The sequence below is a fragment of the Leifsonia sp. CL147 genome (assembly GCF_900114565.1).
GTDB lineage: Bacteria > Actinomycetota > Actinomycetes > Actinomycetales > Microbacteriaceae > Leifsonia.
Map to the genome: position 1 here is coordinate 166134 of NZ_FOTM01000001.1, position 56150 is coordinate 222283.

General features: G+C 70.4%; 51 protein-coding genes and 1 pseudogene (1 of these 52 only partly in view). 21 read left to right on the forward strand and 31 right to left on the reverse strand.

The window, feature by feature from the left end:
- Positions 1 to 3399 carry the 3' portion of a proline dehydrogenase family protein gene (locus BM287_RS00865; RefSeq protein WP_090035308.1) on the forward strand. It extends 282 nt beyond the left edge of the window, so the window shows 3399 of its 3681 coding nt (coding positions 283-3681); its start codon lies off the left edge, out of view; the stop codon is at positions 3397 to 3399.
- A gap of 33 nt (positions 3400 to 3432) precedes the next feature.
- Entirely contained in the window at positions 3433 to 4275 is an 843-nt protein-coding gene (locus BM287_RS00870; protein WP_090035305.1) for an aldo/keto reductase, read from the forward strand.
- A gap of 15 nt (positions 4276 to 4290) precedes the next feature.
- Here the strand turns inward: BM287_RS00870 and BM287_RS00875 are convergent, their stop codons facing one another.
- The 4 genes from BM287_RS00875 to BM287_RS00890 form a co-directional block, all read right to left on the reverse strand.
- The gene (locus BM287_RS00875; protein ID WP_090035303.1) at positions 4291 to 5715 is read right to left on the reverse strand and encodes a sensor histidine kinase; all 1425 of its coding nucleotides are present in this window, start codon (positions 5713 to 5715) and stop codon (positions 4291 to 4293) included.
- Entirely contained in the window at positions 5712 to 6458 is a 747-nt protein-coding gene (locus BM287_RS00880) for a response regulator transcription factor (protein WP_090035300.1), read from the reverse strand. The genes BM287_RS00875 and BM287_RS00880 overlap by 4 nt, the downstream gene beginning before the upstream one ends.
- A 132-nt stretch (positions 6459 to 6590) precedes the next feature.
- Complete coding sequence (locus BM287_RS00885) at positions 6591 to 7031, reverse strand: SRPBCC family protein (protein WP_090035295.1); 441 nt, start codon at positions 7029 to 7031, stop codon at positions 6591 to 6593.
- A 58-nt stretch (positions 7032 to 7089) separates the two neighbouring features.
- Positions 7090 to 7527: an Lrp/AsnC family transcriptional regulator gene (locus BM287_RS00890; protein ID WP_090035292.1), complete on the reverse strand. Its 438-nt coding sequence runs from the start codon at positions 7525 to 7527 to the stop codon at positions 7090 to 7092.
- Positions 7528 to 7642: 115 nt separating this feature from the next.
- Between BM287_RS00890 and BM287_RS00895 the strand changes: the two genes are divergently transcribed.
- From BM287_RS00895 to BM287_RS00910, 4 genes are all read left to right on the forward strand, one after another.
- Entirely contained in the window at positions 7643 to 8302 is a 660-nt protein-coding gene (locus BM287_RS00895) for an MOSC domain-containing protein (RefSeq protein ID WP_090035290.1), read from the forward strand.
- Between the two features lie 50 nt (positions 8303 to 8352).
- Positions 8353 to 8808 (forward strand): VOC family protein, encoded by a 456-nt coding sequence (locus BM287_RS00900; protein WP_090035287.1) that lies wholly within the window; start codon positions 8353 to 8355, stop codon positions 8806 to 8808.
- 12 nt (positions 8809 to 8820) lie between these two features.
- Positions 8821 to 9531 (forward strand): winged helix-turn-helix transcriptional regulator, encoded by a 711-nt coding sequence (locus BM287_RS00905; RefSeq protein WP_090035283.1) that lies wholly within the window; start codon positions 8821 to 8823, stop codon positions 9529 to 9531.
- A gap of 72 nt (positions 9532 to 9603) precedes the next feature.
- On the forward strand, positions 9604 to 10470 hold the full coding sequence (locus tag BM287_RS00910) for a LysR family transcriptional regulator (protein ID WP_090035279.1): 867 nt from the start codon (positions 9604 to 9606) through the stop codon (positions 10468 to 10470).
- 42 nt (positions 10471 to 10512) lie between these two features.
- Here the strand turns inward: BM287_RS00910 and BM287_RS00915 are convergent, their stop codons facing one another.
- The 5 genes from BM287_RS00915 to BM287_RS00935 all read right to left on the reverse strand — a co-directional run bounded on the left by BM287_RS00915 (position 10513) and on the right by BM287_RS00935 (position 14221).
- The gene (locus BM287_RS00915; protein WP_090035276.1) at positions 10513 to 11376 is read right to left on the reverse strand and encodes an aldo/keto reductase; all 864 of its coding nucleotides are present in this window, start codon (positions 11374 to 11376) and stop codon (positions 10513 to 10515) included.
- 100 nt (positions 11377 to 11476) lie between these two features.
- Positions 11477 to 11734, reverse strand: coding sequence for a glutaredoxin family protein (locus tag BM287_RS00920; protein ID WP_090035273.1), 258 nt, complete (start codon positions 11732 to 11734; stop codon positions 11477 to 11479).
- A gap of 9 nt (positions 11735 to 11743) precedes the next feature.
- On the reverse strand, positions 11744 to 12424 hold the full coding sequence (locus tag BM287_RS00925; protein ID WP_090035270.1) for a nucleoside/nucleotide kinase family protein: 681 nt from the start codon (positions 12422 to 12424) through the stop codon (positions 11744 to 11746).
- 61 nt (positions 12425 to 12485) lie between these two features.
- Positions 12486 to 13784, reverse strand: a complete 1299-nt coding sequence (locus BM287_RS00930) for an MFS transporter (protein WP_090035267.1) — start codon at positions 13782 to 13784, stop codon at positions 12486 to 12488.
- A 5-nt stretch (positions 13785 to 13789) separates the two neighbouring features.
- Positions 13790 to 14221, reverse strand: a complete 432-nt coding sequence (locus BM287_RS00935) for a MarR family winged helix-turn-helix transcriptional regulator (RefSeq protein ID WP_090035265.1) — start codon at positions 14219 to 14221, stop codon at positions 13790 to 13792.
- A 72-nt stretch (positions 14222 to 14293) separates the two neighbouring features.
- Between BM287_RS00935 and BM287_RS00940 the strand changes: the two genes are divergently transcribed.
- The 3 genes from BM287_RS00940 (at position 14294) to BM287_RS00950 (ending at position 16785) form a co-directional block, all read left to right on the forward strand.
- Positions 14294 to 15169 (forward strand): alpha/beta fold hydrolase, encoded by an 876-nt coding sequence (locus BM287_RS00940; RefSeq protein WP_090035263.1) that lies wholly within the window; start codon positions 14294 to 14296, stop codon positions 15167 to 15169.
- A gap of 101 nt (positions 15170 to 15270) precedes the next feature.
- On the forward strand, positions 15271 to 16320 hold the full coding sequence (locus tag BM287_RS00945) for a lipoate-protein ligase LplAB (protein WP_090035260.1): 1050 nt from the start codon (positions 15271 to 15273) through the stop codon (positions 16318 to 16320).
- A 93-nt stretch (positions 16321 to 16413) separates the two neighbouring features.
- On the forward strand, positions 16414 to 16785 hold the full coding sequence (locus BM287_RS00950; RefSeq protein WP_244527802.1) for a hypothetical protein: 372 nt from the start codon (positions 16414 to 16416) through the stop codon (positions 16783 to 16785).
- Here BM287_RS00950 and BM287_RS00955 read toward each other — a convergent pair.
- Positions 16745 to 17029 (reverse strand): GNAT family N-acetyltransferase, encoded by a 285-nt coding sequence (locus BM287_RS00955; protein ID WP_090035258.1) that lies wholly within the window; start codon positions 17027 to 17029, stop codon positions 16745 to 16747. The genes BM287_RS00950 and BM287_RS00955 overlap by 41 nt on opposite strands.
- A 224-nt stretch (positions 17030 to 17253) precedes the next feature.
- On the opposite strand from BM287_RS00955, the gene BM287_RS00960 reads away from it, so the two are divergent.
- Complete coding sequence (locus BM287_RS00960; protein WP_090035598.1) at positions 17254 to 17811, forward strand: RNA polymerase sigma factor; 558 nt, start codon at positions 17254 to 17256, stop codon at positions 17809 to 17811.
- A gap of 109 nt (positions 17812 to 17920) precedes the next feature.
- Here the strand turns inward: BM287_RS00960 and BM287_RS00965 are convergent, their stop codons facing one another.
- From BM287_RS00965 to BM287_RS00990, 5 genes are all read right to left on the reverse strand, one after another.
- On the reverse strand, positions 17921 to 20206 hold the full coding sequence (locus BM287_RS00965; protein ID WP_090035255.1) for a LuxR C-terminal-related transcriptional regulator: 2286 nt from the start codon (positions 20204 to 20206) through the stop codon (positions 17921 to 17923).
- Positions 20207 to 20466: 260 nt separating this feature from the next.
- Entirely contained in the window at positions 20467 to 20655 is a 189-nt protein-coding gene (locus tag BM287_RS00970) for a hypothetical protein (protein WP_090035252.1), read from the reverse strand.
- Positions 20656 to 21063: 408 nt separating this feature from the next.
- Entirely contained in the window at positions 21064 to 21345 is a 282-nt protein-coding gene (locus BM287_RS00980) for a hypothetical protein (protein WP_090035247.1), read from the reverse strand.
- Positions 21346 to 21635: 290 nt separating this feature from the next.
- Positions 21636 to 23642, reverse strand: a complete 2007-nt coding sequence (locus tag BM287_RS00985) for a sigma-70 family RNA polymerase sigma factor (protein WP_090035245.1) — start codon at positions 23640 to 23642, stop codon at positions 21636 to 21638.
- 189 nt (positions 23643 to 23831) lie between these two features.
- Positions 23832 to 24503, reverse strand: coding sequence for a phosphatase PAP2 family protein (locus BM287_RS00990; protein ID WP_090035242.1), 672 nt, complete (start codon positions 24501 to 24503; stop codon positions 23832 to 23834).
- A gap of 200 nt (positions 24504 to 24703) precedes the next feature.
- Here BM287_RS00990 and BM287_RS00995 point away from each other — a divergent pair, with 200 nt between their 5' ends.
- On the forward strand, positions 24704 to 25462 hold the full coding sequence (locus BM287_RS00995; RefSeq protein ID WP_244527803.1) for a hypothetical protein: 759 nt from the start codon (positions 24704 to 24706) through the stop codon (positions 25460 to 25462).
- 217 nt (positions 25463 to 25679) lie between these two features.
- On the opposite strand, the gene BM287_RS01000 is transcribed toward BM287_RS00995, so the two are convergent.
- A complete protein-coding gene (locus BM287_RS01000; RefSeq protein ID WP_090035239.1) occupies positions 25680 to 26690 on the reverse strand; it encodes a PHP domain-containing protein in 1011 nt (336 codons plus the stop codon).
- Positions 26691 to 26738: 48 nt separating this feature from the next.
- On the opposite strand from BM287_RS01000, the gene BM287_RS01005 reads away from it, so the two are divergent.
- Positions 26739 to 27308, forward strand: a complete 570-nt coding sequence (locus tag BM287_RS01005; RefSeq protein ID WP_090035595.1) for a dihydrofolate reductase family protein — start codon at positions 26739 to 26741, stop codon at positions 27306 to 27308.
- A 36-nt stretch (positions 27309 to 27344) separates the two neighbouring features.
- Positions 27345 to 29688 (forward strand): annotated as a pseudogene (locus BM287_RS01010) (excinuclease ABC subunit UvrA).
- A gap of 162 nt (positions 29689 to 29850) precedes the next feature.
- Here BM287_RS01010 and BM287_RS01015 read toward each other — a convergent pair.
- The 4 genes from BM287_RS01015 to treY form a co-directional block, all read right to left on the reverse strand.
- Positions 29851 to 30714 carry a serine/threonine-protein kinase gene (locus BM287_RS01015; protein ID WP_090035235.1) on the reverse strand — a complete coding sequence of 288 codons (864 nt, stop codon included), beginning with the start codon at positions 30712 to 30714 and terminating at the stop codon, positions 29851 to 29853.
- Entirely contained in the window at positions 30714 to 32747 is a 2034-nt protein-coding gene (gene glgX, locus BM287_RS01020; RefSeq protein ID WP_090035232.1) for a glycogen debranching protein GlgX, read from the reverse strand. The genes BM287_RS01015 and glgX overlap by 1 nt, the downstream gene beginning before the upstream one ends.
- Positions 32748 to 32910: 163 nt before the next feature.
- Positions 32911 to 34626 (reverse strand): malto-oligosyltrehalose trehalohydrolase, encoded by a 1716-nt coding sequence (treZ, locus tag BM287_RS01025; protein ID WP_090035229.1) that lies wholly within the window; start codon positions 34624 to 34626, stop codon positions 32911 to 32913.
- On the reverse strand, positions 34623 to 36935 hold the full coding sequence (gene treY, locus BM287_RS01030; RefSeq protein WP_090035227.1) for a malto-oligosyltrehalose synthase: 2313 nt from the start codon (positions 36933 to 36935) through the stop codon (positions 34623 to 34625). Before treY ends, treZ begins: the two co-directional genes overlap by 4 nt.
- A 191-nt stretch (positions 36936 to 37126) precedes the next feature.
- On the opposite strand from treY, the gene BM287_RS01035 reads away from it, so the two are divergent.
- Both BM287_RS01035 and BM287_RS01040 read left to right on the forward strand, forming a co-directional pair.
- Complete coding sequence (locus BM287_RS01035; RefSeq protein ID WP_090035224.1) at positions 37127 to 37300, forward strand: CsbD family protein; 174 nt, start codon at positions 37127 to 37129, stop codon at positions 37298 to 37300.
- Positions 37301 to 37483: 183 nt separating this feature from the next.
- Positions 37484 to 37753, forward strand: coding sequence for a hypothetical protein (locus BM287_RS01040; RefSeq protein ID WP_090035222.1), 270 nt, complete (start codon positions 37484 to 37486; stop codon positions 37751 to 37753).
- Here BM287_RS01040 and BM287_RS01045 read toward each other — a convergent pair.
- Positions 37726 to 38676 (reverse strand): GlxA family transcriptional regulator, encoded by a 951-nt coding sequence (locus BM287_RS01045; RefSeq protein WP_090035219.1) that lies wholly within the window; start codon positions 38674 to 38676, stop codon positions 37726 to 37728. The genes BM287_RS01040 and BM287_RS01045 overlap by 28 nt on opposite strands.
- An 86-nt stretch (positions 38677 to 38762) precedes the next feature.
- Between BM287_RS01045 and BM287_RS01050 the strand changes: the two genes are divergently transcribed.
- Positions 38763 to 38972: a hypothetical protein gene (locus tag BM287_RS01050; RefSeq protein WP_244527804.1), complete on the forward strand. Its 210-nt coding sequence runs from the start codon at positions 38763 to 38765 to the stop codon at positions 38970 to 38972.
- 66 nt (positions 38973 to 39038) lie between these two features.
- Here the strand turns inward: BM287_RS01050 and BM287_RS01055 are convergent, their stop codons facing one another.
- Complete coding sequence (locus tag BM287_RS01055; RefSeq protein ID WP_090035212.1) at positions 39039 to 39542, reverse strand: DUF1003 domain-containing protein; 504 nt, start codon at positions 39540 to 39542, stop codon at positions 39039 to 39041.
- Positions 39543 to 39663: 121 nt separating this feature from the next.
- Positions 39664 to 40281 (reverse strand): ATP-dependent Clp protease proteolytic subunit, encoded by a 618-nt coding sequence (locus BM287_RS01060; RefSeq protein WP_280140919.1) that lies wholly within the window; start codon positions 40279 to 40281, stop codon positions 39664 to 39666.
- A gap of 89 nt (positions 40282 to 40370) precedes the next feature.
- On the opposite strand from BM287_RS01060, the gene BM287_RS01065 reads away from it, so the two are divergent.
- A complete protein-coding gene (locus BM287_RS01065) occupies positions 40371 to 41063 on the forward strand; it encodes an IclR family transcriptional regulator (protein ID WP_348271690.1) in 693 nt (230 codons plus the stop codon).
- 126 nt (positions 41064 to 41189) lie between these two features.
- On the opposite strand, the gene BM287_RS01070 is transcribed toward BM287_RS01065, so the two are convergent.
- A complete protein-coding gene (locus tag BM287_RS01070) occupies positions 41190 to 43070 on the reverse strand; it encodes an FAD-binding monooxygenase (protein ID WP_090035203.1) in 1881 nt (626 codons plus the stop codon).
- 175 nt (positions 43071 to 43245) lie between these two features.
- Here BM287_RS01070 and BM287_RS01075 point away from each other — a divergent pair, with 175 nt between their 5' ends.
- A complete protein-coding gene (locus BM287_RS01075; protein WP_090035201.1) occupies positions 43246 to 44076 on the forward strand; it encodes a class I SAM-dependent methyltransferase in 831 nt (276 codons plus the stop codon).
- Positions 44077 to 44169: 93 nt separating this feature from the next.
- On the forward strand, positions 44170 to 45066 hold the full coding sequence (locus tag BM287_RS01080) for a helix-turn-helix domain-containing protein (protein ID WP_090035198.1): 897 nt from the start codon (positions 44170 to 44172) through the stop codon (positions 45064 to 45066).
- Here the strand turns inward: BM287_RS01080 and BM287_RS01085 are convergent.
- Entirely contained in the window at positions 45056 to 46276 is a 1221-nt protein-coding gene (locus tag BM287_RS01085) for an MFS transporter (RefSeq protein ID WP_090035195.1), read from the reverse strand. The genes BM287_RS01080 and BM287_RS01085 overlap by 11 nt on opposite strands.
- Before the next feature lie 140 nt (positions 46277 to 46416).
- Between BM287_RS01085 and BM287_RS01090 the strand changes: the two genes are divergently transcribed.
- Positions 46417 to 46818, forward strand: a complete 402-nt coding sequence (locus tag BM287_RS01090) for a hypothetical protein (RefSeq protein ID WP_139230581.1) — start codon at positions 46417 to 46419, stop codon at positions 46816 to 46818.
- 19 nt (positions 46819 to 46837) lie between these two features.
- On the opposite strand, the gene BM287_RS01095 is transcribed toward BM287_RS01090, so the two are convergent.
- The gene (locus tag BM287_RS01095) at positions 46838 to 48202 is read right to left on the reverse strand and encodes a GH1 family beta-glucosidase (protein ID WP_244527805.1); all 1365 of its coding nucleotides are present in this window, start codon (positions 48200 to 48202) and stop codon (positions 46838 to 46840) included.
- Between the two features lie 95 nt (positions 48203 to 48297).
- Between BM287_RS01095 and BM287_RS01100 the strand changes: the two genes are divergently transcribed.
- Positions 48298 to 49083 carry a COG4705 family protein gene (locus BM287_RS01100; RefSeq protein WP_090035593.1) on the forward strand — a complete coding sequence of 262 codons (786 nt, stop codon included), beginning with the start codon at positions 48298 to 48300 and terminating at the stop codon, positions 49081 to 49083.
- A gap of 827 nt (positions 49084 to 49910) precedes the next feature.
- On the opposite strand, the gene BM287_RS01110 is transcribed toward BM287_RS01100, so the two are convergent.
- Genes BM287_RS01110 through BM287_RS01130 form a run of 5 tightly spaced genes read right to left on the reverse strand, consistent with a single transcriptional unit; the run spans position 49911 to position 56031 of the window.
- Positions 49911 to 51140 (reverse strand): Gfo/Idh/MocA family protein, encoded by a 1230-nt coding sequence (locus BM287_RS01110; RefSeq protein WP_090035184.1) that lies wholly within the window; start codon positions 51138 to 51140, stop codon positions 49911 to 49913.
- Complete coding sequence (locus BM287_RS01115; protein WP_090035181.1) at positions 51137 to 52864, reverse strand: hypothetical protein; 1728 nt, start codon at positions 52862 to 52864, stop codon at positions 51137 to 51139. Before BM287_RS01115 ends, BM287_RS01110 begins: the two co-directional genes overlap by 4 nt.
- Entirely contained in the window at positions 52864 to 53760 is an 897-nt protein-coding gene (locus BM287_RS01120) for a carbohydrate ABC transporter permease (protein ID WP_090035179.1), read from the reverse strand. The genes BM287_RS01115 and BM287_RS01120 overlap by 1 nt, the downstream gene beginning before the upstream one ends.
- Positions 53757 to 54701 (reverse strand): carbohydrate ABC transporter permease, encoded by a 945-nt coding sequence (locus BM287_RS01125; protein WP_090035177.1) that lies wholly within the window; start codon positions 54699 to 54701, stop codon positions 53757 to 53759. The genes BM287_RS01120 and BM287_RS01125 overlap by 4 nt, the downstream gene beginning before the upstream one ends.
- Before the next feature lie 19 nt (positions 54702 to 54720).
- Entirely contained in the window at positions 54721 to 56031 is a 1311-nt protein-coding gene (locus BM287_RS01130; protein ID WP_090035174.1) for an ABC transporter substrate-binding protein, read from the reverse strand.
- Between the last annotated feature and the right edge of the window lie 119 nt (positions 56032 to 56150).

Here is a 56150-nt window from a genome sequence, read left to right on the forward strand (position 1 = left end):
CATCTGCGGCTGGCGATCTGGCTGGGCGGTGTCTTCGGACCCGTGCTTCCGTGGGTGGTGATCCCGATAGCCCGCCGTGTGCTGCGTGACATGGTCGGCCACCTGGTGGTCGATGCCACCCCGGAGAAGCTCGGGCCCGCGATCGCGCGGCTCCGGGCGCCCGGCGACCCGCAGGGCCACGGCGCGCGACTCAACCTCAACCTCCTCGGGGAGGCCGTGCTCGGCGAGAAGGAGGCGCTGCGCAGGCTGGAGGGGACGCGTGCGCTGCTGGCCCGTGACGATGTGGACTACGTGTCGATCAAGGTGTCGTCGATCGTGTCGCAGGTCTCGATGTGGTCATTCGACGAGACCGTGGAGCGGGTGGTCGAGCGGCTGACGCCGCTCTACGAGTACGCTGCGGCGTCGCCCACCCCGAAGTTCATCAACCTCGACATGGAGGAGTACCGCGACCTCGATCTCACCGTCGCCGTCTTCACGACGATCCTCAGCCGGCCCGAGCTCCTCCGGCTGGAAGCGGGAATCGTGCTCCAGGCGTACCTGCCGGATGCGCTCGACGCCCTGCAGTCCCTGACCGAATGGGCGACTCAGCGGCGCATCGCCGGGGGAGCCCCGGTCAAGGTCCGTCTCGTGAAAGGCGCGAACCTCGCGATGGAGCGGGTGGATGCGGCGATCCACGGGTGGCCGCTCGCCACGTACGCGACCAAGCAGGCCACGGATGCGAACTACAAGCGCGTCCTCGACTGGGCGCTGACGCCCGAGCACGTGGATGCGGTGAAGATCGGCGTCGCCGGCCACAATCTGTTCGATATCGCGTATGCGTGGCTGCTGGCATCGCGCCGCGGCGTCACGTCGCGGATCGACTTCGAAATGCTCCTGGGGATGGCGACCGCCCAGGCCGAGGCGGTGAAGCGCACCGTCGGCGAGCTGCTGCTCTACACACCTGTGGTGGATCCGCGCGAGTTCGACGTGGCCATCTCGTACCTCATCCGTCGCCTCGAGGAGAACGCCAGCCCCGAGAACTTCATGTCGGCTATCCATCGGCTGGGCTCCGAGCCGGCACTGTTCGCACGAGAGCGCGAGCGGTTCCTGGCCTCGGTCGCCGAGCTGGAGTCGGACTCCGGCCCGCGTGGCGCGGCGCCCGTGCCGCACCGCCAGCAGGACCGTACGCGGGAGTGGGAGGAGGCGTCCGGGCGACCGTTCACCCGTCCGGCTGCCGTCCAGAGCTCGTCGGCGCCGGCCGGCGACGGTCTGACGAGTGTCGTCCTCGGTCTGAGCCGGGGGTCGGACGGCATCGAGCTGCCGCCCCCGGCCGCAGCCGCGCCCGAGACCGGAGCGGCTGCGTCGACGATCGCGGGGCCGGAAGCGGAGGTGTTCCGCAATACCCCGGACACCGACCCGTCACGGGCGGCGAACCGCGCGTGGGGACGACGCATTCTCGCGCGCTCCGCCACCTCGACCCTCGGTGCCGACACCATCGCCGCGGCGAGGGTGACTGACGCGGACCGTCTCGACGCCATTCTCGGGACCGTCTCGCAGGCCGGGGTCGTGTGGGGGCGGCGAACCGGCCACGACCGCGCGGCGACCCTCGATCGCGCAGGCCACGCGCTGGAGGCGAATCGCGACCGGCTGATCGAGGTCATGGCCGCCGAGACCGGCAAGACGATCGGCGAAGCCGACCCGGAGGTCAGCGAAGCGGTCGACTTCGCGCACTACTACGCGGCACAGGCGCGCGAGCTCGACACCGTGCAAGGCGCGCGATTCGTTCCGTCGTCGCTCACCGTCGTCGCGCCGCCCTGGAACTTCCCGGTCGCGATCCCCTCTGGATCCGTTCTGGCAGCGCTGGCGGCCGGCAGCGGCGTCGTCATCAAGCCGGCACCGCAGGCGCGGCGCTCCGCCGCCGTGATGGTGGAGGCGCTGTGGGAGGCCGGGGTTCCTCGCGAGCTGCTGGCGCTGGTCGACGTTCCCGAGAACGAACTCGGCCGGCAGCTGATCTCCGACCCTCGCGTCGATCAGGTGATCCTGACCGGCTCGTACGAGACCGCCACGCTGTTCCGCTCGTGGCGGCCCGATCTGCCCCTGCATGCCGAGACCAGCGGCAAGAACGCGATCATCGTGACGCCGAGCGCCGACTACGACCTCGCCGTGGCGGACGTCGTGAAGAGTGCCTTCGGTCATGCCGGCCAGAAGTGCTCGGCTGCGAGCCTCCTCATCCTCGTCGGTTCGGTGGCCACGTCCGACCGGTTCCGAAGCCAGCTCGTGGATGCGACGACGACCCTCCGGGTCGGCTATCCGCAGGATCCGGCGAGTCAGATGGGCCCGCTCATCGAGCCGGCGACCGGAAAGCTGCTGCACGCTCTCACTACCCTCGGGGCGGGCGAGGAGTGGCTCGTCGCACCGAAGCGTCTGGACGACACCGGGCGGCTCTGGTCGCCGGGCATCCGGACCGGGGTGCAGCCCGGATCGTATTTCCATCTGACCGAGTTCTTCGGCCCGGTGCTCGGCGTCATGACGGCACGAGACCTGGACGAGGCGATCCGGTTCCAGAACGCCGTGGAGTACGGGCTGACCGCCGGGCTCCATTCCCTGGATTCCGACGAGCTCGCCCTGTGGCTCGACACCGTCGAGGCGGGGAACCTCTACGTGAATCGCGGCATCACCGGAGCGATCGTGCGGCGCCAGCCGTTCGGCGGCTGGAAGCGGTCGTCCGTGGGGACCGGAGCCAAAGCCGGCGGCCCGAACTATCTGCTGGGCCTCGGAACGTGGGTTCCGGAGGCCGGCCACTCGAGCTCCAGCCTGCACCTGCGCGGACTCGAGCCGCGGGTGTCCCAGCTCATCGAGTCCGGGCAGGCGTCCATGGACTATCCGTCGTTCGACCTGGTCCGCCGCTCCGCGCTGAGCGACGCGATCGCCGTGGCCACCGAATACCACCGGGTGAAGGATGTGTCCGGGCTCGGCATCGAGCGGAACCTGTTCCGCTACCGGCCCGTCCCGGTCGCGATACGGCTGTCCGAGGGCAGCTCCCTCCCGGAGCTCCTGCGCGTGATGGCCGCGGGGACGGTGGCGCGCTCGGCGTTCACGGTCAGCACCCCGGTGGCGCTGCCGAGGGGCACACTGGCGCTGCTGCGGGAGCGCGAGGTCGAGGTGGTCGTCGAGTCCGATGCGCACTGGCTGTCGAGGGTCCGCTCCCGGCGGATCGGCGCCCACCGGATCCGGCTCATCGGGGGAGACCCGAGGGCGCTCGCCGCGGCTCTGGGCGGAAGCCCGGATGTGGCGGTCTACAGCGGACCGGTCACCCCGTCCGGGAGGGTCGAGCTGCTGACCTTCCTCCACGAGCAGGCCATCTCGATCACCAACCATCGCTTCGGCAACCCCAGCCACCTCTCCGACGAAGTCATCTAGAACACGCTCGCCCCGAAGAGAAAGGCACGTACCGTGACGGACAGGACCGCATCCATCCCTTCGTTCGCGCTCGACGGCGGGGGCCGCATCCCTCGACTCGGCCTGGGGACGTGGCCACTCGACGATGCGGAGGTCGAGAAGGCGGTCGTGGCCGCCGCGGCGATCGGCTACCGGCACGTCGACACGGCGGTGAAGTACGGGAACGAGGTGGGGGTCGGCCGCGGCCTGTCCGCGAGTGGTGTGCCGCGCGACCAGTGGTTCGTGACCACCAAGCTCGACGGGGCCTACCAGGGCGAGGATCGCGCGGTCTCCGGGCTCGACGCCAGCCTCCGGAGGCTCGGCCTCGACTACGTCGACCTGCTGCTCATCCACTGGCCGCTGCCGCAGCGCGACCAGTACGTGTCGACCTGGGAGACGTTCATCCGGTTGCGCGAGGCGGGAAAGGCGCGCGCCATCGGCGTCTCGAACTTCAAGCCGGCCCACCTCGATCGGATCATCGCGGAGACGGGCGTGATGCCGGCGGTCAACCAGATCCAGCTGAGTCCGGCCATTCCACGCCGCGAGCAGCGGGCGTATGACACCGAGCACGGCATCGTGACCGAATCGTGGAGCCCCATCGGGGGCACCGGCGACCTCCTCGCCGAACCGGTGCTCGCCGGGCTGGCCGAGAAGCACGGACGGACGCCGAGCCAGATCGTCCTGCGCTGGCACCTCCAGAACGGACTGGTCGCCATCCCGAAGTCCCGCAACCCGGAGCGCATGGCCGAGAACCTCGCCGTCTTCGATTTCGAACTGGACGCAGAAGATCTGACGGCGCTCGACCGACTCGACGAAGGACCCGACGCCGGCGTCGACTCCGACCGCACCGGGCACTGATCGAGAGGAGCCTCCTCAGTCGCGGCGGATCGGCAGCGTCACCGTCACGATCATCCCGGACGGCCGCCCGTTCGCCAGGACGACACGGCCGCCCGCCGCATCCGCGAGCGCGCCCACGATCGCCAGCCCCAGGCCGCCACCCGACTGACCGGTGCGCGCTCCGTCCGCCCGCGTGAACCGATCCAGCGCCACGGGGATGAACTCCTCCGGCATCCCCGGCCCTGTGTCGGTCACCGTGAGAACAGCGGCCTCTCCGCCGCTCTCGTCGAGTGTCAGGACCAGCGATGCCGTGACGGTGGCCTCCGGCCGCTCCTCGCCCGATGCTCGGATGGCCGTGATCGCGTTCCCCAGCAGGTTGTCGAGGATGCGGCCGAAGTCGGTGGGCGACAGCGCGACGCGCGCTCCCGGATCGGGCCGCCGTCGCGGGTCGTATTCGAAGTCGACCGAGATCCCCGCCGCCTCGTCGTCACTGCTGACGAGAAGCCGCGCCCGGTCGATGGCGTCCGTCAACTCGTCCACGAGCGTGCGCCAGTCGATGCGTCCGCTCGACGGGCCGGCCTCGATCCTCGACAGCTCGAGCAGGTTGTTCGCGAGTTGCGCCAGCCGGATCGCGGTGGCGTGCGACGACCGGATGTCTGTCAGGAGCGCGTCCGGATCCCCCGCATCCAACTCCGCGAGCTCGAGTTGGCCCCGCAGGACGGCCAAGGGGGTGCGCAGCTCGTGGCTGGCATCGGACACCATCTGCCGCTCGCGGTCGGCCGACGCCCGCAGCCGCACGATCAGGTCGTTGAGTGTCGTCGCGAGCTCGGACAGCTCGTCCTGCGCCGGCCCCACCGGCAGCAGCCCGGGTTCGTCCGGTGTCGAACCCGCGATGCGATCCGCCTGCTCGCGCATCCTGCTGACCGGCCGGAGCGCCGTGCGCGCCAGAAGCCAGGACGCGCCGCCGAACGCGAAGATCAGGATGCCCGCCCCCGCCAGGAGCGCCGCCGTCAGCCGGTCCAGGATCAGCGCGGTGGTCTCGTCGTTGCGGGCCGCCACCACGTGCATCACGCCGTTCGGGGTGGCGACGCTCCGGGTGAGGACGAGGTAGTGGTCGTCGCCCACCTGGACGCTGTGGGGGTCGGCGCCCAGCCGGATCAGGGTGTGGATGCGGTCTTCCAGCCCGTCCGGCATGGTGGACGAGAGGATCGAACCCTGCGCATCGACGATGGCGAGCTCCTGACCCCCGCCCGGGAGATCGAAAGGCCCCGTCGGCTTGGTCAGCAGCGACTGGGCGGGCGCGGCCACATCGTTGCTCAGCAGCGTGACGGTGGCGTTGTGGAGGATCGACGACACCCCGATGCGGATGATGACGACGGCGACCAATCCGAACAGCGCGGCGACGATCAGGCTCCCGATCGTGATCCGCGCCGTGATCGACAGGCGCCGCAGCCAGCTCACGGCATCGAGGCCGCGTCGCGGTTGCTCGCCGCCGACTCCGTCCCCTCGCCGGACCGCCTGCCGTCGGCCGCGTTGCGGGCGTCCAGCCGGTAGCCGCGGCCGCGCTCGGTGACGATCGACAGCCCGGCGCCCGCCGCATCCAGCTTCTTGCGCAGGTAGGAGACATACTGGTCGATGACGTTCGTGCCGATGTTATCGGTGGTCCCCCACACCGACTCGAGGATGTCGGAGCGCGACAGCGTCTTGTCCGGGTTGGTGGCGAACAGCCGCAGCAGCGTGAACTCCCGGCGGCTCAGCGGCATCTCGTGACCGGAGACGAGCGCCTGGTGCTCGTGCGAGTCGATCGTGAGCCGGCCGACCGTCACCTGGGGACGCATCCCGGTCGGCTCGCGGCGCAGCAGGGCGCGCACGCGGGCGGCGAGCTCGGCGAAGGCGAACGGCTTCGTCAGGTAGTCGTCGGCGCCGGAGTCGAGGCCGTGGACGCGGTCCTCGATGGCATCCCGAGCCGTCAGAAGCAGGATCGGCATCGGATTGGACGCCTCGCGGATGTGCCGGCACAGCTCGAATCCGCTCATCCCGGGCAGCATGACGTCGACCGCCGCAGCCGAGTAGCTGTCGCCGCGGAGGGCGATCAGCGCATCCACACCGTTGGTGACGAGGGTGACGTCGTACCCCTCGGCCGCGAGGCCGCGCTGGACGAGGCCTCCCATGTCCGGATCGTCTTCGACAACGAGCAGCTTCATGCGCCCATCGTGCCACTGTTCACCGTGCTGCCGCTCGGGATGGACCGCTGCGGGCTGAGCGCGGGCTGAATGTTCTCGCAGAACGCCGCCAGTCGCGCGACAGTCGCGCGCCGGTCGCGCGTCCGTCGCGCGTCAGCCGCCCTCGACGACGGACTTCAGCGACTCGAGGACCATGCGCCAGTTGCCGCTGAGTCGCTCCGCTTCCGCGTCGTCGGCGCAGCCGTCCTGCGTGAAGGTCACCCGGGTGCCGGGACCCTCGCCGCCCTCGGGCTCGTCGGAGAGCGTGTACGTCAGCGTCACGTAGCTCTCGGGCGCATCCGGCTTGCCGCTCAGCGGACTGAAGTAGCTGCTGACGAGGCGCTCGCCGGGGACGACCTCGAGGATGGTCCCCTTGTCCTCGTACGGCTTGCCCTCCCACTCGCCGCGGTAGACGATCGGGCTGCCGGGCTTCCAGTCCGTCGAGACCCGGCTTCCGAACAGGTACTTCTCGATCTGGCCGGGGTCGGTGAGCGCCTCCCACAGGCGCTCGCGGGAGGCGTCGATGCGGATGTCGGCTCGTGCGGTGGTGGTCATGGGGCCAGTCTCATCCCTCGTCCGGCGGATCTCTTGAAGATTTGCGACGCCGGAGCGCTCAGAGGTTGCCGCGGTTGATCAGGCGCGACAGCACGATCGCGCTGCGCGTGTGGTCCACGTTCGGCGCCAGCCGCACCTTCTCGAGCGCCGCCTCCAGGCTCGGGATGTCGCGGGAGCGGATGTGGACGATGGCGTCGGCGCTTCCGGTGACGGTCCCGGCGTCCACCACCTCCGGAACGGCGGACAGGATGCGCAGCAGCTCCTCCGGCGATACGGTGCCGCGGCAGAACAGCTCGACGTAGGCTTCGGTGCTCATGCCGTCGATCGCCGGGTCGACCTGGATGGTGAAGCCGCGGATCACTCCATCGGCGACCAGGCGGTCCACGCGTCGCTTCACGGCGGAGGCCGACAGGCCCACCACGGAGCCGATGTCGCCGTAGCCCGCGCGCGCGTTCTGGCGGAGCAGGTCGAGGATGCTGCGATCGAGGTTGTCCACGGGCCTGAGTTTATGGTGAATCGTTGCGTCCTGGTGTGAAAAGCGACCCTGATGTGCGCGCAGTGCACGAAGCGTGCGCCTCGGGACGCATCGGCGCCTCTGGGATACTGTCCGCATGGCTGAGATTCTCGCGGTGTGCCGGGTCGCGCAGTTGCTTCCCGATTCGGGCTCGACCGGCGTGACGGCCATCGACAAGCGGCCGGTAGCGGAGCGGCTCCGGGTGCGCCGGCTGGGAGTACGCGGCGATGTCCAGGCCGACCGCGCGCACCACGGAGGCGCGTCGAAGGCGCTCTACGCCTATGCGGACGAGGACGCGGCTTTCTGGGCCGCCGAGCTCGGGAGGCCCATCCCCGCCGGGCTGTTCGGCGAGAATCTGCGGACGGGCGGACTCGACGTCAACGGGGCGGAGATCGGCGAACGCTGGGCGATCGGCGACGAGCTCGTGGTCGAGGTGACCTGCCCGAGGACGCCGTGCGCCACCTTCCAGCGGCGGATGAGCGAGCCGCAGTGGGTCAAGCGCTTCACGCAGGAGGGGCGTCCGGGTGCGTACCTCTCGGTGGTGAAGTCCGGCACCGCCGGCGCCGGCGACCTCGTGCGCGTGCTGTCGCGCCCGGGTCACGGCGTGACGATCGCATCCTGGTTCATGGGCGCGGATGCGGCCCAGGCGGACGCGCTGGAGGCGGCCGAAGCCGCCGGCCTGCTGACGCTGGCGCCCGAGATGCGTGAGTCGGTCGACGGCGTGCGGTCCCGCGGTTTACTTGTTCTTGACAAGTAAGCTTGCAAAGAGCAAGCTAAGGGCATCGGACCATTGACCGGAGGGAAATCATGCCGACCAACATCTTCGTCAACATCCCCACGACCGACCTCGACCGCTCCAAGGCGTTCTACGAAGCGCTCGGCTACAGCATCAACCCCATGTTCACCGACGAGAACGCCGCCTGCGTGATTCTCAGCGACACGATCTACTTCATGGTCCTGACGCGGGAGTACCTCGCCACCTTCACCGACAAGCAGATCGTCGACACGAAGACGCACGCCGGGGCCATGATCGCACTCAGCCAGGAATCGCGCGACGAGGTGGATGCGCTCGTCGGCAAGGGCATCGAGGCGGGCGGCATCGAGCCGCGCCCCGCTCAGGACTACGGGTTCATGTACTCCCGCGACCTGGAGGACCCGGACGGCAACATCCTCTCGTACCTCTACATGGTGCCGGAGGCGGCCGAGAAGGGTCCGGAGGCGTACCTGGCCGAGCACGGGGCCGAGGCTCCTGCTCAGGCCTGATCCGGCTCCCGGATGGCGGCACGGGCCCCGCGGGGCTTCGGACAGTTCGGCGGCGTCGCGCGCGCAGTCGAGCGGGTCGGCGAGCGATGGGCACTCCTCATCGTTCGCGACCTTCTCGGCGGCGCCCGCAGGTACAGCGACCTCAAGGCCGGCCTGCCGCGCATCCCGACCAACATCCTGAGCGACCGGCTGAAAGAGCTGCAGCAGGCCGGCGTGATCCGCCGCGTGCCGACGGTGCGCGGCGGGTATGAGCTGACACCGCTCGGCCGGGAGCTCGAACCCGTGGTGCTGGGACTGGAACGGTGGGGCTGGGCGGCCCCGGTGGATCCCGCCGACGGCGAGGTCCTGTCCGCCGACGGCCTGTCGGTGACGCTCCGTGCCGCCTTCCGGCGCGAGGAGGCCGCCGGCCTGCCGGCGACCGAGTACGTCGTGCACGCGGGCGAGGCCTCGGTGAGCGCGATCGTCGTCGGCGAGGTCGTGGATGTGATGGACGTCGGACCGGCGGCCCTCCCGCAGCCGCAGCGCCGGCTCGACATCGGCGCACCGGAGGAGGTGCTGGAGTTCCGGGTCGGCCTCTCCGAGCTGGGGGCACTGCTGGGCGACGGGATGCCGGCGATCGACGTGCTTGCGGGAGGGGACCACCTCGTCCTGCGGTTCCGGCGGACGTTCCACTTCGATGCCGTCTCCGGTGCCGGGGAAGCGGCGGCGGGCGCGGCCGCCTGAGCCGCGAACCCCTGTCGGGGTCGCATCCACGCGGGTTGTGGGAGCATCCCGATTGAGCAGTACGATCGCTGAATGGAACTGCGTCAACTGGAGCACTTCGTCACCGTCGCCGAGGAGCGGCACTTCACGCGCGCGGCGGAGCTGCTCCGCATCTCGCAGTCGGGGCTGTCCGCCTCCATCCGCTCCCTCGAGCTCGAACTCGGTACGTCCCTGTTCGTCCGCAGCACGCGGAGGGTGGAGCTGACGGCCGCCGGACAGGCGCTGCTCGCCGACTCGGTCCGCACGCTCGCCAGCGCCGCTGCCGCCCGGGATGCGGTCGCCGCCGTCCGGGGCCTGGTCCGCGGCCGGCTGACGATCGGCGCGGAGCCGTGCCTCGGATCCGTCGACCTCCCCGCCGAGCTGGCGGCCTTCCGTACGGCCAATCCCGGAGTCGAGGTGCGCCTGCGCTACTCCGGGTCGGAGGAGCTGGTGGATGACGTCGCCGGCGGTCGCGCCGACGTCGCCCTGGTGGTCGACACCGGGCACACGCACGCGGGCGTGCGCCTGCGCCGGCTGAGCACGCAGGACATGCTCGTGCTCTGCCATCCGGAGCACCGCTTCTCGGCGGAGGACAGCATCCCGCTCGACGAGTTGCGCGCCGAGCCGCTGGTGGGGTTCCAGGAGGGATGGGGTGCTCAGGCGCTCACCCGTCGCGCGTTCGCGGCGGCCGGGTTCGACTACCGCGCCGCGATGGAGGTGAACGACGTGCACCCGCTCCTCGACCTGGTCGGCTACAACCTCGGCGTCGCCGTCGTCCCCGCCAGCTTCGCCGCGAAGCGGCCGGACGCCCTACGGGCTGTCCGCCTGCAGGGCGCTCCGGCCTGGACGGTGGCCGTCGCGGTCGCCGACCAGCCGAGCCCCGCCGCCGCCGCGTTCCTCACGCAGCTCGGCCCGGCCTGACGAGCCCGGGCGTTCGCCTGGGTCTGTGCGCGCGGGCGCGGCTCAGGCCGCGTTCAGTCGCGTGAGTTCGTCGGGGGTGAGCTCCACCTCCGCGGCGGTCACCGAGTCGCGGATGGTCTCCGGGCGCGACGACCCGGGGATCGGGATGACCTGCGGGCTCTGTGCGAGGTGCCAGGCGAGCGCGACGACCTGGGGGCTGATCCCGCGTGCGGCCGCGACCTCCTGGAACGGCTCGAAGCGACTGCCGAGCGCCCGCGCCGACGAGATGCCGCCGAGCGGGCTCCAGGGGAGGAAGGCGATGCCGAGCTCGTCGGCCACCCGCAGCTCCGGCTCACTCGAACGGAAGTCGGGCGAGAACTGGTTCTGAACCGAGACCAGGCGGCCGCCGAGGATCTCCTGCGCCTCTCGGATCTGCTGCGGGTTCGCGTTCGAGATGCCGGCCATCCGGATGACGCCGTCATCGAGCAGATCGCGGACCGCGCCGACCGACTCCGCGAACGGCACCCGGGGGTCGGGGCGGTGGAACTGGTACAGCCCGATCGCATCCCCGCCGAGCCGGCGCAGGGAGGCCGCGGCGGCCTCCTTCAGATACTCGGGCCGTCCGTCCTGCGTCCACGAGCCGTCGCCCGGGCGAAGATGGCCGCCCTTCGTCGCAACGAGAACGGAGGACGTGTCGCCGCCCCAGGTCCGCAGCGCCTCCGCGATGAGCTCCTCGTTGTGGCCGGCCTCGTCCGCGTGCAGGTGGTACGAGTCCGCCGTGTCGATGAACGTGACGCCCTCGTCGAGCGCCGCGTGGATGGTCCTGATCGAGCGCTCGCGGTCGGGCCGGCCCTCGATCGACATAGGCATTCCGCCGAGGCCGATCGCCGAGACCTGCATGGTGCCGATGGTGCGTGTGTAGTCCATATCGGCAACTCTCCGCTGCGGTGAGTCAGTTGTCCAATAGGTGATCTGGATGGGATTGTGCCGTCTGGGTGATCAATGCGGCGAGGAGGCGCACCTGCCGTCAGGCGCGGAGCGCGGCCTCGAGCTCGGGATCGGTCGGCTCCACCAGGTGGCGTCCATCCGGGAAGACGACCACCGGGATGTTCGTCCGGCCGCTGATCTGCTGGGCGCGGTCCGCCTCCTCGGGGCGAGCGACGAGGTCGATGTAGTCGTAGTCGGCGCCGAGTCGATCGAGGAGGGACTTGGAGCGGATGCAGTCGCGGCACCAGTCGGCGCCGAAGACGGTCAGGCGATCGAAGGACGGGGTAGGGGAGGTCATCGTTCCATGCTATGCGTGCGCGGCTGCCAGATCGCTGACCCCGGCGGACCCGCCGGAGCCGTCCACCACGAGCGTGGCGCGCGCGGCTGACGCCTCGATGAGCACGGCATTGGCACCATCGACGTCGCGCGCCCACGCCGCCGCCGCCTCCGGCGTGCGGCCGTGGCGGGTGTGCCGGTCGACCAGCCGCCGCATCCGCTCCTCCTCCGGCGTCGCCACGAACCAGCTCTCGGCGAGGAGCGGCCGGATGCGGGCCCACGGATCCGCGTCGACGAGCAGATAGTTGCCCTCGGCGATCACGATGCGGGTCCCGGGCGGAATGGGGATGGAGCCGGCGACCGGCTCGTCGACGGTCCGCTCGAAGGCGGGCGCGTAGACCGGATTCCCCGTCTCGGCGAGGACGCGCTCGAGGAGGGCGACGAAGCCCCAGCCGTCGAAGGTGTCGATGGCGCCTTTGCGGTCATGGCGCCCGAGCGCATCCAGAGTCGCGTTGGCGAGGTGGAAGCCGTCCATGGGCAGATACACGGCGGTGCCCGGGCCGGCCAGCTCCTCCACTCGGCCGGCGACGCCACGGGCGAGGGTCGTCTTGCCCGAGCCCGGGCTGCCCGCGATGCCCACGATGGCGCGGCCCTCCGCGGGTGCGAGGGCGAGGGCACGGCGGGCGAGCGCATCCAGATCGGTGGTGGTCACGCATCCATTCTCCCCGCGTCGCGGGCGTCCCGCATACGCGGGGCCGCGCGCGCAGCCGGTGTCAGGACGTGCGCGTCGCCGTGGCCTCGGTCTCCTCGAGCTCCTCGCGGAGCACCTCGCGCGGTGCGAGCACGACGCTCGGACGCATCCGGGTGAAGCGGACCCGCAGCCCCCGGTACTTCACGAGGTAGAAGACGCCGGTGAGCGCGGCCGCGAACCCGCTCGCCGCGCCGACGCCCAGCGCCCAGCGCGGCCCCAGCGTGTCGGCCACCCAGCCCACGACCGGCGCCCCGATCGGCGTGCCGCCCATGAAGATGGCCATGTAGATCGCCATCACGCGTCCGCGCAGTTTGGGGTCGGTCGTCATCTGGACCGTGCCGTTCGCGGTGGTCATCAGGGTCTGAGCCGAGACGCCGATCACGATCAGGGCGATCGCGAACAGCCAGTAGTTCGGCATCACCGCCGCCAGCGCACAGCCGAACCCGAAGAAGGCGGCTCCTGCGAACAGCAGCGAGACGCGCGGCCGGTCGCGCCGGGCGGAGAGGAGCGCTCCGACCACGGATCCGACCGCCATGATCGACGACAGGAGGCCGTACTCGCCGGCGCCGCGATGGAACACGCTCACCGACATGGTCGAGATGAAGATCGGGAAGTTCAGGCCGAAGGTGCCGATCAGGAACACCATGACCAGGATCACCAGGATGTCCGGACGACGCCGGACGTAGCGGAAGCCGTCGATCAGGCCACCGCGCGACCGCGTCGCGCGCTCGGTCCGGTACAGCTTGTCGCGTCGCAGCAAGGCCAGCGACAGCAGCACGGCGCCGAAGGTCGCCGCATTGATGAGGAACACCCAGCCGGCGCCGACAGCAGCGGTCAGGAGGCCGGCCACGGCCGGCCCGATCAAGCGGGCGACGTTGAACGAGGCCGAGTTCAGCGCGACGGCGTTGGAGAGGTTGGGCCCGGCGACGAGCTCCGAGACGAAGGTCTGGCGCGCGGGGGCGTCGAAGGCGGCGACGACGCCGAGCACCAGCGCGAACAGGTAGACATGCCAGAGCTGCACGGCGCCGGTCACGGTGAGGATGCCGAGGCCGAGACCCAGAGCGCCCATCGCTCCCTGAGTGGACATGAGCAGCTTCCGCCGGTCCAGGTGATCGGCCGCCCATCCCGTCACCGGCAGCAGCAGGAGCTGCGGGGCGAACTGCAGCGCCATGACGAAGCCGACCGCGGACGCGTTGTTGTGGGTCAGCTGGGTCAGGACGATCCAGTCCTGCGCCGTGCGCTGCATCCACGTGCCGACGTTGGAGACGATGGCCCCGCCCGCCCAGATGCGGTAGTTGACCCCGGCGAGGGAGCGGAACATGGCGCTCACGATTCGGCCAGCTCCCGGATGATGTCGGCGGCCTGAGCGAGGATCGCCCGCTGCTCGGGCGAGAGGGTGCGCAGGCGCTGGTGCAGCCACGCGTCGCGCCGCCGGCGGGTCTCGGCGACCAGCTCGACGCCGCGCTCGGTGGGCACGACGACGACCTTGCGGCCGTCGGCCTGGTCGGCCGTCCGCTCGACGTAGCCGGCCTCCTCCAGGCGGTTCACCGTGCGGTTCATCGACGGCGGCGTGACGCGCTCGTACTCGCTCAAGCGGCCGATCGTGCCGGACCCCTCGCGCACGAGGTAGGCGAGGATCGCGGTCTGCGAGTCGCTGAGCTCGTGGTCCTCTTTCTCGGCGCGGAGCCGACGCGACAGCCGCGCCACCGCGATGCGGAGAGCGGTGCTGAGGTCGTGCGTCGACAGCCGTCCATTCATGAATAGTTAGCCTAACAAATTAGGTTGGCTAAATAAACCCCCGAAGGGCCCGGCGTGCGCCAGAATGAGCCCGTGCGCAGCGAACAGGGCAGGACCTTCGAGGACGACGACGGCGTCCGCGTGTACTTCGACGTCTACGCTCCGCATCCCGAGGGGACGCGGCCCGCGGCCGCCATCCAGCTTGCACACGGAGTCGGAGAGCACGCGGGCCGCTACCGGGAGCTCGCCGAGCACCTCGCCGCTGCAGGGTTCGCCGTGTACGCCGACGACCACCTCGGCCACGGACGCACCGGGATGGAGCAGTGGGACGGCGACGCCACCCGCCTCGGACGGCTCGGCCCGGGCGGCCTCCGAGCAGCTGTGCGCGATGTGCACGCGTTCAGCGGGCTCATCCGCCAGGAGAACCCCGGCCTGCCGTTCGTCTTCGTGGGCCACAGCTGGGGGTCGCTGATCGGGCAGCTGCTGCTCAACCGGTACAGCGACGAGTACGACGCCATGGTGCTGTCGGGCACGGCCTACCGGATGCTCGGCTCGATGAACGGCGGCGACCTGAACAAGCGCCACGCCCACCTCGGCACCACGGGCGCCGAGTGGCTGAGCCGCGACCCCGCGGTCGCCCAGGCGTTCGTGGACGACCCGCTCACCACGCTCACCCCCCTCCAGAAGCTGTTCGGGACGGTGGATGCGGCGCGGCTGCTCGGGCGGCCGGCCCGCCGGCTCGCGCACGACCTGCCGGTTCTCATCCAGGTGGGATCCGACGATCCCCTCGGCGGACCGGTCAGCGCCCGGCGCCTGGAGCGCGCCTTCCGGACGCGCTCCGGTCTCTCGGACGTGACCACGATCGTCTACGAGGGCGCGCGCCACGAGGTCTACAACGAGACCGACCGCGCCGAGGTCTACGCCGACCTCACCGCCTGGCTCACCGCCCGTTTCCCCTCCCGCGCCTAACCCCCCACCGTCGAGTACACAAAGATTGCACGTTTTCGGGGGTCGCAACGTGCAATCTTTGTGGAGTCGATGGTGGGGCGGAGGGGACTTAGGGTGGGGACATGCATGGTGAGTACAAGGTCCCCGGGGGAAAGCTCGTCGTCGTGGATCTGGAGATCGTGGAGGGGCGGATCGCCGGCTTCCGGCTCGCCGGCGACTTCTTCCTCGAACCCGACAGTGCGCTGGAGGCCATCGACGCCGCGGTGAACGGGCTGCCGGCCGAGGTGGACGCCAAGACCATCGCTGCGGCGGTGAAAGAGGCCCTCCCCGCGGGCGCCTCCCTGCTGGGCTTCTCGCCGGAGGCGGTCGCCGTGGCCGTCCGCCGGGCGCTCGCCAAGGCGACCAGCTGGCGCGACTACGACTGGCAGATCGTCCACGCCAAGGCTGTGTCGCCGCAGCTGCATCTGGCGCTGGATGAGGTGCTCGCCAACGAGGTCGGCGAAGGACGCCGTGGCCCGACGCTGCGGATCTGGGAGTGGGACGAGCCCGCCGTGGTCATCGGCAGCTTCCAGTCGGTCAAGAACGAGGTCGACCCCGAGAACGCCGCGAAGTACGGCATCCAGGTGGTCCGGCGCATCTCCGGCGGCGGCGCGATGTTCATGGAGGCCGGCTCCGTCGTCACCTACTCCATCTACGCCCCGGCGGACCTCGTGCAGGGGATGAGCTTCGCGGACAGCTACGCCTTCCTCGACGAGTGGGCGATCATCGCGCTGAAGTTGCTCGGCATCGACGCCGTGTACCAGCCGCTCAACGACATCACGAGCCCCACCGGCAAGATCGGCGGCGCCGCCCAGAAGCGGCTCGGCTCCGGCGCTGTACTGCACCACGTCACCATGAGCTACGACATGGACGGCCAGAAGATGACCGAGGTGCTCCGGATCGGTCGCGAGAAGATCAGCGACAAGGGCATCACCAGCGCGGCCAAGCGGGTGGATCCGCTGCGGAGCCAGACCGGACTCAGCCGGTCCGAGATCATCGAACAGCTGAAGCTGACGTTCACGAACCTCTACGGCGCCACCGAGGGCGACATCACCGACGCCGAGTACGCCGAAGCCGAGAAACTGGTGGCCGAGAAGTTCGCGACCGAGGAGTGGCTCTACCGCGTTCCCTGAGCGGAAGCCCCCCCCCGGCAGCGGCACGCAGCCATCGGGCATCCACCGGCGTCCGCCCAGGAAGCCCACAGGTCCTCCGGTACCCTGGAGGGCGTGAATTGGTGGGTGGTGGGGATCGTGGCGGCCTTCGCCGCCGCCATCGTGGTGGCCGTGAAGCTCGGCTGGATCGACCTGTCGAACAAGGCGCAGCGCGGGTCCGGATCCCTGAGCGGGGCCCTCGGGGGACCGCTGGACGAGGTGTTCGCCCCGACCCGTCACGAGGCCCAGCAGGAGCTGGACCGCCAGTCCTTCCTGCCTGCTCCCGCACCGCTGCCGGGCGACGGCGGTGAGAGCGGCTTCGAGGGCGGCAAGATCACCCTCGACCTCGGTGTGGCGGGTCAGGGTCAGCGGGCCGAAGGCCGCGCGCCCAGCGAGGACGGTCGCGCTACCGCTTCTGCAGGTCCGCGTAGCCGGGATGCTGGCTGAGCCACCTCCGCACGTAGGGGCAGGAGGCGATCACCCGGAGTCCGGAGTGGTCGCGCACATCGTCGAGGGCGGTCTGAACGAGGGTCGACGCCATCCCCTTCTCGCGCTTGTCCTCGTCGATCTCGGTGTGGGTGAACACGATTGCGTCGTGCCGCAGGTCGTACTCGGCGACGCCGATCACCTCGCCGTCCTGCAGCAGGGCGTAGCGGGACCGATCAGGCTGATTCTCCACGCTCAAGCTCATGCGTCAACGCTACTCCGTCAGCACATCGCACCCTCCGGCGTCTTCAGAGAGTGACGGCGATCCTGCCGTCCTTCTGAGACGAGGAGTCGCGAGTGCCGAGCGGTGCCCCTGTCGTCCTCGGTAGTCGCTCGGTAGTTTCGCCGTTCCTGCGGCCGGACCGCGGATTCGAGCCTGAGGTCACCGATTCGGACGGTTTCGAATCGGACACCGACCGAGGAGAGACGATGGCCGCCATCACCGTGCGCCCGACCGACCTGGAGCTCGTCCACCGCATCCGCGGCGGCGACAATGCGGCCCTCGGCGAGCTGTGGATTCGCTACCAGGGCTGGGCGCACCGGGTGGCACGCAGCACAACGACGCGCTTCGACTCCCAGGACATCGTGCAGGAAGCGTTCACCAAAGTTCTCATCGCGCTCACCAACGGCAAGGGGCCCACGCGCGGGTTCGGCAACTACCTCGCCGTCGCGGTCCGGACGGTCGCCGCGACCTGGGGCGTCCGGGAAGCGCGGCTCGCTCTCGTGCCCCTGGAGGACGACTCCGGCGTCGGGTCCCACGAGTTCGAGGTAGCCGACCTCGGAGACCTCGAACAGCCGTTCCGCTCGCTGCCGGAGCGCTGGCGGCGCGTCCTGGTGCTGACCTGCCTGTACGAACTGCCCGTCGGCGTGGTGGCCGAGGAGATGGGGATGACGGCAGGGGCGGTCAGCGCGCTCGCCCTGCGGGCGAGGAAGGGCCTCCGAGAGGCGCTGGTGACCGCGCGCGGGGGCCTGGTTCTCGCCGCCTGAGTGTCCGCCCCGGAGGGCGTGTGCGCCAGCGGCGCCCTCCGGGTGAGCGGTCACCGAGGGGCCCGTCACCGCCGGGATCAGTCTCCGAGGGGCCCGTCCCCGAGGGCCGTCACCGCCGGGTCGGGTGCTCGCGGTACCAGAGCGCCAGCTCGGTCCGTGAACGCAGGCCGAGCTTGACGAGCGCGTTCTGCACGTGCGTCTCGATGGTGCGGATGGACACGAACAGCCGGCGAGCCATCTCCTTGTTCGACGCGCCGTCCGCTACGAGGGCCGCCACCTGGGTCTCCCGCGCGGTCAGCGGGGAGGCTCCGGGCAGGGACGGCACGCCGGCGCGACCGTGCGCCTCCACGATGCGGTGCAAAGCGAACTCGATGCTCTCGTCTTCGCTGAGTGCCGCCCCGTACCCGAATGCACGGTCGAAGGCCGGGTCGCCGAGGCGATGGCGCACCGCCCGCTCGGTCCTGTCGCGGTCGTAGAAGTACGGAGGGTAGTTGCCGCGGAGCGCGCCCGCCTCGCGCCAGCGGGCCGCCGCCGCGCCGAGCAGGCGGGCGCTGCGGACGGGGTCCGATCGCTCCCTGGCGACATCGGCGAGCAGTTCCAGCGCTTGTGCGACGCCCAGTCCGTTCCCCAGTCCCCGCTTCAGCACGAGAGCCTCCCGTGCCGCTGCCTCGGCGGTCGTATAGTCCCCGACAGCGGCGGCGGCGGTCGCGCGCGTCGTCAGCAGGAACGACCGCTCGAACCGGTCTCCTACGGCGACGGCCCGCTCCACGATCGCAGCGCCGACGGCGTCCGCCGCCTCCGTGTCGCCGAGTGCGTACAGCCGTGCCGCCAGCCGCTGCGGAGTGTTCATCAGGCCGAATCGGTAGGCATCCTCGCCGAGTTCGTTCAGGAGGCTGCGCAGGAGGATCGCCGCTTCACCGTCGTCGCGCTCGAGCGTCTCCGCGGCGCTGCGGACGGCCGCGTCGCAGGTGCGGGCGATGTCGGGGTCGTCGCCGGAGAGGACGATGTCGCGTGCGGCCCCGGCCTGCTCCAGCTCGGCGGCCGCGAGTCCCGGCTTCCCGCTCTGGCCGAAGATCGCCGTCCGGAGAGCGTGGCCCAGAGCCGCCCAGCGCGGCGACGGGGTGCCCGCCTCCAGTGCCATCGCCACCCAGGTCGCCAGCTCGTCCTCGCTCCCATGGATCTGGAACGCCTGCCGCCACCCGGTGACGACCACCTCGACGGCCCGATCGGTGTCCCCGAGCGCCGCAGCCGTCTTCACCGCGCGCCGGATGTTCGGGATGTCGCCACGCAGGCGGCGCAGGATCTCCGCCTGCCGGCCCGAGAACCAATGGTCCTCCGCATCGTGCAACCGCCGAATCATGCAGGTCACGAAGTGTCGCCGGACCTCCGGCGGATCCTGCAACCGCTCCTCGCCGAACTCACGGAGGGCGGGCAGCAGCTCGTAGCGGACCCCGCCCTCGAGACGCCGGCGGTGAACGATCGAGCGCCGGATGAGCTGCTTGACGACGGCCGTGGCAGAATCCGGCTCCGGCACGCTCAGCGCCGCCATCGCTTCACCCAGTTCCAGGTCCCAGCCCGGAGCGAGCACCGAGAGATCCGTCCAGACCCTCCGCTCGGCGGGATCGCATCGCTCCCAGCTGTCCTCCACAGCCGCCCGGAGGGACCGGTAGGCGGAGCCCGACGGCTCCAGGGTCCGCAACTGGCGGTCCATCCGCTTGGCGAGCGTGCGCACATCCAGGAACTGCAATTGGGCGGCGGCCAGCTCGATCGCCAGGGGAACGCCCCCGGTCGCCGCGCAGATCCGGATCACGTGCGGGAGGGTGCCCTCGTCGACGGCGAAGCGGGCATCGGCGGACGCGGCCCGGTCGGCGAACAGCCGGACGGCGTCGCTCGATGCGGTCAGGTCGTGAGCGCCGAGCGGCCCGAGGGCGACGAGGACATTCCCGGCAGAGGCGATCGGCTCCCGGCCGGTGACGATCAGCCGGGCCCCGGGGCAGGAGGTGAGGAGCACATCCACGAAGGCGGTCGTCTCGGCGACCGCCTCATCCACGTCGTCCAGCAGCAGCACGCAGTCGCTCTCGCCGATCGCGGCAGTGACGGCGGACAACGCATCCTCACCGCTGTCGACCTTCAGCTCGTGGGCGACGGCTGCGGCGACCTCGCCGCCGCTGCCGCTCACATCCACGTACCAGACGCCCGAGACCGACCGCTTCAGCGACTCGGCGGCGGCGATGGCGATGCGGCTCTTCCCCACGCCGGCAGCGCCCGTGATGGTCACGGCACGGGTGGAGGTCTGCAGGAGCCGCCGGATCAGCGAGAGCTCCTCCCGCCGGCCGATCAGAGAGTCGAGGCGCACCGGGAGACCGGACGCCGAGGTGGATGCATCCCCGATCATCCCCGAAACCTCCCATTCCGCGTCATAGGAGAGCGAATCCTCAGTCCTAATAGTCGGAAGCTTCTTCGGGCAGTGGCTTCTCTCAAGGGGTGGAGGGCACCGACGCGTTCGGGTTCGCTCGGAAATCGCCCTCCACCCTTTTCCGTCTTCTCACCGTGGCCGCCGATGCGCCGTTCGACGACTGCCGGATCATCCCTCCGGCGAGACACATCGTGCACCTGCGCCGGCCTCACGCACTAGACGATCTTCCCGCCGCCGGCTCAGCCCGGTCCCCCGCCCCGCGTGGCCGGCCTCACGGACGCGGTCGGCCACTCCAGTTCGATGCCCGAGCGCAGGCGGACGCGGACGACGTCACCGATCTGCTTCACCCGCTCGACATCGGGGTGAGTGAAGACCCGTTCCCAGTGCCGCTCCCCCGATTCCGGCGGCCGGCCCGTGTCATCGGTCATCGCATCCACCTCTTCCCCAGCCATTCACGATGAGCGAACAGCAGCTAGCTTGGCGAGGCAGGGCGCCGCTTGGCTAGAGCGCGTGATCTTCAGGACCCGGGGAGTTCCGTGGTGAGGTACCGGTACATGGCTTCGCGGGGCCAGTCGTCTGCGGCGACGAGCTCATAGACGTCCATAGCGCTGCGGTCGGAGTCCGTGGGAACGCGAATGCGTACGGGCGGCCGCGCGGCGAGGATCGGGAGTTCGATCGGCCGATCGAGCGAGGGAGTCGCAGGGTGCACGAGAAATGCCGTGAACGTCTCCTCGCCGGAATGCATGCATTCACATTACCGGCGGCGTCGGGGCGATGAGGGGCATGGCACGAGGCGTCGGTGGAATTCACCCTGGGTATGAGGCCCAGCGGATCGATCAGACCGTGCGCTGCACGCCGGCCGCGACCTTGAAGCGGTCGATGATGCGGTAGTTGTCTCCGGGGCCCGCCTCCTCGACGCGAACCGTGTCATAGACGCGGAAGTCGAGCGTGCGCAGCTCGCGGAGCCGCAGGGCGCGCTCCCTGAGGAGCGCCGAGCGCAGGGGGGAGTCGGGGTCGCGCGGGATGAGGGGGGTGACCAGTTCTCCGCGCCAACCGTCGGTGTGAGCGATGACGAGCCGCGCTGCACGCTCGCACGGATCGCCGCGTGTCGCGCTCATCTCAGGGTCTCGCTTCTCGTCGGTTCTTTCCCATCGTGGTGATCTTCGTTTTCCTGGCGTTCCTGGCGTTCCTGGCGTTCCTGGGGTTCCTGGGGTTACTGGCGTTGGTATTCCTGGCATTCCTGCCCGGATCGGTGGAGCGGCCCGGCTGGCCCGCTACCCGACGGGACAGGCCGGACCGCTCCACGTCGGAGTTCCCCAAGAACGGGTCCCTCCTGGTGAGAGAACGAAGCCCTGAAACGCCCTCTCACGTTATGAAGACGTTGGCCGGAGCGAATGATGACGCGAAGTCATCCACCGCACAGAGACCACTGCGATCGGATCTGGTCGGCGGACAGAGCCGTGCCGTAGACGGCGGCGTAGGCCAGACTGCCGGTGAACTGGTATCGGCTCGGAGTGCCGGGTCCCCAGTTGGCGAGGCTGTCGTAGCCGATGCGCCAGAATCCCCCGAAGTCTTCGCCGTGAGTCACCGTCGAGTCGCGGGCTACCAGCTCGCCGTCGACGTAGAGCGCCATCCCGTCGTTCGAGAGGGTGGCCGTGGCCTGGTGCCAGCGGCCGTCGCTGTACGACCGGCTCGACTCGACGGTGTGGACCGCCTCGGGGAAGACGCCGAACACCAGCCTGCCGTCATCCGTGAGGAACAACTGGCGGTCGTGATAGAGCGAGGGCCCTCCGGGAGACGAGCTGAACCCGAGGAGGCGCCCACCTCCCACCGTGGTCGTGAACCAGATCTGGATGCTGAAGACGTCCGTCGCCGGTCGGCGGGTGCTGTCCGTGAGCGACCAGCCGGCCTCGCCCGGGAAGCCGTCGTACTGCGCGGTGCCGCCGTGCGCGAGGTCGGTGGCGACCATCGAGCCTTCCGGGTCGTCCAGCGCGTACGCCAGGAGGGTGTCCGCGGAGGGAACAGAGCGGAGAGCCGCTTCGCATCCGCCGGGTGCCGCCTCGCGGCCGGGACCGCCAGTTGTCCCGTCTTCGTTCTGCCCGGTCCCGGGACCGGCCGGTTCGGTGGGGGACGGTTCGGCGATCGTCGGTTCGGTGGGGGCCGGTTCGGTGACCGTCGGTTCGGTGGGGGCCGGTTCGGCAACCGTCGGTTCGGCGGCTGGGCCTCCGGCAGAGGAAGACGCCGAAGCGGGGACGCTCGCGGCGGGAGGGGCAACGGCGCTCCCGGCGTCCGTCGGCAACGGCACGGTCGGCAGGATGCCGGGGGCAGGGAGGGGACCCGGTTGCGAGGGAAGCTCCGCCTCATTCCGGCCGGCACCTGAGGTGTGCTCCGGGCCAGAGGATGGTGTAACGCCCGCGGAGGCGGACGCAGCGACCGGTGACTCCGGCGGCGCCATCACAGCTCCCGCCGTCAGAGCTGCTGCCACGACCATCGTGGTCGCGGTGGCGACCATCCCGATGTTGCTTCCGCCCGTGCCGGCACTCAAGAAGTGCCGCAACCGCGCGACGTGGCGAATGCCGGCCGCAGGATCGGGCAGGGTCGCAGCGACCGCCGCGCCGCCGGGATCGCTGGTCATGGTCCATGCCGAGTACGCGGCCGCGCCCGCGATGCCGAGGAAGAGCGGGAGGATGCCGAGCGCGAGCCGGTATCCCACGTCGTCGGCCTCCGCGGCGGCGTCCGAACAGGCCGGGCAGGCCGCCAGGTGCTGCTTCACCTTGCGGCGCTCCGCTGGCGAGAGCTTGTCCCGCACGTATGATCCGAGCTTGTTGAGGGTCCAGGCGTGAGCCGGATCGGTGCTGTTCGACTCGGCGAGGTGCGCGGTGATCCACGCCTGCCTGAGCCCCTCCCGAGCGCGGAAGGCCAGTGCGGACACGGCATTCGGTGTCAGCCCGAGAAGGGGCGCGACATCCCGAGGCGCCATATCCTCCACCTCGGTGTACCAGAGCACCTCCTGCCAGCTGTCGGGCAGCGCGTAGAACGCCCGCGCGATCGTCTGACGGTCGATGCGGTTGAGCGCGGTGACCTCGCTGTACGTCCAGTCCTCGACGCTGTCCGGATCCTCGATGTTCGGTGTCGTCTTGCGACGGGACCAGTCGATGGCGACGTTGCGGATGGTCGTGGCGAGGTACGAGCGGAAGCCGGACCTCGGCCCGCTGCCCTTCTCGACCGCCTTGAGGATGCGCGCGAACGCCTCGGAGGCCAGGTCGTCGGGTTCGAAGCGCCCGGTGATGGACGCCGCCATGCCGCGCGCAGCGGGCCAATGGCGCTTCCAGAGCACCCCATAGGCGTGGGAATCGCCCTTGCGGGCGCGGACGATCAACTCGGTGTCGGATAGGGCGTCGAGCTCACGGGTCATAAGGGTCGGGTCCTTACGGGCAGTACGGGCGTTTGTCTAGAAAGACGCTCCGGATTGCCGTTCGTGACGCGTTCGCAAAAAGAATCTTCCGCCGGCGGGCGGACACCGCAGGCGGAAGAGGACACGCACGAGCTCAGCCCTGAGGCCGGGGGAGGCGCTCAGGGACTGGGCGGACGAAGGGAAAGGGGCTCAGTGCGCCCGTGCGCGCGAGCGGCCCCGAGTGGCGAGGTTCCACAGGCCGCCGATCAGGAATGCCCCGGCGACGCCGTTGAGCACGCCACCGATGAGATCGGTTCCGTAGTGCACGCCGACGTAGAGCCGCGACCAGGCCACGGCGAGCACGAAGAGGGCGCCGAGGATGAGCACGATCGCGCGCGCGAGACGGGTCCGGCAGACGAACAGGATCCCCGTCACCAGAGCGGCGGCGAACACGACGTGCCCGCTGGGGTAGCTGAGAGTCGCGGGCGAGATGTGGAGCAGGTGCGTCAGCCCCGCCGTCGTCGGCCGCGGCTGGGCGACCACGGCCTTCACGATGAGGGTCGTCAACCAGCCGGCGCCCGTGGCGATGCAGGCGCCCAGGGCCCTCCGCCAGCCGACGACCAGCAGCAGAACGACGAAGACGATCACGAGGATGACCCCGACGACCACCGGACTGTCGAGCCGGTCCAGCAGGAGGGCGGCGTCATCGAGGAGCGGTGAGTTGACGCCGTTGACGGCCGCATCCAGCCCGTTGAAGCGCAGAGCGGGCACTGCTTTCGCCGCGAGCCCCAGTCCGACCGTCAGGACGAAGAGCACGACTGTCCACACGATCCAGTGGATGGGCAGGCGCAGCGACCAGGAGGACTCTCGGCGGGAGTGCATCCCCCGAGCGTAGCGAAGCCGGAGCGATCGACCCTGAAGGTGCGCCGTCCGGCCGTATGACAATGCTCAGCCTCGGGGCGGTCCCGATGGCGGCGGGCCGCCGCGGCCGTACACCGACACGAGTGCGATCAGCCGCCAGGTCGAGCTTCCGTGACCCTTCGGATGACGATCCAGGCGGGCGCTGGTAATCTTCCTCGGGTATGCCTTCCGCATCCGTCCCCTCCGTTCCCCGCGGCCGCCGCTCGGCGGGCCGTCGTGCAGCTGTGCCCTCGCGACGGGTGCGCATCCGGTTTCCGAAGCCGGCGAAGCGCGTCCTCATGCCCCTCCACCATCGCTTCGGCGTCACCCTGACGGTGATCGGCCTGGTCTTCGCGTTCTCCATCGTCCCCACGGATGCTGCGCTCGCCTCCACTCTGCTCGTGGCACCATCGACGGCGCTCGCGGACGGCGGGCCAGCGGCTCCTCAGCAGCAGCTGCTCGTGGATGCGACGATCGCGGCGCCCGTCGTCGACCGCGAGAGCATCGGGGCGACGGACGGGATCGACACCCTCGCGCACATCGGCACGAACGAGTCGTGGGCGAAGCTGGTCCTGATGTTCGGCGGATGGCCGCAGACCGACGCGAACGTGACCCTCATGCTCCGCTGGATGCGACAGGAGAACGGACCGCCGGACTGGTGGAACCGCAACAACCCGCTCAACAACGGGTACGGATCCGGCGGAGGCGCGGGCCTCGGCAGCTACCCGGACCTCGTCACGGCTGCGCAGTACTGCGCGAAGAACCTGCAGCGCGGATACCCGGGCATCGTCGCCGGGCTCCAGGCGGGGACGTCGGCCGACACCACCGCAGCGGCCATCTGGGCATCGCCCTGGGCATCCAGCCACTACGGCAACGGGACCCACTGGAGCACGCGACCCGTCGAGATCGTGCGGGCCCCCGCGTCCGCCTGGGGCTTCTGACCCGTCGCTCGCTCGCGGGCGCTCCCGTTCCTCGCGCCGCGTGCGCGCGCCGCTGCCTGCGCGTGCGTTCCCCTGCGCCGCGTGCGCGCGTTCCCTCTGCCGAAGTGCTCGTTGTTGCACCCTCGGACGGCGTGTCGGGTGCACCTACGAGCACTTCGGCAGAGGGGAGGGGGGTCAGGAGGGGTCAGGAGCGGGTCAGGAGGGGGGCAGGAGCGGGTCAGGACTTGGCCAGGAAGGTGCGGAGGCGCGGCAAGGGCCAGGTGGTGATGATGCGATCGGCGGGGACGCCGTTGGCGGCGGCGCGGGCGGCGCCGTAGGCGAGGAAGTCGAGCTGACCGGGCGCGTGCGCATCCGTGTCGATGGAGAAGAAGCAGCCGGCGTCGAGGGCGAGCCGGATGAGCTCGTCCGGCGGGTCCTGCCGTTCGGGCCGTGAGTTGATCTCGACTGCGACCTGGTTCTCGGCGCACGCCGCGAAGACGGCCTCGGCGTCGAACTCCGAGGGCGGACGGGTGCCCCGGGAGCCCTGGACGAGCCGGCCGGTGCAGTGCCCGAGGATGTTCGTCTGCGGATCGCGGATGCCGCCGAGCATCCGCTCCGTCATCGTCCGGCTGTCCGCCCGCAGCTTCGAATGCACGCTGCCGACCACCACATCCAGCCGTCCCAGCAGTCCGGGCGTCTGGTCGAGGGTGCCGTCCTCGAGGATGTCGACCTCGATCCCCGTGAGGAGGGTGAGCGGTCCGGTGTCGAGGGCTGCGATGGTCTCGAGCTGCTCCTCCAGCCGCTCAGCGCTCAGGCCGCTCGCCACCGTGAGCGTGGGGGAGTGGTCGGTGACGGCCTGATACTCCCGGCCGAGGGTCGCGGCAGCGGCGGCCATCACCTCGATCGGCGTCGTCCCGTCGGACCACTCGGTGTGGCTGTGGAGGTCGCCCTTCAGCTGCGCGAGCAGCTCGGCGCCACCCGTGTCGAGAGGGGCCGCGTTGCGTTCGCGGAGATCGGCGAGGTAACCCGGCACCTCGCCGTCGACCGCCTGCGCGATCACCTGGAAGGTGCGGTCGCCGATCCCCTTCGTGCGCTTCAGGCGGCCGTCGGCGACGCGCGTCGCCAGCTCCGCGGCATCCAGCGGGGCGATGGTGGCCGCCGCACGGCGGAAGGCCTGAACTTTGAAGCTCGGCGCGAGCTCGCGCTCCAGCCAGAAGGCGATCTCGTTCAGGGCGTCGACGGCATCCATGCGCCCCATGCTCCCACTCTGTCGGTGGTCGCCGGTACTTTCGCCGGCATGGGGAGAATCGTCTTCGACACCGCCGCGACACTCAACGGGTGGATCGCGGATGAGCACGACTCGCTGGCGTGGCTGTTCGCGGTGCCGGGTGGGGAGGTCCCCGATCCGGAGCTGCTCCCCACGGAGGCGACCGTCATGGTGGAGGGGCGCACGACGTACGAGTGGGTGCTGCGCGAGACCGGCATCCTGGCGCATCCGGAGCGCTGGCAGGAGTTCCACGGAACGCGCCCGGCGTTCGTGTTCACCCACCGCGAGCTGCCGGTTCCCGAGGGTGCGGACATCCGCTTCGTGTCCGGGCCGGTGTCCGGCGCGCTGCCGGCCATCCGCGAGGCGGCGGGCGACGGTGACATCTGGGTGGTCGGTGGCGGAGACCTGGCGGCGCAGTTCTTCGACGCGGATGCGCTGGACGAGCTGGCCGTCTCGATCGCTCCGGTCGCGCTGGCCGGTGGCGCGCCGCTGTTCCCGCGACGGGTGGAGTCGGATCGGCTGCACCTGGAGTCGGCGACCGCTATAGGCCAGTTCGCGCGGCTCCGCTACCGGGTGCTCCCCCCGGGCGACGCCTCCTGATCTATCGTTGTTCGGACGCGATGGAGGGAATCGACGATGACCGCAGCGGCTGACAGCCACGACCTCATCCGTGTCCAGGGGGCACGGGAGAACAACCTCAAAGGATGTGAGCGTCCAGCTGCCCAAGCGACGGCTGACGGTGTTCACCGGGGTCTCCGGTTCGGGCAAGAGCTCGCTGGTGTTCGCCACGATCGCGGCCGAGTCGCAGCGGATGATCAACGAGACCTACAGTGCGTTCGTGCAGGGGTTCATGCCCTCCTTGTCGCGGCCCGATGTCGATGTCCTCGAGGGACTGACCACCGCGATCATCGTCGATCAGGAACGCATGGGCGCGAATGTGCGCTCGACCGTGGGCACGGTGACCGATGCGAACGCGATGCTGCGCATCCTGTTCAGCAGGCTCGGGCAGCCGCACATCGGCTCCCCGCAGGCGTTCTCGTTCAACATCCCCTCGCTCACCGGCAGCGGCGCCATCACGGTCGGCGGCAAGACCGAGAAGCGGGAGTTCGCCCAGACGGGAGGGATGTGCCCGCGCTGCGAAGGGATGGGGACGGTCACAGACCTCGACCTCGCCCAGCTGTACGACGAGAGCAAGTCGCTCGCCGAGGGCGCGATCACCGTTCCCGGCTACACGGCCGACGGCTGGTCGGTGCGGATCTTCAGCGAATCGGGCTTCTTCGATCCGGGCAAGCCCCTCCGCGACTACAGCGAGACCGAGCTGAACGACTTCCTGTACCGCGAACCGACGAAGGTGCGGATCAACGGCATCAACCTGACCTTCGAGGGGCTCATCCCGAAGGTGCAGAAGTCGATGCTCTCGAAGGACGTGGAGGCGATGCAGCCGCACATCCGGGCGTTCGTCGAGCGTGCGGTCACCTTCGCGGCCTGTCCGGAATGCGGCGGGACGCGGTTGAGCGAGGGTGCGCGATCCTCGAAGATCGCGGGCGTCAGCATCGCCGACGCCTGCGCCATGCAGATCACCGACCTCTCGGATTGGGTGCGCGGGCTGAACGAGCCGTCGGTGGCGCCGCTGCTCACCAACCTGCAGCACCTGCTCGACTCGTTCGTCGACATCGGACTCGGCTACCTCTCGCTCGACCGAGCCTCCGGAACGCTCTCCGGTGGCGAGGCGCAGCGCACGAAGATGATCCGCCACCTCGGGTCGTCGCTCACCGACATCACCTACGTCTTCGACGAGCCGACGGTCGGTCTGCACCCGCACGACATCCAGCGCATGAACGAGCTGCTGCTGCAGCTGCGCGACAAGGGCAACACGGTGCTGGTGGTCGAGCACAAGCCGGAGGCGATCGCCATCGCCGACCATGTGGTCGACCTGGGGCCGCACGCCGGCTCCGCGGGGGGCGAGGTCGTCTTCGAGGGGACGGTCGAGGGCCTGCGCGCGAGCGGGACGCTCACCGGGCGGCATCTGGACGACCGTGCGCGGCTGAAGGAGACCGTGCGGACCGCGAGCGGTGCGCTGGAGGTGCGGGGCGCGTCCGAGCACAACCTGCAGGACGTGGACGTCGACATCCCACTCGGAGTCCTGGTCGTGGTGACAGGGGTCGCCGGGTCGGGCAAGAGCTCCCTGATCCACGGGTCGGTCGCGCCCCGCGAAGGGGTCGTCGCGGTGGACCAGGGCGCGATCCGGGGCTCGCGTCGCAGCAATCCGGCCACGTACACCGGGATGCTGGAGCCGATCCGGAAGGCCTTCGCCAAGGCCAACGGGGTGAAGCCGGCGCTGTTCAGCGCCAACTCCGAGGGCGCCTGCCCGAACTGCAACGGGGCCGGCGTGATCTACACCGACCTCGGTGTGATGGCGGGCGTCTCCACCGTGTGCGAGGTCTGCGAGGGGCGGCGCTTCGACCACTCCGTGCTCGAGTACACCCTCGGCGGGCGCGACATCAGCGAGGTGCTGGCCATGCCCGTGTCCGAGGCGGAGGAGTTCTTCGGCAGCGGGGAGGCGCGCCTCCCGGCGGCCCACGCCATCCTCGATCGTCTGGTGGATGTGGGGCTCGGCTACCTGACGATCGGCCAGCCGCTCACGACGCTGTCGGGCGGGGAGCGCCAGCGGCTGAAGCTCGCGACGCACATGGCGGAGAAGGGCGGGGTGTACGTGCTGGACGAGCCGACCACCGGCCTGCACCTCGCCGACGTCGAGCAGCTCCTCGGGCTGCTCGACCGGTTGGTGGACTCGGGCAAGTCGGTGATCGTCATCGAGCATCACCAGGCTGTGATGGCCCACGCCGACTGGATCGTCGACCTCGGTCCCGGCGCCGGCCACGACGGCGGCCGCGTCGTCTTCGAGGGCACGCCGGCCGACCTGGTCGCCGCGCGCTCCACCCTCACCGGCGAGCACCTCGCCCGCTACGTCGGCGCCTGAAGCCCACCCCGCGCCCTCGTCGCCGTTCGCTCTCGTCGGCCTACGCCCTCGCCGGCCTACGCCCTCGTCGGCCTACGCCCCACCGTCGAGTACACGAAGACTGCACAGTGGGAGCGCTCTCGATGTGCAGTCTTCGTGTACTCGACGGTGGGGCGGGCCGGGTTAGGCGGTGGGGCGCTTTTGGAGGCCGGCGGCGGCGATGACCGCATCGCGGAGAATCGGCGTCAGCTGCTCCGCGGTCGGACGGCCAGCGGGGTCGGAGACCGTCATGCTGTGGAGGATCCGTCCCCAGTCGTCGGGCAGGTCGTCGGGGATGGGCGGCTCGTGATCGAGCCTGGCGAGGGCCGACTCCACCGCAGTGCCGGGATACGTCACGGAGCGGGTGAAGCACTCCAGCAGCACGAGTCCGAGCGAGTAGATGTCGCTCGCCGAGGTGGCCGGCTGGCGCAGCGCCTGTTCCGGGCTGAGGTAGGCGGCCGTGCCGGTCGTCTTGCCCTCCTCCTGCTGCTGCGAGGCACCGGCGATCCCGCTCGCGATGCCGAAATCGGTCAGGCGCGCCCGTGCGCGGAACGTCGTGGTGCCGTACGAGACGAGCAGGATGTTCGACGGCTTGATGTCGCGATGCACGACCCCGTTGGCATGGACGTACTCCAGCGCCTCCGAGATGTCGTAGGCGATCTCAGCGATCTCCTCGAGTGTCAGCTCCCGCTTCGCCAGCATCGCCGCCAGGTCGGTGCCGGACACGAGCTCCATGATCAGGAAGGGGCGAGGGTCCTTGGGCGAGGAGTAGTCGATCCCGGCGTCGATCAGCGACACGATTCCGTGGTGACTGAGCCGGGCGAGTGCCGCCTGCTCCGTGCGGTATTGCGCCATCTCCTCCTCGCCGGCGGAGCGGTACAGCTTGATGGCGACCTCGCGGCCGAGGAGCTCGTCGGTGGCGCGGAAGATGCTGGCCTCCCCGCCGCGGCCGATGACGTGCTGCGGCCGGTAGCGGCCGAGCAGCGCCGGGATGGTGGACTCGGGCATCAGGTGCTCCTCGATCTCAGGAGTGCGAAGGCCGACTCGCCGAGGATGACGCTGGTGCTGTCATTGAGGGCGAGCTCCGGGTCGCTGGTGAGCTCCAGCTCCCAGGCGGCTCCCAGCGGGTCGGGCAGGACGAATTCGACGCCGTTCCCGGCGGCGTTGAGCATGAGCAGGAAGGAGTCGGAGCGCTCGTGCCGCAGCTCGAAGGCGATCGAGCGCGCCTCCGGGTCGGACCAGTCCTCGCCGGTGAACGGCTGTCCGTCGGCGCGGACGATGCACACCACGTCCGAGCCTCCGACCTCGGGCGCCTGCCGGTACCACTCCGGGCGCAGGGCGGGTTCGGCGCGCCGCAAGTGGATGAGCTTCGAGGTGAAGTCGTGCAGCTCCCAGTCCGCATGCTCCCAGTCGAACCAGGAGATCTCGTTGTCCTGGCAGTAGGCGTTGTTGTTGCCGCGCTGGGTGCGGCCGATCTCGTCGCCGCCGAGGATCATCGGCACGCCGGCCGAGAGCAGCACGGTGGCGAGGAAGTTCTTGCGCTGGCGCGTCCGGAAGGCGTTGATCCCCTCGTCGTCGGTCGGGCCTTCGACGCCGTAGTTGCTCGAACGGTTGTCGGATTCGCCGTCGCGGTTGTCCTCGCCGTTCGCCTCGTTGTGCTTCTCGTTGTAGCTGGTGAGATCGGCGAGCGTGAAGCCGTCGTGGGCGGTGACGAAGTTGACGCTGGAGAGCGGGGCGCGTCGCGAGTCCTCGTAGATGTCCGGACTGCCGAGGACCCGCTGCGAGAGGGTCGGCAGCACGCCGAACGTTCCCCTCCAGTAGTCGCGCACGTCGTCGCGGAACTTGCCGTTCCACTCCGACCAGTCGGCCGGGAACCCGCCCAGCTGATAGCCGGCCACATCCCACGGCTCGGCGATCAGCTTCACCTCGGCGAGCGTCGGGTCCTGCTGGATGAGGGTCAGGAACGCGCTGTGCAGGCTCATGTCGCCGCCCTGGCGGGTCAGGGTGGTCGCGAGGTCGAAGCGGAAGCCGTCGATGTGCATGTCCTCGACCCAGTAGCGAAGCGAGTCCATGATGACCTGGAGGGCGGCCGGGTTGCTGACGTTGAAGCTGTTCCCCGTCCCGGTGGTGTCGAAGTAGTGGGCGCCGTCGCCCGGGACGAGCCGGTAGTACGAGGGGTTGTCGATGCCCTTGAAACTGTAGGTGGGACCGAGGTCGTTGCCCTCGGCGGTGTGGTTGTAGACCACGTCGAGGATCACCTCGATGCCTGCAGCGTGCAGCGCCTTCACCATGCCCTTGAACTCGTCGACCTGGTGGCCGGTGTCACCGGTCGCGGCGTACTCGTTGTGCGGAGCGAAGAAGCCGATGGAGTTGTAGCCCCAGTAGTTGCGCAGCCCCTTCTCGAGGAGGTGCGCATCCTGGACGAACTGGTGGATGGGGAGCAGCTCGACCGCGGTGACGCCGAGGTTCTTGAGGTATTCGACCGCGGCGGGATGCGCGAGGCCGGCGTAGGTGCCGCGGAACTCCTCGGGCACCCACTCCATCAGCTTCGTGAACCCCTTCACGTGCAGCTCGTAGATGATCGTCTCGCTGAGAGGGATGCGCGGCCGCTGGTGGTCTCCCCAGTCGAACTCCTTGCGGTCGATGGCGACGCCGAGTGCGACGTGCCTCGCCCCGTTGGTGTCGCTGCGGCGCCTCGGCCGCCCCAGCTGGTGGCCGAAGACGGCCTGGGAGTTGTCCCACGAGCCGGTGACGGCACGCGCCTGAGGCGGGAGGAGGACCTTCGCCGGGGAGAAGCGGAGCCCGTTCGCGGGGTCCCACGGTCCGTTGACGCGCAGCCCGTATCGCGTGCCCGGCACGAGTCCCGGGACGAATCCGTGGAAGACGTGGCCGGTGCGGTCGGTGAGGACGGTCTGGGTCTCCCGGCCGCGGGCGTCGAAGAGCGAGACGATCACCCGGTCGGCGTTCTCGCTGTACACGGCCACGTTCGAGCCCCCGTCCTGCAGGGTGATCCCGAGCGGGTAGGGCGAGGATGCGGTCACCGCGACGTCTTCTGCCAGGCGGGAGCGCTGGGGATGGTCCGGCGATGGGGCCGGGGGCAGGGCTGCGGCACGGTGCCTCCGATCGGGTAGAGGGCCACGATACCGGGGAAGGACCTCATGCCTAAAGGCATTGACAGCGGAGAGGCGGGACGTTAGGCGCGCGTCACGCGCCGGCGACGCGGGTGACGCGGACGGCCTCGCCGAAGGCGGCGACCGCGTCCAGGGGCGGAGCGCCGAGGGCGGTTCCGGAGAGGCTGGTCTCCACGAGGAGGCCGCCGCGCGTGAAGCGGAAGACCCCGGCCTCGTACGCCACCTCCGTCGCGCGGGCGTCGCGCGGGATGGTGCGCCGCAGAGCGGCGAGCGCGCGGTACCACTCCAGCATCCGCGCGTTCTCACGTCCGGACAGTTCCGACCAGTCGAGCTTCGAGCGCAGGTAGGTCTGCGGATCCTGCGGATCGGGGACAACGGCGGGGTCCCATCCCATCCGCGCGAACTCCGCGATGCGCCCTTCCGCCGTCGCCTTCCCGAGCTCCGGCTCCGGGTGCGAGGTGAAGAACTGCCACGGGGTCGTCGCCGCCCACTCCTCGCCCATGAACAGCATCGGCGTGAACGGGCCGAGCAGCGTCAGGGCGGCGGCGACGGCGAGACGTCCGGGGTCGAGGGTCGCCGTGAGGCGGTCGCCCGCGGCGCGGTTGCCGATCTGGTCGTGGTCCTGGCTGAATGCGACGAGCCGGGTGAACGGGATGTCCGGGTCGAGGGGGCGGCCGTGGTGGCGCCCGCGGAAGCTCGACCAGGTGCCGTCGTGGAAGAACCCGCGCCGGAACACCTTCACGAGCGCCGCCGGATCGGCGAAGTCGGCGTAGTAGCCGGCGTCCTCCCCGGTGAGTGCCGAGTGGATGCTGTGGTGCACATCGTCATCCCACTGCGCGTGCAGCCCGAAGCCGTGGTGGGAGCGGGCGCGGACCAGTTTCGGGTCGTTGAGGTCGCTCTCGGCGATGAGCGTGCGCGGGCGCCCGGTCTCCCCGGCGAGCTCGTCGGCGAGGACGGCGAGCTCTTCCAGCAGGGTGGTCGCGCGGGTGTCCCGCAGGGCGTGCACGGCATCCAATCGCAGGCCGTCGACGTGGAGCTCGCGCAGCCAGTACTCGGCGTTGCCGAGGATGTAGCGGCGGACCTCGTCCGACAAGGGACCGTCCAGGTTGACGGAGGCGCCCCAGGTGTTCGCGCCCTGACCGAGGTAGGGTCCGAACTTCGGCAGGTAGTTGCCGCTCGGGCCCAGGTGGTTGTACACGACGTCCTGGATGACCGCCAGCCCGCGCCGGTGGCACGCATCGACGAACCGCTGGTACGCCTCCGGGCCGCCGTACGGCTCGTGGACCGCGTACCAGAGCACGCCGTCGTAGCCCCAGTTGTGCGTGCCGTTGAAGGCGTTGACGGGCAGGAGCTCGACCGCCTCGACTCCCAGCCGCACCAGGTGGTCGAGTCGCGCCGCAGCAGCGTCCAGGGTGCCCTCCGGCGTGAAGGTGCCGATGTGAAGCTCGTAGAGGAGCGCGCCGGTGAGGTCGCGGCCCTCCCAGGCGCCGTCCGTCCACTCGTGGCTCCGCGGATCGAACTCGCGGCTCAGCCCGTGCACGCCGTCAGGCTGCCGGAGCGATCGCGGGTCGGGATACGGACCCTCGCCGTCGACGAGGAAGCCGTAATCCAGGGGAGAGCCGGGGAGGGCAGGCGCCTCGGCGAGCTCCCACCAGCCGCCGGACGGTGCGTCGGCGGAGGCCGGGACGGGAGTGAGCGGGAAGGTCCCCAGGCCGCCGAGCACGACATCTACCGTCCGGGCCTCCGGCGCCCAGACCGGGAACCGGCGCTCGCCGCCGGGCCCGCTCACCGGGCCACCGCCAGGAGAGCGACGGGGTAGCGGTCGAAGAGGGAGGCGAGAGGCACGCGTCCGCGATGCTCGCGCCCCGTCAACTCGTCGCGCAGCAGGTCCGCTCCGACGTCGACGCTGGTGTCGGCCCACCCGCCGCCGGCGGAGAGGCCGACGGGCAGCCGCGTGGCGAGCGCGAGTGCGCCGCCCCGGTCGAAGCCGACCAGGTGCCCGGCGCGCGAGCCCTCCGCGTAGACCGGACGATAGGTCGTGAAGAGCTCCGGCCGGTCGCGGCGCAGACGGAGTGCGCGGGCGGTGACCAGCACCTTGGCCGCGCCCGACGAGTCCACGGCGGGGAGCCATCCCTCGTCGAGGTGCGCGAGCAGGCCGGCGGCGGCGTCGAACTCGACAGGCCGGCGGTTGTCGGGGTCCACCAGCGACCGCTCCCAGCGCTCGGAACCCTGGTAGACGTCCGGGATGCCGGGGGCCATGAGTTGCAGCAGCTTGGCGCCGAGGCCATTGCTCGCGCCTGGCGCCTCGATCACGGCCGCCAGCGCCTCCACCTCCGCGCGGACGCGCACATCGTCGAAAGCCGCGTCGATCGCCGCGGCCATGGCCGCCTCGAACCCCTCGTCGGGGTCGGTCCAGCTCGTCGAGGCGCCGGCCTCGCGCGCGGCCTTCAGCGCGTAGGCCTGGAGGCGCTCCCGAGACGCCGGCCACGCGCCGAGGACCGACTGCCACAGCAGGTTCTCGAGCGACCCGTCGCCGAAGCCGACGCGGTCGCGCACGATCCGCAGGAACCGCTCCCAGCGCTCCGGCAGCTCGGCGAGCACATGGATGCGCGCCCGCGTGTCCTCGCCGCGCTTGGTGTCGTGGGTGGAGAGGGTGGTCATCGACTCGGGCAGGCGACGCCGGCGGTCGGCCTGCCGGCGGTGGAACTCCTCCGGAGAGACGGCGAACTCGGAGGGATCGCCGCCCACCTCGGTCAGCGAGACGAGGCGGGTGAAGCGGTAGAAGGCGTTGTCCTCGACGCCCTTCGCCATGATCGCGCCGGTCGTCTGCTCGAACCGGGCGCCGAGGCGGCCGGCGATCTCGTCGAGTTCTGCTGCGAGGTCCGGACGGGAGTCGCGGGCGGCCTCCCGTGCCTCGTCCCGGTGATCCGCGCCGAAGGGGAGGTAGCTGCGGTAGACGGGGAACCAGGCGGCCAGCTCGGCGACGGCGTCGGCCGTGCGCCCGGGGTCGCGGCGCTCCGCGTGGGTGTCGTCGTCCGCGGCGTCGTCGGCGCCCGCGTCGTCGTCCGCGGCGCCCAGCTCGCGCACCACGCGGAGCACCTCCGAGCGCAGGATGCCGTCGGCCACGGCGCGCTTGCGGCGGTGCACCAGCTCGGCCCAGTCCTGGTTCTCGGCGCGCGCATCCACCTCGGCGGCCAGCTCCGTCAGCGGTCCCTCGCCGGACGGGTCGACGAAGACGCGGTCGACGATGCCCAGGGCGTCGTAGCCGGTCGTGCCCTGCACCGGCCAGGCCGGCATCCGCTCGTCGCCCTCGAGGATCTTCTCCACCCAGATCGGTGCGCGCCCGGCGAGAGCGCGGAGGCGGTCCAGGTAGCCGCCGGGATCCCGGAGGCCATCCGGATGGTCGACGCGGAGCCCATCCACCAGGCCCTCGCGCAGCCAGCGCCCGATCTCGCGGTGGGTGTCGTCGAAGACCTGCTGGTCCTCGACGCGGAGCCCGGCGAGGGTGGTGACGGCGAAGAAGCGGCGGTAGTTCAGCTCGGCGTCCGCGCGGCGCCACGACATGAGCTCGTAGTGCTGCCGGGCGTGCACCTCGCGCGGGGTGCCGCCCCCGGTGCCGGGGGCGATCGGGAAGCGGTGATCGTAGTAGCGGAGCTCGCCGTCCCCGATCCGCAGGGCGTCCTCCTCGTCCGGTCCGTCGCCGAGGACCGGCAGGCGCAGGCGGCCGCGGCCGAACTCCCAGTCGATGTCGAAGTGGGACGCGTAGCGGGAGTCCTTTCCGTGCGTGAGCACATCCCACCACCAGACGTTCGCGGCGGGGGTGGCGACGCCCATGTGGTTGGGGACGATGTCGACCAGGACCTTCAGTCCCCGGTGATGGGCCGCCTCGGAGAAGTCGTGCAGCGCTTCCGGGCCGCCCCGAGAGGCGTCGACGCGGCTGTGGTCGACCACGTCGTAACCGTGCATCGAACCGGGTTCGGCCTCGAGCAGCGGTGACAGATAGACCCAGTCCGCACCGAGTCGCTGGATGTGGTCGAGCACCTGCGTCGCGTCTCGCAGGGTGAAGGACGGGCTGATCTGCAGACGGTAGGTGCTCACCGGTTCATTCTGCGGGAGGAATGCAGTGCTCGTGTAGGGCTTGAAATTCGTCGTGGATACCGCAGGGCGCCGATTCGTGCCTCGATTCCGCGGCTCCCGGCTTGATTTCTCAGGCGATCCGTCGGGGGTAGACGTTCGACGGGACGGGTGGGACCGTCGTTGTCGAACCGGAGCAAGGAAAGGGGACCTCAATGGGACTCGACGACAAGATCGAGAACGCGGGCGAGAAGCTCGGAGGCGACGCCAAGGAGGCCGCAGGCAAGGCCACCGGCGACGAGCGCCTCGAGGCCGAAGGCAAGGGCGACCAGACCAAGGCCGACGTTAAGCAGGCCGGCGAGAAGATCAAGGATGCCTTCAGGGAGTGATGCGCCCGACCGAGCCCCCGCCTTGCGGCGGGGGCTTCGTCGCGTGCGGGGCTTCGTCGCGGCGGGCGCTTCGTCGCGTGCGGGGGCGGGTGCCGTGCCGTGCCGGGAGTCCCGGTGCCGCGAGGGGTGCGCAACCGGTGCGATGCCTACCGCCGAGCGGCCACGCGGAGTACTTTCCGGTGCATGGGAGACCGCGCGGATCGGGTGAGGGCCTGGCGAAGGGCGGGCATCGGCTTCGCACTGGCCGCCCTCGCGCTGGTGGCGACGATCGCGCTCGCCGTGGCCATCCCGACCCAGGGTGAGAATCCGCGGGCGTGGGGCGTCATCGTCTGCGGCCTCGTCACGGTCGAGGTGTGCGGACAGGTCGCGCTGCGCAATTGGCGGCTGCTCCGCCACTACCGGGGCGACGACCTCGCCCCGCGCGGTCATGCCCGCGCGAAGGCGGCGCGGTAGCGGGTCGGCGGCACTCCCACTTCGGAGTCGAAGTGGTGGCGCAGGAGGGTCGCGCTGCCGAATCCGCACTGGCGCGCGACCTCGTCGATCGGGAGGTCCGTCGTCTCCAGCAGCAAGCGGGCGTGCAGGATGCGCTGGGTGGTCAGCCACTGCATCGGCGGCACTCCGGTCTCCGCGACGAAGCGGCGCGAGAAGCTGCGCGTCGACATGTGGACGCGGCCGGCCATGCTGCTCACGCTGTGCGGCTCGTCGAGGCGGTCCGTGAGCTGGTCGAGCAACTCGCTGAACGTGTCGTCTTCGCAATCGGAGACGGGCTTGTCGATGTACTGGCGCTGGCCCCCGTCGCGCTGCGGCGGGACCACCATGTTGCGCGCGATGGTGTTGGCGACCGCGCTGCCGAGCTCCCGGCGGACGAGGTGCAGGCTGGCGTCGATGCCCGCTGACGTCCCGGCGCTCGTGATGATGCGGCCGTCGTCGACGAACAGCACGTCGGGGTCGACCCGGGCCTTCGGAAAGCGGCGCTGGAGCGCGTCGGCGAAGCGCCAGTGCGTGGTGCAGTCGCGGCCGTCGAGCAGGCCCGCCTCGCCGAGGGCGAAGGCGCCGGAGCAGACGCTGAGCAGGATCGCGCCGCGATCGTACGCGCGGCGGAGCGCATCCAGGAGCTCCTCCGGGTACTCGTCGCGCACGGTGGCGGCCGGAACGGCGATCAGGTCGGCGTCGTCCATCGCCTCGAGGCCGTACTGCGCCGTGACCGTGACCCCGATCGGGCTGGGGACGGGTGCCCCGGGGTGGAGGGAGCACACCCGGAAGTCGAACGGCTCCAGGCCCGCATAGCTGCGGTCGAGGCCGAACACCTCGCACACCACGCCGAATTCGAACATGGCGAAGTCGTCGATCAGGGGGACCGCGACGGATCGGATCATGGGCCTCAGTGTACTGGCCGAATTTTTGCGAAGATAGACCTGAAGCCATCTCGTGTCCGGATCTTTACGTTCGTAACGTAAGTGTCATGGCGAACACGACATGGACACAAGGAATGGAGCACGGCTGGGTGGCCCATCCGGCCGTCACGAACGGCGGGGAGCCGGTGCGCCGGCGCCGCTTCGTCCTGAGCGACTGGCTGCCGGCGGCGATCCTCGCGCGCGGCGGCCGGGTCGACCGCGAGACGGAGCGGGCGCTGAGCGACCTGCGCGCCGTGCAGTCGGCGCGCGAGAGCTGACCGCGTCCTGCGCGACCACTCGATCGCTGTCGGGAGGCGGCGGCGAGTGACAGCGTCGTGGTTCGGCTATGAGGCGGGCGTCTGCGGCGACACGGCGTCCTGCCGGCTGCCGCCGTCGGCGAGCACGCGCGCGTGGATCTCCTGCGTCAGGGCGTGGATCGTCCGGGTGAGCTCCGTGTTCTCGCGCAGGAGCGCCTCCTGGTTCTGGTAGTCGCGGTCGGCCTTCGCCTGCTGGAACGACGCCTGCCGGTTCTGGCCGATCATCACGAAGGTGGAGAGGAAGATCGCCTCCAGCGAGACGATGAGGGTCAGCGTCGGCCACGGCGAGGTCTCGAAGGTCAGCATCCACACGATGAACAGCAGGACGTGGAGGTAGACGAACCACATCGAGCCCGCGAACGCCGTGATCGCGTCGGCGATGCGCAACTGGATGCTCGCGGCCCGGTGCTCCGCCTCGGCCAGCACCGTGGGATGCACCGCGTCGAGGTCGGCACGCTTCAGCAGCACGCGCGGGCGCAGGCGGGGGATGGGATGCTTCGCCGTGCGGGCGGGCGCGGGTGTCTTCGTCATCAGTGTCTCCGAGCTAGGAGGCGGGCCAGTCCCACCGGTGTCTGACGAGAGTAGAGCCCGCCGGTGTCCGCCGCGGACGGTCAGCCGCTCGCGCGCCCTGAGAAACCGTACACGGAGCCCCTCACCGCGACAGCGCCGCGGTCGACCCGACCACCTGATCCACGAACCCGTAGACGCAGGCTTCGTCCGCCGTGAACCAGCGGTCCCGGTCGCCGTCCTCGATGATCTGCTCCACCGGCTTGCCGGTCTGCGCGCTGGTCAGCTCCGCCATCCGGCGCTTGAAGTGCAGGATCTGCTTGGCCTGCGTCTGGATGTCCGCGGACGTTCCGCCGAAGCCGCCGTGCGGCTGGTGCATGACGATGGAGGCGTTCGGGAGGGCGTAGCGCTTGCCGGGCTTGCCGGACGAAAGCAGGAACTGCCCCATGGAGGCGGCGAAGCCGAGCGCGAGGGTGGCCACGTCGGCCTTGACGAAGTTCATCGTGTCGAAGATGGCGAACCCGGCCGTGACCGATCCGCCCGGGGAGTTGATGTAGAGGAAGATGTCGCGATCCGGAGCGATCGAATCCAGCAGGAGCAGCTGGGCGCAGATGTCGTTGGCGACCTCGTCGGTCACTTCGCTGCCGAGGAACACGATCCGCTCGTCGAGCAGCCGTTGCACGGGGGAGGTCTTGTCGGTGTCCATGGGGCCAGTGTGCGATCTCGGGACCGGTGTTGTCTGCGGCTTCTGCCGCTCGCGAATCTGCGCAGGGCAGACCGCCGGCCCGGATCCGCGGGCGTTCTATAATCGAACGCGTGACCCCCACTGATGACGGCTCGGCAACCGCGGCGGTGCCGGCGGCGACCCTCCAGACGCTGTCCCGCGGCATCCGGATGCTGGAGCTGCTCGCCGACGCCGGCGAACCGCTCAGCATCCCCGCCATCGCGGCGCGGCTGGGCCTGCACCGGTCGATCGCGTACCGCATCCTGCGCACCCTCGAAGACCATGGGCTCGTCGTGCGTGACGCTGCCGGTGCCGCCGAGCTCGGACCCAGGATGGCGACGCTCGCCCGCTCCGTGTCGCGCGACCTGCAGTCGGCGGCGCTCCCGCAGCTCACGGCGATCGCGAACGAGCTGTCGATGACGGCGTTCCTCGCGGTCCTCGACCGGCACGATGTCGTCACGCTGGTGGCCGTGGAGCCGTCGCACGCGCACGCGACGGTGGCGCAGCGCCCCGGCACGCGCCATCCCTTGGCCTCAGGAGCGCCCGGCATCGCCATCCAATCGGTGCTCACCGAGGAGCAGTGGCGTGCGCTGCCGGGCGAGCATCCACGGGATGACGCGGCCCGCGCCCGCGAACGCGGCTACGCCACCAGCCACGACGAGGTGATCGCCGGCCTCGCGTCCGTCGCCGTGCCGGTGCAGGCGCCCGGGCAGCCGGTGGCCTCCCTCGCGGTCGTCTACGTGGCCAACGACGTCGACACCGCCGTGATCGGAGCGCGCCTCCGGCACGCCGCCGCCGCAATCCAATCCGACCTGCGCTGACCCCCGCCCCCCCGCCCCCCCGCCCCCGCTTACGCCCCACCATCGAGTCCGCAGAGATTGCACGCTTCGGGGGCGTGTCGCGTGCAATCTCTGCGGACTCGATGGTGGGGCGGGGGGAGGGGAGGGTTAGGGGGTGCGCAGGATGGGGCGGAAGAACGCGGCGAGCTCGGCGGTCGCGTGCAGGGGGAGCACGGCGGAGACGTACTGGTCGGGACGCACGACGACGATGGCGCCGCCGCGGTCGATGCCGCGCTCGGCGAAGATGTCGTGGGCCGGGTCGGTGGCGTACACCTTCTCGTAGTCGATCAGCTCGAACGGCCCGACCCGAGGCAGGAACAGCGCGGGCACGGCCCCCAGGTCGACGGCCGTGTGGTCCTGCTGGTACACGACCTTCACGTCGAACCACGCATCGGGGTCGGCTCCTGCCGGTGTGGCGGCCAGGGGGGACTCGGGCGAGGACGACATCCACTCGGCCAGGTCTGCGACGGCGGAGGGCTCGCCGGCGTGGGCCGCGTCGGCGAAGACGTAGACGCGCCAGCGTCCGTCGGCCCGCGCGTGGTGCCCGAGGTGCATCGGGTTGCCGTCGCAGACCCGCTCGACGGTCGCCGACTTGAAGCGCTTGCCGATCGGGAAGCCGGTCGCGAGCTCCTGATGCGCCGGCTCCCCGACGATGAGCGACGGCGCATACTGCGTCATGAAACCGGCCGGGAACTCGGCCGTCCGGACGTAGAAGTCCTCCAGCTCGGAGGGACTGGCGAACTCCTCCGGCTTCATGGCCATGAGCGTCGACCACTCCTTGTCGAACTGGATGAGGTCCTTCGCCACGACCTGGCGCTCGGCCGAGTAGGTGGCGAGCAGGCTCTCCGGGCTGCGGCCGTCGAGCACGTGCCCCAGCTTCCAGCCGATGTTGAACCCGTCCTGCATCGACACGTTCATGCCCTGACCGGCCTTCGCGCTGTGCGTGTGGCACGCGTCCCCGGTGATGAAGACGCGGGGGGTGCGCGCCCCGAGCTCCTCCGGCAGCACGTCGTCGAACCGGTCGGTCAGACGGTGACCGACCTCGTAGACGCTGTGCCAGGCGACGTTGCGCACATCCAGCGTGTAGGGGTGGAGGATCTCGTTGGCCTTGGCGATGATCTGTTCGATCGTGGTGGAGCGCACCGCGCCCTGGTCGTCCGGCGGCACCTCGCCGAGGTCGACGTACATCCGGAACAGGTAGCCGCCTTCGCGCGGGATCAGCAGGATGTTGCCGAACTCCGACTGGATCGAGCACTTCGTGCGGATGTCGGGGAAGTCGGTCACGGCCAGCACATCCATGACGCCCCAGGCGTGGTTCGCCTGGTCGCCCGCGAGGTGGCAGCCGATCGACTCGCGGACCTTGCTGCGGGCGCCGTCCGCGCCGACGACGTACTTCGCGTGCACGACCCGTTCGACGCCTTCGTCGGGCCCGGCGACGCGGCGGAGGGTGACGGCGACGGGATGGTCGCCCCCGCCGACCTCGAGCCGGACGAACTCGTAGCCGTAGTCCGGCCGGATGCGCGAGGGCGAGTTCGCCATGACCTCGGCGAAGTAGTCGAGCACGCGCGCCTGGTTGACGATGAGGTGCGGGAACTCGCTGACGCCGGTCGGATCGTCGATCGGTCGCGCCGTGCGGACGATGCGGGTCGGGTCGGCGGGGTCCGGCTTCCAGAACGCCATCTCGGTGATGCGGTACGCCTCGGCGATGATCCGCTCCGCGAACCCGAACGCCTGGAAGGTCTCGACGCTGCGGGCCTGGATGCCGTCGGCCTGCCCGATCGCGAGCCGCCCGGGACGGCGCTCGACGATCCGGGTGACGACGCCGGGGAACTGGGACAGCTGAGCGCCGGCGATCATCCCGGCGGGGCCGGTGCCGACGATGAGCACGTCGACCTCGTCGGGCAGCTCGTCGGGGCGATCGATGCCGGTGCCGGCGGGCTCGTGGATGCGCGGGTCGCCGGAGACGTAGCCGTGGTGGTGGAACTGCACGCGGTCCTCACTTCGTTGTGGTCGTTCACTATCCGAACGCCGTGTTCGCATAGTGCACGACAAGGATACCGCAGTGCCGTCGGCGGAGGGCCGCATCCCGGTGCCGTCGTCAGCGTCACCGCTTTCGGCTAGGCTGGCGGGCTCGGCGCCGACCGGGCGGAACGGGAGAAGCAGGATGTCGTCCTTCAGCGACGCGAACAGAGCCAACTGGGATGAGCGCGCCAGCATCCACGCCGACCGCAGCGGCCAGGGATATCGGATCTCCCAGTTCATCGAGGACAGGGAACTCCTCTCCGGCGTGGTGCGGTTCGATCTGCCGCGGCTCGGATCGATCGCCGGCAAGCGCGTCGTGCACCTGCAGTGCCACATCGGGACCGACACCCTGTCGCTGGCCCGGCTCGGCGCCCGGGTCACGGGCCTCGACTTCTCGCCGGTCGCCATCGAGGAGGCGCGCAAGCTCGTCGCCGACACGGGCGACGACGCCGACTTCGTCGTCTCGGATGTGTACGACGCCGCCTCGGTCCTGACGCCCGGATCGTTCGACCTCGTCTACACCGGCATCGGCGCCCTCTGCTGGCTTCCGCGCGTGGATCGCTGGGCCGCGGTCGTCGCGGAGCTGCTCGCGCCCGGCGGCTCCCTGTTCCTGCGGGAGGGCCATCCCATCCTCTGGTCGATGGATGAGACCCTCGACGACGACCTGCACCTGCGGTTCTCGTACTTCGAGCGACCGGAGCCTCTGCCGTGGGACTCGGACACCACCTACGTCGACACCTACCGCCGGCTGACCGCGACGCGCACCTACGAGTGGAACCATTCGCTCGGCGAGATCGTGACGGCACTCCTCTCGGCGGGCCTGCGCATCGACCTCCTCGAAGAACACGACAGCGTCCCGTGGGAGGCTCTGCCCGGCCAGATGCTCCGGAGGCCCGACGGCGAGTTCGCGCTGTCGGAGCGCGACGGCGTCGCCCCGCTCAGCTACACACTGCGGGCGACGAAGCCGGCGTGAGGGCCAGAATGGCCTGAGCGTGCTGCGACGCTGATCCTCTCGTCGCTGCCGGCTCCCGGGAATGACACCCGGGCCGAGCGGGTTCGCCCTTTCATGACTGCGGCGCTGACTCCGACCCGTGCGGCGGCTCCCGAGCGGGCCGGCCTGACCGAGCTGGAGGCCGTGCTCGCCCGGCTGGAATGGAACCTGCTCGACTTCTCCCGCACAGCACTCGCGCGGGGGAGCGGCATGGCGGGATCGCCCGGGTCGGTCCGCTTTCACTATGTCGTCTCCGGCGCCGTCGAGATCAGCGGAGGCGAATCGCCCGTCCAGCTGGACGCCGGTGATTTCCTGATGCTGCCGCGGGCCGGTGCTCGCCGCATCCATGCCCTCCAGGACACCGTCCTCGCGTCCGGCGAGCTGGAAGCCGCCACTTCGGCCGGGCTTCCGTTCGCGGCGGCGCTTCCCGGGATGCTCGTGGCCTGTGGATTCGTGGTGCGCGAACCGCACATGGGGCCGCTCATCGAGACGCTCGGCCAGGAGTTCGGGGGGATGCGGGCAGGCAACGCGGTCATGGCGAGCCGCATCGCCACGGTCATCGCGTCGGCGGCCGTCCGCTCCTGGGTCGAGAACGGATGCGCTCCCGACGATTGGCTGGTCAGCGTACGCGACCCGCACATCGCCCGTGCGGTCGCCGCGATGCGTGAGGCGCCGGGCGAGCCGTGGACGGTCGACAGCCTCGCACGGGTGGCACGCGCGTCCCGGACAGTGTTCGCGGAGCGCTTCCACGAGCTCGTCGGCGATTCGCCCAGCCGCTACCTCGCGGGTCTCCGGATGGAGCAGGCCAAGGACCTGCTGCGCGAGGGGCGGCTGAGCGTGGGCGAGGTGGCGCTCCGCCTCGGCTACGGCTCGGATGCCGCCTTCAGCCGGGCCTTCCGTCGCCACACCGGGATGAGCCCGGCGAGCTGGCGGCGCGAGTCCGCCGCGAGGGCGTCCCTCCTCACCGCGTGAGCGAACCGGTCGAGCGCCGAGCCGACCCGAGCAGCACTCCGCCCGCCACCGCCGCGACAGCGCCGGCGACGAGCGCGTCCTTCACCCCGGCGCCGTCGACGAGCATGCCGCCTGCGGCAGCGCCGAGAGCGATGGCCACCTGGAAGGCGGAGACGACGAGTCCGCCCGCGGCCTCCATCCGCTCCGGCTCCGCCCGGGCCGCCCAGGTCTGGACCAGGGTGGGCACGCCGCCGAAGGCGAACCCCCACAGCCCGACCGCGACGAAGGCGAGCGGGACCTCGGCCGGCAGCAGAGCGAACACCGTCACCGCGGCTCCCAGCACGGCCGGCATCACGACGAGAGCCGTGCGCAGCCGGCGATCCGCTACCACTCCGGCGATGATGTTCCCGACGAAGCCGCCCGCGCCGTAGACCGCGAGCAGGATCGCCAATCCTCCCGTCGTCAGCCCGGGGATGTCCGCGGCACCCAGCCGGATGTACGTGAATCCGGTGAAGTGGCCGCCGGCGAGCAGCGCGATGCCGATCAGGCCCACGATCATGGTGGGCGAGCGGAGGGTGGCCACGAGACTGCGGACGCCCGATCCCCGGGCGGGGGCGATCGGCGGAAGCAGCACGAGCTGCGCGACGGCGGCGGCGACGGACATCGCGGCGACGAGGAGGAACACGGCACGCCAGCCCCAGAGGGCGCCGAGGAAGGCTCCGAGCGGCACGGCGACCACGGTGGCGAGCGAGACGCCCGTGTTGACGATCATCATGGCTCGTCCGAAGTGCTCCGCAGGCACCAGCTGGGCCGCGACGGCGACGGCCATCGACCAGAAGCCGGAGATCGCGATCCCGAGCAGCACGCGAGCCACCAGCAGCAGCCAGAACTGCGGGGCGACGGCCACGAGCAGGTTGGAGGCGGCGGCGAGGACCGCGAGCCCGACCAGCAGCATCCGCCGGTCGAGCCGGGGGAACAGGGGCCCGATCGCGGGACCGGCGACCACCCCGATGAGCGCCGTCGCGGTGACCGCCTGGCCGGCCGTCCCCTCGCTGATCCCGAGACCCGCGGCGATGGGCGACAGCAGGCTGGCCGGCAGGAATTCGCTGGTGACCAGCGCGAACACCCCCAGCATCAGCGCGACGACTCCGCCCCACGAGGCCCGGCGCACAGCGGGGCCGGCGGCCGGCACGGAGGAGGTGTTCGGCTGGGAGGAGGTCTCGACGCTCATGACCCCAGCCTGGCAGTCCGCCCATCCGCCCGCCCGGCCGATCGTCCGTGACCCCTGATCGCTCGTCCGGAATCCCCGGGCGCATGGCCGGAACTGTCCGGATGGTCCGCCGGACGGCCGGCACTGCTAGGGTCCGAGGCGTGAGCATTCAGACATTCGGGCAACCAGGGCCGACGTTGGTGCAACTCGGCAACGTCACCGCGAATGAAGCATGGGTCGTGACGCCGGCGGGCACCTGGCCGATCGCCGAGGTGAACGTGACGACAGTCGACCAGACCAACTCGACCAGCCACACTCCGGCCTGGGCGATCGTCCTCGTGGTGGTCTTCATCTGGTTCTTCCTGCTCAGCCTGCTGTTCCTGCTGGCCCGGGAGGTGCGGGTCGGCGGGTACATCGCCATCCACATCAGTGCTCGCAACGGTCAGACCTACACGGAGCAGGTGCCGGTCTACAGCGCGCAGCAGCGGGCGGACGTCTTCGCTCGTGCGGGTTACCTGCAGGCCCTCATCGGGCACGCGCGCGCGGTGCGCGGCCAGGGCTGACCGGCGAACCGCTGACCGCTCACTCCCGGAGGAAGTCGGCCATCCAGAGCGCGCTGCGCTTCGGGGTTCGCGTCTGCGTCCGGTAGTCGACGTGGACGATGCCGAAGCGGCGGGAGAAGCCCCAGGACCACTCCCAGTTGTCCATCAGCGTCCAGAGGAAGTACCCGCGCAGCGGCAGTCCGGCGGCGACCGCATCCCGAGCGGCCTCGAGATGCGCCTGAAGGTACTCTGTGCGCTCACCGTCGTCGATCCGGCCGTCCGAGCCTTCGCTGTCGGGATAGGCCGCGCCGTTCTCGGTGATGTAGAGCGGGAGCCCGGGCGCCAGGTCGCCGGCCATCCGCAGCACGTCGAGCATCCCGTCCGGGTGCACCTCCCAGCCCATCTGCGTCGACGGCGCGCCCGTGTCCACCACGCGGACGTGCTCGCTGCCGGGGTAGGAGCTCGGGGGTGCGCCGGCGGCGGGCGCGGAGGCGGAGGCCACGATGTGGCGGCTGTAGTAGTTGACGCCGAGGAAGTCGATCGGGGCCGAGATGCTGCGCAGGTCCTCCTCGGTCGCGTTCTCCGCGAACCAGCGCGTCTCGCCCAGGTCCTCGAGCACGTCCGCGGGGTAGGTTCCGGTCAGCACCGGATCGAGGAACAGCCGGTTGCTGAGCCCGTCGATGCGACGGGCGGCATCCGCGTCCCCGCCCGAATCCCCCGCCGGCTCCACGGGGTAGAGGTTCAGGGAGATGCCCACGCGGGCCTCCGGCGCGGCCGCCCGCAGCGCCTCCACGGCGAGACCATGGCCGAGCAGGAGGTGGTGGGCCGCGTGGGCCGCCCGCGAGCCGAGGGCCCGGCCCGGCGCATGGATGCCGCTCGCATAGCCGAGGAACGCCGAGCACCACGGCTCGTTGAGGGTGATCCAGTCGGCGACCACGTCGCTCAGCCGGTCGGCCACCTCGTGCGCGTAGTCGGCGAACCTGCGAGCCGTGTCGCGCTGGAGCCACCCGCCTCGATCCTCGAGGGCCTGCGGGAGATCCCAGTGGTACAGCGTCGCCCACGGCGTGACGCCGTGCTCCCGCAGAGACTCGGCGAGGCGACGGTAGAAGTCGATCCCGGCCTGGTTCGGGCGGCCCCGGCCGTCGGGCTGGATGCGCGGCCAGGCGATCGAGAACCGGTAGGCGCCGAACCCCAGGTCGGACATCAGGGCGACGTCCTCCGCCCAGCGATGGTAGTGGTCGTCCGCCACGTCGCCGGTGGTGCCGTCGGCGATCGCGCCGGGCACACGTGAGAACGTGTCCCAGATGCTTTCGCCGCGGCCGTCCTCGCGGGTGGCTCCCTCGATCTGGTACGCGGCGGTCGCCGATCCGACGACGAAGCCCTCCGGGAGATCGCTTCTGCGCATTGACATTGCTCCTTCGATCACCTGTCTCTGAACCCTCTCAGATGTTCGGCACCGGCACCCAGGGTGACGCGCCCGCGATCCGGGATGCTGGGTGGATGCGCAACAAGGTCCCGGCGGTCACCGCTCTTTTCTGGGTGACCAAGCTGCTCACCACCGCCATGGGCGAGACGACGTCGGACTTCCTGGTCAAGACCATCGACCCCTTCGTGGCGGTGGGAGGCGCCTTCGCCGTGTTCGCCGTCGCGATGGTGCTGCAGTTCGCCGTCAAGCGCTACATCGCGTGGGTCTACTGGTTCGCCGTGCTCATGGTCGCCGTGTTCGGAACGATGGTGGCCGATGTCCTGCACGTCGAGCTCGGGGTGCCGTACGCCGTGTCGACCGTCGGCTTCGCGATGGCGCTCGCTGCCGTGTTCGCTGTCTGGTACGCGACGCAGCGCACGCTCTCCGTCCACCGCATCGACACCCGGGCGCGCGAGATGTTCTACTGGTGCGCGGTCCTCGGCACCTTCGCCCTGGGCACCGCCTTCGGCGATCTGACGGCCACGACGCTGGGACTCGGCTACTTCGGTTCGGCGCTGGTCTTCGGGATCCTGTTCGCCATCCCCGGAGTCGCCTACCGCTGGTGGGGTCTGGGTGGGACCGCCGCGTTCTGGACGGCCTATGTCCTCACCCGGCCGTTCGGCGCCTCGCTCTCCGACGGCTTGGCCGTGTCGCACGCGCGAGGCGGACTGGACCTCGGCACGGGGCCGGTGAGCCTCGTGCTGTTCGCGGCGATCGTCGTGTGCGTCGCCGTGCTCAGCGCCCGCGACCGCGCCGCTTTGGAGCCGGTCGGCCTCGCCTCCCCGTCCCTCGACGATGCGGCCGACGCGTCCCGCCCCTAGAGACGCCCGGACGGCGGTGTCCGTCAGCAGGTCGCCGTCGCCCACCCGGAGCCGGGCGCTCGCCTCCCAGCGGCCGCCGGGCTCCAGCCGCAGCTCCTCCCGGTCGAACGGCGCCGGCCCGAAGCCCGGATACTCCGTCGAGCGCACGAACCAGGACGACGGCGACGGCGCCTCCAGAACCACGCTCGCGGCGCCATCCGGTCGGATGAGTGCCAGCCATCGCGCGCGCGAGCCGAGGAAGCCGTCCGCCGGCCCTGTCCTCCCGTCGTCCGCCGTCGCGGTGGCGTCGCGGAACTCCGGCGCGAGGCGAAGGAAGAGGCCGCCGTATCCCGCGCCCGCGCGTCCCCTCGTGGCAGGACTGCCCAGCGTCAGGCGCTCTACCGCTCGCACCCGCGACGCCCAGTCCAGCATCCAGCCGCTCCCGGTCGGGACGAACCTGAGCAGCCGGTCCTCGACGGCCAGCGGAGCTCCGCGGGCGTCGCGCCAGGTGAGCCGCGACCGGATGCTTCCCGAGGGGTCCAGCTGGACGCGGTCGGTGCGCATCGACCCGTTGTCTCCCGCGTCGAGGTAGGCGGCTGCGGCCCGGTCCCAGCTGCGCCCGCCCCAGAGGTTCGCCCTGCCCACGACGGGCAGCGCCAGCGAGAAGCCGTGGTGCCACGGGTGGTCCGCGGGCTGGAAGTCGGCCACCGCCACGCCTGCCGGAGTGGCGATCGGGTACAGGTACGGGCGAGGCGATTCGACCGCGGGCGTGTCCGGCGCGAAGACATAGCGGGCGATCCGCCGTCCGTTCAGGATGATGTCGACTCCGGAGGCGTCCTGCCGTGCGGTCAGCGCCACGGGAGCTCGTCCAGCTCGCCGAACAGTCGCTGCGTCTCGACGGCGCGCCGCACGGCGGCCTCCGCGTCGACCAGCACGGGGCGCCGGGACGGTCCGTGGCCGTCCCAGCTGACGTGCCGGGCGTCGATCGGCGCGACGGGGGCGTCCCCGACCGCCTCGATGACCCGGACGAAACCGCCGGTCGCCGACAGCGGCGAGAGCAGGGCGTCTCCGTCGCGCCGGGCGTCGAGGAGGTTCTCGAGCAGGTCGCGCCGGCCGTACTGCCGCTCCTCGGTCCGGCCCTCATGCGTCGATACGGTCAGCCGGTCGGTCGTGTACCACAGGGTCGCCTCGGCGGCCGTGCCCCTGACCAGGATGGCCGGGTCGGCCTCCATTGGTCCCGCGAGCGTGAATGCGCAGGTGAGAGCCCCGCCGAACGCGAGCGCCCCCTGCTCCGACGGCCGCACCCGGATGGCGGAGGTGTCATCCACCTCGATCGGGTTCACGCGCCGCAGGTCCGTCTCGACACTGCCGATGGCCTCCGGCGAGTCCCAGCCCGCGATGCGCACTGCGGTCATCACGGCGTGCGCGAAGGGATTGGCGACGGCGCCGTCGGCCACCCGCGCTCCGTCCAGGACGCGGCGCCCGGCCCAGCGGGCACGCGTCCAGTAGCCGCGCGGCCTCGTCCACGACCCGCGCGCGCCGATCGACACGAGCTCGCCGAGCGCACCGGCGTCGATCAAGCGCAGCAGTTCGGCGAGGGCGCCGGAACCCAGGCTCTGGAAGCCGACCTGCACCAGCCCGCCGGTCTCCTGCGTGGCCGTCTCCAGCCGGGCGAACGACGCCAGGTCCGTGACCGGCGGCTTCTCCAGCAGCACATCCGCACCGGCGCGCAGCGCGGCGCAGGCGAGGGTCTCGTGGGTGTGCAGCGGCGTCGCCACGATCACGACGTCCACCGGGATGCTGCCCAGCAGGTCGTCGATGTGGTCCAGCCGGATCGGCAGCCTGTCGTCCGGCACCCGGACACCGTCGCGGACCAGGGGTCCCCGCGCAGGGTCGACCAGGGCGACGAGCTCGACCAGACCCCGGTCCTCCAGCTCCAGGGCGTTCAGGATGTGCGCAGTGCCGTAGCCCTGCACCCCGACGACGGCGACACGAGGGGGCGTTGCGGGGCTGGACGCGATCGCCGGGGCGGCGAGGTCCGCTGGGGCCGCGGTGTCGCGCGGAGCGGTCCCGCTCATGCGGCGATCCCGGCGGTCCCGGTGGCGCGCAGGCGCACGGTGAACCGCGCGGGCACCATGCCGCCCACGAGCAGCCGGACGCCCCCGACAGCGTCCGTTCCGGAGAGGAACGCGTAGTCCTCGCCCGGCCAGTACGGCGCAGGGTCCGCGACGGGGTCGAGCCCGTCGAGCCCGACAGTGATCGCGTCGTCGCCACACGTGTACCGCGCGTGCCGGCCGGTCAGGACGTGTGCTCCGTCGCCCGGGCGGGGACGCGCATCCACCTCGTCCCCGTCGACCGCGGAGCCGGCCACGCGCAGCGTACCCCCGTCGCGGAACGCGAGCTCGAGCGTCCACGGGCTCGACGGCCCGTCGAGGGCGACCTCGAGGTCTGCGCCGTCGTCGCGCAGGACGACCACGACCCTCGACTGCAGCGCGACCTCCTCGGCCGGCCGCTCCGGGAAGGACATCGCAGCGGAGAACCGTCCCTCGTCTGTCAGGGCGTACCGGCCGTCGTCGCGTCGTCGGTCGGGCGGCAGTGGCTGGTAGTACCGCGCTGCGACCCGCTCGCTCAGCTCGATGCGCGCGTCGTCGAGAACGCGGAACCCGTCGGCGCGGAACGGACCCAGGCCGAAGAACGTTCGCGAGAGTCGCACGGAGTCGAGCACCGCGCCGCCGGCGAACAGCCGCAGGAACGTCGGATCGTTGGCCAGCCCCGACCGGATGCGCCCCTGGCTGCCGTGATCCGAACCGCCGTACACGACGGTGTCGGCGTCGGCGCCCCGGTGAACGGCGAGCGACACCCCGCGGTGCACTGCCGTCCCGTCTCTCTCCGGCGCCTCCGCGTCAGGGAGGGTGTCATCCAGCCCGGGATGCAGCAGCAGCTCGGTCAGCAAGCCCGGATCGTCGACGCCCTCCGCGACGGCGAGCTCCGCCGCCCAGGCGAAGTCGCGACGTCCGGTCGAGAGGGCCAGCGACCGGAACGGGGCGGCGTACGGCGAGAGCGGAAACCGTGCGCCCTGATCCTGGCGCCGCGAGGGGAGCGACTCGACGGTCCGGTCCGGATGGATGAGTGCGAGCGTCAGCTCGAGATTGCGCTCGACGATCCGGCGCAGCTCGGGGCGCTCCAGGATCTCTGCGATCGCGAGCAGCGACGGATTGGTCACCGCCGAGGCATAGTTCGGGCTGCGCTCGGAGTAGTACCCGTCGTCGTCGATGTCGACCGCCTCGGCCAGCCACTCGTCGACCCGGTCGACCAGACGCCGATCCGGGAACGAACGATGGATGCGCGCGAGCGCGGCGCCGAGCTCCCAGCGGTGATTCGGCGTGTGCACTCCACCGGTGAGCAGCGGTGGCGTCGCCTTCCGGATGATCGTGGCGAGCGCATCCCTCACCCCGACGAGCCGCGGGTCTGCGGCATTGCGCAGCAGCTCGTGGACGTCGCAGGCGTCGTTGATCGTGAAGGCGGTGTCCGGAGGGGACTGCACGTTGTCGCCGCCCTCGAACAGGCCGGTCGTCGTCTGGAGCCGATCGAGCTCGCCCAGCAGGGCCAGGGCGGTGTCGACGCTCGCCGCCGGCGCGCTCCCGGGAGAGGACACGACCAGTGACACCAGGGTCCTCACCCGCCGCATCAGTTCCCGGTGCGGGACGCCGGCGAACGGCGCGGCCACCGCATCCCGGGCGGCCCGCAGCGCAGCATCCCCGGCCGCCGCCATCACGGGGGAGGCCTCCACGTCGTCGCCCATCAGTCCTTCAACCCGGCATTGAGGTCGGCGTTCATCACGTACTTCTGGAACACCAGATACAGGAGCACGAGTGGCACGATCGCGATGACGGAGGCTCCGAGCAGCACGGACCAGTTGATGTTCTGCGCGCCGACGATGCTCTGGATGCCGATCTGCAGGGTGAACTTGTTCGGGTCGTTGAGCACGAGCAGCGGCCAGATGTAGTCGTTCCACCTCCACTGGAAGGAGAAGATCGCGAGCGTCAGCATGATCGGACGCGAGATCGGGACCATGATGCGGAAGAAGATCGCCAGCTCCCTCGCCCCGTCGATCCGGGCGGCCTCCACCAGCTCGTCCGGCACCGTGAGGAAGAAGGCGCGGAACATCAGGACGCCGGTCGCGGTGAGCACCGACGGCACGATGATGCCGGCGAGGGAGTTGTACATCCCGAGGTCGCGGACCACGAGGAACGTCGGCGCGAGCATGACCTCGGTGGGGAGCATCGTCGTCGCCAGGATGCAGACGAAGAAGACCTTGAGCCACCGGTTGTCGTACTTCGCGAGGGCGTAGCCGGTGCAGCAGCTCGCCACGACGGTGAGGATCGTGGTCACGATCGCGACCAGGAAGGTGTTGGCGAAGAACTGGTAGAAGTTGAAGCTGCTCCAGGCGTCGATGTAGCCCTGGACCGTCCAGGACTTCGGCAGCAGCGAGAGCGGGAACGAGAACAGGTCGCCGGCGGGCTTGAACGAGCTGAGGACGAACCAGAGCAGGGGGAAGCCGTACGCGAAGGCGAGCACCCAGAGGAGAGTGGTCGCGCGGATGGTGCGGCCGAGCTGCCTGGTCCCCGTGCGCGTGCGCGCGGGCGTAACGGGGGCCGACGGCTGCCGGGTGGCCCGGGGTGCGGTTGTCGCGGTCATCGGCGGCGCTCCGTCCTTCGGTTGACGGTCAACTGGATCACCGCGACCACCATCAGCAGGATCATGAGCACGAAGCTGGCCGCGCTGGCGTAGCCGATCTGGCCCTGCTGGAAACCGGTCTGGTAGATGTACTGCACGAGCAGGTTGTTGGAGGTGCCGGGACCGCCGTTGTTGAGGGACTGGAAGAGCGCGTACTCCTTCATCGCGTTCAACGTGGTCAGCAGGATCACGATGAACGAGGTGGGGGCGATGCTCGGCAACGTGATGTCGCGGAACAGCCGCCACGGGCCGGCGCCGTCGAGCGCCGCCGCTTCGTAGTACGAGACGGGAACGTTCTTGATCGCGGCGATGAACAGCAGCATCGAGAACGCCGTGCCTCCCCACGTCGCGGCGATCACCACGACCATCAGCGACAGATCGGCGTTCGACTGCCAGGGCACCGCCCCGCCGCCGAGCGACTCGATCACGAAGTTGACCAGACCGAAGTTCTCGCCGAACAGCCACCGCCAGATCACGCCGGAGACGATCGGCGAGATCAGCCACGGCACGAAGAGGATGATGCGGGCGACCAGCTTCCCCTTCGCGAACCGGTCGACCATGAGGTTCGCGGCCAGCAGCGAGAACACGAAACTCGTCGGCACCACGACCACGGTGAACAGCACGGTCCTGCCCAGGGCCGCATAGAACGCGGAGTCGCCGAAGAGCTGCTGGTAGTTCGAGAGTCCGATGAAGTGGAAGGAACCCACGCCGGTGTAGTCGGTGAACGAGTACACGAGACCGATCACCGCGGGCCAGGCGAAGAAGGCCGCGAAGAGCACGACGTTCACCAGGATGAGGACGAGCGGCGCGAACCGGTAGTGGTTCAGCCGTCCGCGTGCCCGTCGCGCTCCGAGTCCGCGTGCGGCGGTCAGCCGCGCGGCGGCCGTGCCTGTAGCCGACATGGGTCCCTCCCCTCCCGTCCTACTTGCCGACCTGCTTGTCGTACCCGGCCACGATGTTCTTCACCGCGTCCGCTGAAGACTGCTGACCGTTGATCGCTTTGCCGATCTCCGTCACCGTCGGGTCGGTGGTGAGGGACTTGCCCTCGAGTGCCCATTTCACCTGAGCCTGGAGGAAGTAGCCGGAGATGGGCTTGTAGACCTGGAGCTCCTTGTTGTAGAGGCCGAAGGCATCCAGTGCGGCTTTCGACGTGAAGTCGTAGGTGACGTCGAGACCCTTCTCGACGGGCAGGTAGCCGTTGGTCTCTGCGAGCTTCGTGTATTGGGCGGGTTCGTACATCCAGTCGAGGAACGCCTTGGCCGCTGTGCCCTCGGCGTCGCTGTTGTTGAAGCCGACCACGAGGCCGCCCGCATTCACGTCGGCGGCCTGCACCGGCTGTGCGGGAGTGGGGACGCTGGCCCAGTCGAAGGAGGTGATGCTGGTGGCGAACGCCGAGACCTGCCATACGCCGGACCAGTAGGCGGCGACCTGGCCGCTCTGGAAGAGGGCCGACGGGTCGGCGCCGCTGGTCCACACGGACTTGGGCATCGTCTTGTCGTCGTTCAAGCCGACGAAGTAGTCGACGGCCTTCTCGGTGGCGCTGTCGGCGGAGAACTTTCCGTCGGAGCCCTGCTGCATGTACTTTCCGCCCATCTCGTAGATCATGGCGCGCAGGCGGGAGGGGGAGGCGTCGTACACGAGCGAGTACTTCGCGCCCGTCGACTCGCGGACCTTGTCCGCCGCCGCGATGAACTCCGTCCAGGTCCACGTGCTGTCCGGGGAAGACGGGAACGTGACGCCGGCCTTCTCCCACAGCGACTTGTTGATGAAGAGGCCGGTGGACGTGACATCGGAGGGGATCGCGAGGGTCGCCCCTCCCGTGCCCTTCGCAACGTAGCTCTGGTTGATGTTGTTCGAGGCTTTGCCGCTGATCGACCGGAGATCGATCAGCTTGTTCTTCCAGATCGGATCGAGGGCCGGGACGTTCGCGATGTCCGGGAGCGCGTTGGCCTGGGCGGCATTGTGGAGCTTCGCCGCGTATCCGGAGTACGGGATGTTGACGACGTCGACCGAGATGCCGGTCTTCTTCTTGTAGTCGGCGGAGAGCTGGTCGAAACCCTTCTGCTGGGCGGCACTGGAGGAGAGCCAGAGAGTCAGCTTCTTGACGTCGCCGGTGGAGCCGCCGCCGCCGGAACAGCCGGTGAGGGCGAGAGCGCCTGCTGCGATGATGCTCGTCGCAGCGAGCAGTCGTCGACGCCGGGAAATGCTTCTGAAGCGGGAAGTGAGATTCATCGTTGAGTCCAAATCGTTCGAGAAGTGGCCGACGGTCAGCGTGCTCCGCGAACCGTTGCAGACTTTTCTATCACTACGATGGATATATGGCAACAAAATGCAGGCACCCGGTAGGGTGA

What these genes read in the sequence shown, in the direction of transcription:
- BM287_RS01040 (WP_090035222.1), top strand. Translation starts at nt 37,484, where the DNA reads ATGGGAGACCGCGCGGATCGGGTGAGGGCCTGGCGAAGGGCGGGCATC.
- BM287_RS00990 (WP_090035242.1), bottom strand. Translation starts at nt 24,503, where the DNA reads ATGCACTCCCGCCGAGAGTCCTCCTGGTCGCTGCGCCTGCCCATCCAC.
- BM287_RS00965 (WP_090035255.1), bottom strand. Translation starts at nt 20,206, where the DNA reads ATGATCGGGGATGCATCCACCTCGGCGTCCGGTCTCCCGGTGCGCCTC.
- BM287_RS00935 (WP_090035265.1), bottom strand. Translation starts at nt 14,221, where the DNA reads ATGAATGGACGGCTGTCGACGCACGACCTCAGCACCGCTCTCCGCATC.
- BM287_RS00885 (WP_090035295.1), bottom strand. Translation starts at nt 7,031, where the DNA reads ATGACCACCACCGCACGAGCCGACATCCGCATCGACGCCTCCCGCGAG.
- BM287_RS01120 (WP_090035179.1), bottom strand. Translation starts at nt 53,760, where the DNA reads ATGACCGCGACAACCGCACCCCGGGCCACCCGGCAGCCGTCGGCCCCC.
- BM287_RS01055 (WP_090035212.1), bottom strand. Translation starts at nt 39,542, where the DNA reads ATGACGAAGACACCCGCGCCCGCCCGCACGGCGAAGCATCCCATCCCC.
- BM287_RS00970 (WP_090035252.1), bottom strand. Translation starts at nt 20,655, where the DNA reads ATGACCGATGACACGGGCCGGCCGCCGGAATCGGGGGAGCGGCACTGG.
- BM287_RS00930 (WP_090035267.1), bottom strand. Translation starts at nt 13,784, where the DNA reads ATGTTCCGCTCCCTCGCCGGGGTCAACTACCGCATCTGGGCGGGCGGG.
- BM287_RS00955 (WP_090035258.1), bottom strand. Translation starts at nt 17,029, where the DNA reads ATGAGCTTGAGCGTGGAGAATCAGCCTGATCGGTCCCGCTACGCCCTG.
- BM287_RS00980 (WP_090035247.1), bottom strand. Translation starts at nt 21,345, where the DNA reads ATGAGCGCGACACGCGGCGATCCGTGCGAGCGTGCAGCGCGGCTCGTC.
- BM287_RS00985 (WP_090035245.1), bottom strand. Translation starts at nt 23,642, where the DNA reads ATGACCCGTGAGCTCGACGCCCTATCCGACACCGAGTTGATCGTCCGC.
- BM287_RS01100 (WP_090035593.1), top strand. Translation starts at nt 48,298, where the DNA reads ATGCGCAACAAGGTCCCGGCGGTCACCGCTCTTTTCTGGGTGACCAAG.
- BM287_RS00920 (WP_090035273.1), bottom strand. Translation starts at nt 11,734, where the DNA reads ATGACCTCCCCTACCCCGTCCTTCGATCGCCTGACCGTCTTCGGCGCC.
- BM287_RS01000 (WP_090035239.1), bottom strand. Translation starts at nt 26,690, where the DNA reads ATGGATGCCGTCGACGCCCTGAACGAGATCGCCTTCTGGCTGGAGCGC.
- BM287_RS01045 (WP_090035219.1), bottom strand. Translation starts at nt 38,676, where the DNA reads ATGATCCGATCCGTCGCGGTCCCCCTGATCGACGACTTCGCCATGTTC.
- BM287_RS01050 (WP_244527804.1), top strand. Translation starts at nt 38,763, where the DNA reads ATGGCGAACACGACATGGACACAAGGAATGGAGCACGGCTGGGTGGCC.
- BM287_RS01035 (WP_090035224.1), top strand. Translation starts at nt 37,127, where the DNA reads ATGGGACTCGACGACAAGATCGAGAACGCGGGCGAGAAGCTCGGAGGC.
- BM287_RS01110 (WP_090035184.1), bottom strand. Translation starts at nt 51,140, where the DNA reads ATGAGCGGGACCGCTCCGCGCGACACCGCGGCCCCAGCGGACCTCGCC.
- BM287_RS00895 (WP_090035290.1), top strand. Translation starts at nt 7,643, where the DNA reads ATGGCTGAGATTCTCGCGGTGTGCCGGGTCGCGCAGTTGCTTCCCGAT.
- BM287_RS00910 (WP_090035279.1), top strand. Translation starts at nt 9,604, where the DNA reads ATGGAACTGCGTCAACTGGAGCACTTCGTCACCGTCGCCGAGGAGCGG.
- BM287_RS01005 (WP_090035595.1), top strand. Translation starts at nt 26,739, where the DNA reads ATGGGGAGAATCGTCTTCGACACCGCCGCGACACTCAACGGGTGGATC.
- BM287_RS01080 (WP_090035198.1), top strand. Translation starts at nt 44,170, where the DNA reads ATGACTGCGGCGCTGACTCCGACCCGTGCGGCGGCTCCCGAGCGGGCC.
- BM287_RS01125 (WP_090035177.1), bottom strand. Translation starts at nt 54,701, where the DNA reads ATGTCGGCTACAGGCACGGCCGCCGCGCGGCTGACCGCCGCACGCGGA.
- BM287_RS01085 (WP_090035195.1), bottom strand. Translation starts at nt 46,276, where the DNA reads ATGAGCGTCGAGACCTCCTCCCAGCCGAACACCTCCTCCGTGCCGGCC.
- BM287_RS01015 (WP_090035235.1), bottom strand. Translation starts at nt 30,714, where the DNA reads ATGCCCGAGTCCACCATCCCGGCGCTGCTCGGCCGCTACCGGCCGCAG.
- BM287_RS00905 (WP_090035283.1), top strand. Translation starts at nt 8,821, where the DNA reads ATGGCGGCACGGGCCCCGCGGGGCTTCGGACAGTTCGGCGGCGTCGCG.
- BM287_RS00880 (WP_090035300.1), bottom strand. Translation starts at nt 6,458, where the DNA reads ATGAAGCTGCTCGTTGTCGAAGACGATCCGGACATGGGAGGCCTCGTC.
- BM287_RS01130 (WP_090035174.1), bottom strand. Translation starts at nt 56,031, where the DNA reads ATGAATCTCACTTCCCGCTTCAGAAGCATTTCCCGGCGTCGACGACTG.
- BM287_RS00915 (WP_090035276.1), bottom strand. Translation starts at nt 11,376, where the DNA reads ATGGACTACACACGCACCATCGGCACCATGCAGGTCTCGGCGATCGGC.
- BM287_RS01115 (WP_090035181.1), bottom strand. Translation starts at nt 52,864, where the DNA reads ATGGGCGACGACGTGGAGGCCTCCCCCGTGATGGCGGCGGCCGGGGAT.
- BM287_RS00900 (WP_090035287.1), top strand. Translation starts at nt 8,353, where the DNA reads ATGCCGACCAACATCTTCGTCAACATCCCCACGACCGACCTCGACCGC.
- BM287_RS00945 (WP_090035260.1), top strand. Translation starts at nt 15,271, where the DNA reads ATGCATGGTGAGTACAAGGTCCCCGGGGGAAAGCTCGTCGTCGTGGAT.
- BM287_RS00995 (WP_244527803.1), top strand. Translation starts at nt 24,704, where the DNA reads ATGCCTTCCGCATCCGTCCCCTCCGTTCCCCGCGGCCGCCGCTCGGCG.
- BM287_RS01075 (WP_090035201.1), top strand. Translation starts at nt 43,246, where the DNA reads ATGTCGTCCTTCAGCGACGCGAACAGAGCCAACTGGGATGAGCGCGCC.
- BM287_RS00960 (WP_090035598.1), top strand. Translation starts at nt 17,254, where the DNA reads ATGGCCGCCATCACCGTGCGCCCGACCGACCTGGAGCTCGTCCACCGC.
- BM287_RS01095 (WP_244527805.1), bottom strand. Translation starts at nt 48,202, where the DNA reads ATGCGCAGAAGCGATCTCCCGGAGGGCTTCGTCGTCGGATCGGCGACC.